This is a genomic window from Roseibium limicola, from assembly GCF_017313085.1.
Lineage (GTDB): Bacteria > Pseudomonadota > Alphaproteobacteria > Rhizobiales > Stappiaceae > Roseibium > Roseibium limicola.
Genome location: NZ_JAFLNF010000009.1, coordinates 169,035 through 214,836 on the forward strand (window position 1 = coordinate 169,035; position 45,802 = coordinate 214,836).

General features: G+C 60.8%; 43 protein-coding genes (1 of these 43 running past the window's edge). 22 read left to right on the top strand and 21 right to left on the bottom strand.

Annotated features, from left to right (window positions below):
* Positions 1–335 carry the final stretch of a tryptophan--tRNA ligase gene (gene trpS / locus J0X15_RS18510; RefSeq protein WP_206944067.1) on the top strand. It extends 745 nt beyond the left edge of the window, so the window shows 335 of its 1,080 coding nt (coding positions 746–1,080); the start codon falls outside the window, past its left edge; its stop codon occupies positions 333–335.
* Between the two features lie 143 nt (positions 336–478).
* Positions 479–1,432 carry an agmatinase gene (gene speB, locus J0X15_RS18515; RefSeq protein WP_206944069.1) on the top strand — a complete coding sequence of 318 codons (954 nt, stop codon included), beginning with the start codon at positions 479–481 and terminating at the stop codon, positions 1,430–1,432.
* A gap of 133 nt (positions 1,433–1,565) precedes the next feature.
* Here the strand turns inward: speB and J0X15_RS18520 are convergent, their stop codons facing one another.
* From J0X15_RS18520 to rsmI, 4 genes are all read right to left on the bottom strand, one after another.
* Positions 1,566–2,312: a tellurite resistance TerB family protein gene (locus tag J0X15_RS18520; protein ID WP_206944071.1), complete on the bottom strand. Its 747-nt coding sequence runs from the start codon at positions 2,310–2,312 to the stop codon at positions 1,566–1,568.
* A gap of 215 nt (positions 2,313–2,527) precedes the next feature.
* On the bottom strand, positions 2,528–3,472 hold the full coding sequence (gshB, locus tag J0X15_RS18525; RefSeq protein ID WP_206944073.1) for a glutathione synthase: 945 nt from the start codon (positions 3,470–3,472) through the stop codon (positions 2,528–2,530).
* 127 nt (positions 3,473–3,599) lie between these two features.
* Positions 3,600–4,010 (bottom strand): YraN family protein, encoded by a 411-nt coding sequence (locus J0X15_RS18530; RefSeq protein WP_206944075.1) that lies wholly within the window; start codon positions 4,008–4,010, stop codon positions 3,600–3,602.
* Between the two features lie 4 nt (positions 4,011–4,014).
* A complete protein-coding gene (gene rsmI, locus J0X15_RS18535) occupies positions 4,015–4,923 on the bottom strand; it encodes a 16S rRNA (cytidine(1402)-2'-O)-methyltransferase (protein WP_206944077.1) in 909 nt (302 codons plus the stop codon).
* Positions 4,924–5,199: 276 nt separating this feature from the next.
* On the opposite strand from rsmI, the gene J0X15_RS18540 reads away from it, so the two are divergent.
* Positions 5,200–6,420 (top strand): penicillin-binding protein activator, encoded by a 1,221-nt coding sequence (locus tag J0X15_RS18540; protein ID WP_206944079.1) that lies wholly within the window; start codon positions 5,200–5,202, stop codon positions 6,418–6,420.
* A gap of 61 nt (positions 6,421–6,481) precedes the next feature.
* Entirely contained in the window at positions 6,482–7,705 is a 1,224-nt protein-coding gene (gene coaBC / locus J0X15_RS18545) for a bifunctional phosphopantothenoylcysteine decarboxylase/phosphopantothenate--cysteine ligase CoaBC (RefSeq protein WP_206944081.1), read from the top strand.
* Between the two features lie 8 nt (positions 7,706–7,713).
* On the opposite strand, the gene J0X15_RS18550 is transcribed toward coaBC, so the two are convergent.
* On the bottom strand, positions 7,714–8,529 hold the full coding sequence (locus J0X15_RS18550; RefSeq protein WP_206944082.1) for a DODA-type extradiol aromatic ring-opening family dioxygenase: 816 nt from the start codon (positions 8,527–8,529) through the stop codon (positions 7,714–7,716).
* A gap of 235 nt (positions 8,530–8,764) precedes the next feature.
* Here J0X15_RS18550 and dut point away from each other — a divergent pair, with 235 nt between their 5' ends.
* The gene (gene dut / locus J0X15_RS18555; protein WP_206944085.1) at positions 8,765–9,214 is read left to right on the top strand and encodes a dUTP diphosphatase; all 450 of its coding nucleotides are present in this window, start codon (positions 8,765–8,767) and stop codon (positions 9,212–9,214) included.
* Positions 9,215–9,332: 118 nt separating this feature from the next.
* Entirely contained in the window at positions 9,333–10,292 is a 960-nt protein-coding gene (cysK, locus tag J0X15_RS18560) for a cysteine synthase A (protein ID WP_206944087.1), read from the top strand.
* A gap of 285 nt (positions 10,293–10,577) precedes the next feature.
* Here the strand turns inward: cysK and J0X15_RS18565 are convergent, their stop codons facing one another.
* Positions 10,578–11,747 carry a hypothetical protein gene (locus J0X15_RS18565; protein ID WP_206944089.1) on the bottom strand — a complete coding sequence of 390 codons (1,170 nt, stop codon included), beginning with the start codon at positions 11,745–11,747 and terminating at the stop codon, positions 10,578–10,580.
* Positions 11,748–11,937: 190 nt separating this feature from the next.
* On the opposite strand from J0X15_RS18565, the gene modA reads away from it, so the two are divergent.
* The 8 genes from modA to J0X15_RS18605 all read left to right on the top strand — a co-directional run bounded on the left by modA (position 11,938) and on the right by J0X15_RS18605 (position 21,220).
* On the top strand, positions 11,938–12,750 hold the full coding sequence (gene modA, locus J0X15_RS18570) for a molybdate ABC transporter substrate-binding protein (protein ID WP_206944091.1): 813 nt from the start codon (positions 11,938–11,940) through the stop codon (positions 12,748–12,750).
* A 25-nt stretch (positions 12,751–12,775) separates the two neighbouring features.
* Positions 12,776–13,483: a molybdate ABC transporter permease subunit gene (gene modB, locus J0X15_RS18575; protein ID WP_206944092.1), complete on the top strand. Its 708-nt coding sequence runs from the start codon at positions 12,776–12,778 to the stop codon at positions 13,481–13,483.
* Positions 13,476–14,603, top strand: coding sequence for a molybdenum ABC transporter ATP-binding protein (gene modC, locus J0X15_RS18580; protein ID WP_206944093.1), 1,128 nt, complete (start codon positions 13,476–13,478; stop codon positions 14,601–14,603). The genes modB and modC overlap by 8 nt, the downstream gene beginning before the upstream one ends.
* A gap of 24 nt (positions 14,604–14,627) precedes the next feature.
* Positions 14,628–16,331: a sensor histidine kinase gene (locus J0X15_RS18585; protein WP_209015454.1), complete on the top strand. Its 1,704-nt coding sequence runs from the start codon at positions 14,628–14,630 to the stop codon at positions 16,329–16,331.
* 17 nt (positions 16,332–16,348) lie between these two features.
* A complete protein-coding gene (locus J0X15_RS18590; protein WP_206944097.1) occupies positions 16,349–17,704 on the top strand; it encodes a sigma-54-dependent transcriptional regulator in 1,356 nt (451 codons plus the stop codon).
* A gap of 286 nt (positions 17,705–17,990) precedes the next feature.
* A complete protein-coding gene (locus J0X15_RS18595; RefSeq protein WP_206944099.1) occupies positions 17,991–18,998 on the top strand; it encodes a DctP family TRAP transporter solute-binding subunit in 1,008 nt (335 codons plus the stop codon).
* Between the two features lie 186 nt (positions 18,999–19,184).
* Positions 19,185–19,805, top strand: coding sequence for a TRAP transporter small permease (locus J0X15_RS18600; protein ID WP_206944101.1), 621 nt, complete (start codon positions 19,185–19,187; stop codon positions 19,803–19,805).
* 11 nt (positions 19,806–19,816) lie between these two features.
* Positions 19,817–21,220, top strand: coding sequence for a TRAP transporter large permease (locus J0X15_RS18605; protein ID WP_206944104.1), 1,404 nt, complete (start codon positions 19,817–19,819; stop codon positions 21,218–21,220).
* A gap of 77 nt (positions 21,221–21,297) precedes the next feature.
* Here the strand turns inward: J0X15_RS18605 and J0X15_RS18610 are convergent, their stop codons facing one another.
* A complete protein-coding gene (locus J0X15_RS18610; RefSeq protein ID WP_206944106.1) occupies positions 21,298–22,392 on the bottom strand; it encodes a citrate synthase in 1,095 nt (364 codons plus the stop codon).
* 36 nt (positions 22,393–22,428) lie between these two features.
* Between J0X15_RS18610 and J0X15_RS18615 the strand changes: the two genes are divergently transcribed.
* Positions 22,429–23,718, top strand: a complete 1,290-nt coding sequence (locus tag J0X15_RS18615; RefSeq protein ID WP_209015455.1) for a citrate/2-methylcitrate synthase — start codon at positions 22,429–22,431, stop codon at positions 23,716–23,718.
* A 35-nt stretch (positions 23,719–23,753) separates the two neighbouring features.
* On the opposite strand, the gene J0X15_RS18620 is transcribed toward J0X15_RS18615, so the two are convergent.
* The 10 genes from J0X15_RS18620 to J0X15_RS18665 form a co-directional block, all read right to left on the bottom strand.
* Entirely contained in the window at positions 23,754–24,218 is a 465-nt protein-coding gene (locus tag J0X15_RS18620) for a GNAT family N-acetyltransferase (protein WP_206944107.1), read from the bottom strand.
* Entirely contained in the window at positions 24,215–25,048 is an 834-nt protein-coding gene (locus J0X15_RS18625) for an isocitrate lyase/PEP mutase family protein (RefSeq protein ID WP_206944109.1), read from the bottom strand. The genes J0X15_RS18620 and J0X15_RS18625 overlap by 4 nt, the downstream gene beginning before the upstream one ends.
* A gap of 210 nt (positions 25,049–25,258) precedes the next feature.
* Entirely contained in the window at positions 25,259–25,540 is a 282-nt protein-coding gene (locus J0X15_RS18630; RefSeq protein WP_206944111.1) for an SCP2 sterol-binding domain-containing protein, read from the bottom strand.
* A gap of 148 nt (positions 25,541–25,688) precedes the next feature.
* Entirely contained in the window at positions 25,689–27,488 is a 1,800-nt protein-coding gene (locus tag J0X15_RS18635) for an IlvD/Edd family dehydratase (RefSeq protein ID WP_206944113.1), read from the bottom strand.
* 44 nt (positions 27,489–27,532) lie between these two features.
* Entirely contained in the window at positions 27,533–29,260 is a 1,728-nt protein-coding gene (locus J0X15_RS18640) for an HAD family hydrolase (protein WP_206944115.1), read from the bottom strand.
* Positions 29,261–29,748: 488 nt separating this feature from the next.
* Positions 29,749–31,458: an ABC transporter ATP-binding protein gene (locus J0X15_RS18645; protein ID WP_206944116.1), complete on the bottom strand. Its 1,710-nt coding sequence runs from the start codon at positions 31,456–31,458 to the stop codon at positions 29,749–29,751.
* A gap of 9 nt (positions 31,459–31,467) precedes the next feature.
* Positions 31,468–32,415: an ABC transporter permease gene (locus J0X15_RS18650; protein WP_206944117.1), complete on the bottom strand. Its 948-nt coding sequence runs from the start codon at positions 32,413–32,415 to the stop codon at positions 31,468–31,470.
* A gap of 13 nt (positions 32,416–32,428) precedes the next feature.
* Entirely contained in the window at positions 32,429–33,400 is a 972-nt protein-coding gene (locus tag J0X15_RS18655) for an ABC transporter permease (RefSeq protein WP_206944119.1), read from the bottom strand.
* Positions 33,401–33,493: 93 nt separating this feature from the next.
* Positions 33,494–35,080, bottom strand: coding sequence for an ABC transporter substrate-binding protein (locus J0X15_RS18660; protein ID WP_206944121.1), 1,587 nt, complete (start codon positions 35,078–35,080; stop codon positions 33,494–33,496).
* Positions 35,081–35,280: 200 nt separating this feature from the next.
* Complete coding sequence (locus tag J0X15_RS18665; protein WP_206944123.1) at positions 35,281–36,969, bottom strand: adenylate/guanylate cyclase domain-containing protein; 1,689 nt, start codon at positions 36,967–36,969, stop codon at positions 35,281–35,283.
* A gap of 198 nt (positions 36,970–37,167) precedes the next feature.
* Between J0X15_RS18665 and J0X15_RS18670 the strand changes: the two genes are divergently transcribed.
* The gene (locus J0X15_RS18670; RefSeq protein ID WP_206944124.1) at positions 37,168–38,514 is read left to right on the top strand and encodes an FAD-binding oxidoreductase; all 1,347 of its coding nucleotides are present in this window, start codon (positions 37,168–37,170) and stop codon (positions 38,512–38,514) included.
* 115 nt (positions 38,515–38,629) lie between these two features.
* Positions 38,630–38,989: an ArsC family reductase gene (locus J0X15_RS18675; protein ID WP_206944127.1), complete on the top strand. Its 360-nt coding sequence runs from the start codon at positions 38,630–38,632 to the stop codon at positions 38,987–38,989.
* Positions 38,990–39,008: 19 nt separating this feature from the next.
* Here J0X15_RS18675 and J0X15_RS18680 read toward each other — a convergent pair whose 3' ends face one another.
* A complete protein-coding gene (locus J0X15_RS18680; RefSeq protein ID WP_206944129.1) occupies positions 39,009–39,425 on the bottom strand; it encodes a YcbK family protein in 417 nt (138 codons plus the stop codon).
* A gap of 180 nt (positions 39,426–39,605) precedes the next feature.
* On the bottom strand, positions 39,606–40,508 hold the full coding sequence (locus J0X15_RS18685) for a LysR substrate-binding domain-containing protein (protein WP_206944131.1): 903 nt from the start codon (positions 40,506–40,508) through the stop codon (positions 39,606–39,608).
* A 109-nt stretch (positions 40,509–40,617) separates the two neighbouring features.
* Between J0X15_RS18685 and J0X15_RS18690 the strand changes: the two genes are divergently transcribed.
* Positions 40,618–40,914, top strand: coding sequence for a hypothetical protein (locus tag J0X15_RS18690; protein WP_206944133.1), 297 nt, complete (start codon positions 40,618–40,620; stop codon positions 40,912–40,914).
* 6 nt (positions 40,915–40,920) lie between these two features.
* On the opposite strand, the gene J0X15_RS18695 is transcribed toward J0X15_RS18690, so the two are convergent.
* Positions 40,921–41,517 (bottom strand): LysE family translocator, encoded by a 597-nt coding sequence (locus tag J0X15_RS18695; protein ID WP_206944143.1) that lies wholly within the window; start codon positions 41,515–41,517, stop codon positions 40,921–40,923.
* Positions 41,518–41,596: 79 nt separating this feature from the next.
* Between J0X15_RS18695 and J0X15_RS18700 the strand changes: the two genes are divergently transcribed.
* The 4 genes from J0X15_RS18700 (at position 41,597) to J0X15_RS18715 (ending at position 45,197) form a co-directional block, all read left to right on the top strand.
* Positions 41,597–43,003, top strand: coding sequence for an aminotransferase-like domain-containing protein (locus J0X15_RS18700; protein ID WP_209015456.1), 1,407 nt, complete (start codon positions 41,597–41,599; stop codon positions 43,001–43,003).
* Between the two features lie 141 nt (positions 43,004–43,144).
* Positions 43,145–43,939 (top strand): energy-coupling factor ABC transporter ATP-binding protein, encoded by a 795-nt coding sequence (locus tag J0X15_RS18705; RefSeq protein ID WP_206944145.1) that lies wholly within the window; start codon positions 43,145–43,147, stop codon positions 43,937–43,939.
* Positions 43,936–44,580, top strand: a complete 645-nt coding sequence (locus J0X15_RS18710; protein ID WP_206944147.1) for an energy-coupling factor transporter transmembrane component T family protein — start codon at positions 43,936–43,938, stop codon at positions 44,578–44,580. The genes J0X15_RS18705 and J0X15_RS18710 overlap by 4 nt, the downstream gene beginning before the upstream one ends.
* 62 nt (positions 44,581–44,642) lie before the next feature.
* Positions 44,643–45,197, top strand: a complete 555-nt coding sequence (locus tag J0X15_RS18715) for a biotin transporter BioY (RefSeq protein ID WP_206944149.1) — start codon at positions 44,643–44,645, stop codon at positions 45,195–45,197.
* 180 nt (positions 45,198–45,377) lie between these two features.
* Here the strand turns inward: J0X15_RS18715 and J0X15_RS18720 are convergent, their stop codons facing one another.
* Positions 45,378–45,686 carry a hypothetical protein gene (locus J0X15_RS18720; protein WP_206944151.1) on the bottom strand — a complete coding sequence of 103 codons (309 nt, stop codon included), beginning with the start codon at positions 45,684–45,686 and terminating at the stop codon, positions 45,378–45,380.
* Between the last annotated feature and the right edge of the window lie 116 nt (positions 45,687–45,802).

A 45,802-nucleotide genomic window follows, 5' to 3' on the forward strand; every position in this document is an offset into this window, starting at 1 on the left:
AGACCGACGCGGACGCCCTGCCGTCCGAGACCGATGGTCTGAAGGAACGCCCGGAAGCCGACAATCTCGTCGGCATCTATGCGGCACTTTCCGGCAAGTCCAAACAGGACATTCTCGACGACTTTGGCGGTCAGCAGTTCTCGGCCTTCAAGCCGGCGCTGTCCGACCTGGCCGTTGAAAAGCTGTCCCCGATGACCGGCGAAATGCGCCGTCTGATGGATGATCCGGTTGAAATCGACAAGGTCTTGAAGGATGGGGCCGAACGCGCCTCGGCCATCGCCGAACCGATCCTCAAGGACGTCCGCGCCATCGTCGGCTTCCTCGACGTACGCTGATCCGACCTTCGCATGATCGTCATCAGAACGCCCGGGCTCACAGCTCGGGCGTTTTTCGTTGTGCCTGCTTTCTGGGGGAAGGGGATGATCTTTCCTGTGAAATCAGCTTAGACTGAGCCTCTGCAACAGCGGAGTGAGATGCCTTGACATCGCATGGATATGACAGCGGACGCCTGAACCTGCCTTTCGTCGGCATCTGCACCTTTGGCAAGTTTCCCTATCAACCCGACTGGAATGCGATTGACGCCGATGTGGCGGTGCTCGGCGCGCCGTTCGATTTCGGCACCCAGTGGCGCTCCGGCGCCCGCATGGGTCCACGCGCCATCCGCGAGGCGTCGACGCTGTTTTCCTTCGGGCACGGCGGTGCCTACGATTTTGAGGACGACATCACCTATCTGCCGGCGGATACCACCCGCATCATCGACATTGGCGATGCGGACATCATCCATACCGACACCATCGGCAGCCATGCGCGCATTGAGGAAGGGGTTCGCAAGATTCTCAAGGCCGGAGCGTTGCCTGTGGTGCTGGGCGGCGATCATTCGGTCAATATTCCCTGCATCAACGCCTTTGATGATCAGGAGCCGATCCATCTGGTGCAGATCGATGCGCATCTGGATTTCGTCGACGAGCGCCACGGCGTGCGCTACGGCCATGGCAATTCGATGCGCCGCGCGGCGGAAAAGCCCTATGTCACCGGCCTCAGCCAGATCGGCATCCGCAATGTCTCGTCAACGGCACGCGATGGCTATGAAGACGCCCGCCGCATGGGCTCGGACATTCAGTCCGTACGGCATTTTCGCAAGCTCGGCGTGGAGGGCATGCTGGAGCGGGTGCCGGCAGGCAAACGCTACTATCTGACCCTGGATATCGACGCCTTCGACCCGTCCATCGCGCCGGGCACGGGAACGCCCAGCCACGGCGGCTTCATGTATTATGAGGTTCTGGAATTCATCGATGGATTGGCCCAGCGCGGCCAGATCGTCGGTCTCGATCTTGTCGAGGTTGCGCCCGACTATGACCCGACCGGCTCGACCAGCACCCTGGCAGCGCAGATCCTGATGAACACCATCGGTCGTATTCTGCATTACCGCTAGGCCGTAGGCCTCAGCTCTCCAACTGCTGTCCCGGCCTTGAGCCGGGACCTCTATGCACCCACTCGTGTTGAATGACGTGAAAAAAGGTCCCGGATCGGGGTCCGGGACAGCATGGTTTTGGGGTCCTCTGCGATCAGTCTGCGGCTTCGGCTTCGCGCACGGCCAGTTCGATTTCCTCAACCAGACCGGTGTCGAGCTCAAGTCGGGCGGCCAGCATCTGCAGGTAGGCGCGTTCAGCGGCGTGGTCGGGTTCGATCGCCAGACGTGAGACGGCATAGATTTCGGCGGCGGTTTCCGGCGTTTTGGCCGAAGCGACCACCTTGTCGAGATCCAGCGGCGCGCGCAGCTCGTCCATCAGGAAGGCCTTGGCTTCAGTGTCGAGACCGGCTTCATCCATCTTGCCGAAGATCTTGTCCTGTTCCTCGGCGTCGATGTGACCGTCGACCTTGGCGGCTGAGATCATCGCCACCAGCAGCGCAACAGCAACCTGGTTTTCGCCGCCGGGCTGGGAGGCGGGGTCAAAGGCGTTGCCCTTGGGGGGCGCAGCCGGAATGGCGTCCGTCTGCGGGCGGGGCTCGCCCTGCTTGTTGGCGCTGTAATTCTGATAGGCCTTGTAGGCGAGGCTGGCAGCCAGGGCGAGGCCACCGTATTGGACCGCTTTCGAGCCAATCTTGCGACCGCTCTTGCTGCCGAGCATCATCCCGGCCAGACCGCCCAACGCAAGGCCCTGCCCCTGGGAGCCAAGAAATTGCTTGCCCAGGGAAAGGAGGTCATTCGGCGAGCTGTTGCCGCTGGCGGAACCGCCGCGTGCTTGCCCTGCAGACGTGCCCCCTTGGGAAGCGCCCAGAAACTGGTCCAGAAGAGATTTTGCGTCGAACATGAAAGCTCCCTTGATCGTCAGGCCGTGATGGCGTGTCCATGCCGGGAGAAATGGGGCCGCGCGCGACGTCCCGCAAGGGTTTCCGACACTTGGTTACAATTGCAAGCGCTGCGCATGCAGGCGTTCAGCTTGCCTGCGACCATGCCGGAGCTTGAGCCCTTTCCGCAAGGGAAAAGGGCTCATCCGGTCTGTGATCTGAGGGGAGACGTGGAGCTTCAGCCTTTGACCTTGGCTTCCAGAACATCCCAGACGTGGGCGGCTACATCCGGCCCGCCGAGTTTTGCCACGGCGCGAATGCCGGTCGGAGCGGTGACGTTGATTTCCGTCAGCTTGCCGTCGATGACGTCGATGCCGACGAGGATCAGGCCTTTTTCCTTCAGGGACGGGCCGAGGCGGGCACAGATCTCGCGTTCTTTTTCCGTCAGCTCGCTTTCGCGCGCCGCACCGCCACGCACCATGTTGGAGCGCAGGTCGCCTTCCGCCGGGACCCGGTTCACCGCGCCGGCAAACTCGCCGTCGACCAGCAGGATCCGTTTGTCCCCATGCTTTACATTCGGCAGGAACTGCTGGATCACCCAGGGTTCGCGGAAGGTGGCGGCAAAGAAGTCGTAGAGCGAGCCGTAGTTCAGATCGTCCTGGGTGATGCGGAAGACCGCCGCGCCACCATGACCGAACAGCGGCTTCATGACGATGTCGCCATATTGCTTGCGGAACAGGTCGATCTCGTCCCGGTCGCGGGTCACCAGCGTCGGCGGCATCAGATCGGAAAACTCGGTGACGAACAGCTTTTCCGGGGCGTTGCGCACTTCGCGCGGATCATTCACCACCAGCGTGTTCGGGTGAACCTTCTCCAGCATGTGGGTGGCGGCGATATAGGCCAGATCGAACGGCGGATCCTGGCGCATCAGCACCACATCGATGTCGGCCATGTTGATGCGCTGCTTTTCGCCCAGGGTGAAGTGATTGCCTTTTTCGTCGCGCACCTCCACCGGTTCCAGCCCGCCGAACACCTCTTCGCCCCACATCGCCAGCCGGTCCGGCGTGTAGTGAAAAAGCTCGTGACCGCGGGCCTGAGCTTCCAGCATCATCGCAAACGCGCTGTCACCGGCAATGTTTATGGAGGAAATGTGGTCCATCTGGACCGCCACCTTGAGGGGCATGGAGTGTCTCCCGGCAGGGGCGCATCAGTCTCGACACGCCAGGGGCTTTAAAGGAATGGTTGGTCCAGATATGCGTTTGGCAACCGGGTTTGTCCAGTGGCGCTTGGGGCTTTGATGGTGGGATGGCCTAGTCCCGCGCCTGAAACGCATTGACAATGTGCTCCGGCCAGCGCCAGGGGCGGACGATCATCACGTCGAAGCGCAGGGTGTAGAACACCGCCTTGGGATGTCCGGCGATGAAGATCCGGGCGGCTTTGACGATGCGGCGCTGGGCGGCGGGCGTCACCGCCTCAAGCGCGCTTTCTCGGGTGCGCCGGGCCTTTACCTCAATGAAGGCGACGGTCTTGCCACGCTTGGCAATCAGGTCGATCTCGCCGGACCCGGTCTTGAAGCGCCGTTTGAGAATGCGCCAGCCGGTCAGCCGCAGAGCAAGCGCTGCGCGGTTTTCTGCCGACAGGCCAAGCTTGTAAGCTTTGCGGCGATGATCAGACCCTGACCCTGACCCTGACCCTGACCCTGACCCTGATCCCGCCGCCATGGGGTCAGTCCTCGTCGCCGGATTTCAGCATCAGCGCCCGCTTGTAGATCTCGTTGCGGTCGCCACCGGTCTGCTTCGCCACGGATTTGGCGGCAGCGCTCACCGGCATGTCGACCAGGGCTTCCCGCAGCAGGCTGTCGATATCGTCCTGACTGGCGGCAGGCTTTTCGCCCGGAGGACCGACCAGAATGACGATCTCGCCTTTCGGTGCATCGCCGGAAAACAGCTCGGCCAGGTCGCCTAATGTACCGCGCTCAAAGGTTTCGAAGCGTTTTGTCAGTTCGCGGGCGACGGCCGCCTCCCGGTCCGCCCCCAGTTCTTCGACCATGACAGCCAGCGTTGCGCCCAGACGGCGCGGGCTCTCGTAGAACACCAGCGTGCCTTGCGTTTCGACAAGGCTTTTCAGGCGTGTGCGTTTCTGACCGTCCTTCTGCGCCAGAAAGCCGGCGAATACGATGGTGTCGCTGGGCAGGCCCGCCCCGACCAGACCGGCCAGCAGGGCAGACGCGCCGGGGATCGGGATGACCTTGTGACCTTCCGCCACCACATCCCGCACCAGTCGGTATCCGGGATCGGAAATCAGCGGCGTGCCTGCATCGCTGACAAGTGCGATGGAACCACCGTCTTCCAGCACGGACAGCAGTTTGGGGCGCTGCTTGTCGGCGTTGTGTTCGTGATACGGTAGAAGCTTTGCCTTCAACCCGTAGCGCTGGGTCAGAATGCCGGTCACCCGCGTGTCTTCGCAGGCGATCACATCGGCGCAAGCCAGGGTTTCCAGTGCCCGCACCGTGATGTCGCGCAGGTTTCCGATGGGTGTGGAGACGATGTAAAGCGCCGGGTCGAGCGGCGGTGCCTGGATCGCGTGTTCGCCGATAAAGTAGCGACGTGCGGAGGAAACGGGGTCTGCGGTCATCTCTGGTCCCGGTGCCTGGGCACCTTTTTGGCGGGTCACTTTTGCTTCAGTCTCCCGCGCTACTGTGCTGGAGGGCTCCTGTCCAGCTCCAATCGTGGCGGCTCGGACCGGCGGCAAAATCCACGGGTTGAAACCGTCTGATAGGCGTTGCAGGCGGAAACAGCGGAAATTTCGTAAAAAATCCCTGTACCTGCTGCCTCCAAAGGCACGCTCAAACTGGACAGAGCGTCCGTGAATTCGTTAAGTATTTCAAATGGTGATCGAGGAGGCAACGTCGTGATCAAGTTTAACGGACTGCGCGCGGCGCAGAAGCTGACGTCGGCCTGGCGTGCGGCGACTGTCGGAGTGAGTGCGCTGGCCCTGGCCAGCTGCGTCGGCTCGACGCTCGGATCCTTTCCGGATAACCAGATACAGGCCCCGACGCAGACGACGGTGAGCGGCGAAACGCTGGGCACCGGCTCGGTGCGGGTCGGGCTGCTTCTGCCGATGAGCGGCGCAGGGAGCGCCAATTCCATTGCCCAGGTTTTCCGCAACTCCGCAGAGCTGGCCCTGAACAATTTCCCCAATGCGGATGTACAACTGCTGGTCAAGGACACCGGCGGCACATCAGAGGGCGGACGGGCAGCGGCCCAGGCTGCGATCAACGAAGGCGCGGAGCTGATCCTCGGGCCGGTGTTTGCGCCCGCAGTTGCCGGTGCCGCAGCGACCGCACGCGCCTCCGGCGTTCCGGTTGTCGCCTTTTCCACCGACACCTCTGTGGCTGCACGCGGCGTCTATCTTCTCAGCTTCCTGCCGCAAAGCGATGTGCAACGGGTGATTGCCCATGCGTCGTCCAAGGGCAAGCGCTCCTATGCGGCGCTGTTGCCGGATGATTCCTACGGTGCTGTGGTCGAGGCGGCGTTTCGCCAGGAAGTCGGGCGGACCGGCGGCCGCATCGTGTCCATTCAGCGCTACTCGCTCAGCGGCAACAACACGGCGGATCTGACCGCCAAGACCCAGGCTCTTGTCAGCTCGCTGCCGCAGGTGGATGCGCTGTTCGTGCCGGCGGGAGGTGGTGTGCCGCCGCTGGTGATGCAGACGCTGATGCAGCAGCGCGCCCAGCTGGGCAATGTCACCATGCTCGGCAGCGGCCAATGGGACACCCAGCAAACCAAGTCCAGCCCGGTGCTGGCGGGTGCCTGGTATCCCGGCCCTGCCGATACGGGCTATCAGGCTTTTGCCGGTCGCTACTCCCAGGCTTACGGCACTCAGCCACCGCGCAATGCAACGCTGGCCTATGACGGTGTGACCCTGGCCGCCGGTCTGGTGCGCTCTGCCGGGCCTCAGCGCTTCGCCACAAGCGTGCTGACCAATCGGGATGGCTTCATCGGCATCGACGGTCTGTTCCGTTTCCTGAGCTCCGGCGAGAACGAACGTGGTCTGGCGATCTATCAGCTCACCGGTTCGGGTGCGCAGGTGGTGTCCCCGGCTCCGCGCGATTTCCGCTCTGGAACCTGAGCATCAGCTAGCTCAAAGCCAATTGGGTGGCTGATACGCTGTCCGCACTCTGGAGACCTCCATGCTTCGCAATGCGCGTGTGGTTCTGATCATTTCCGGCGGAATTGCCGCCTACAAGTCGCTTGATCTGATCCGGCGCTTGCGGGAGCGCGGGGCCGTGGTCACGGCAATCATGACGAGCGGTGCGCAGCAGTTCATCACGCCGCTGGCCGTTGGGGCTCTGACCGGACAGCCGGTCTACACCGAGCTGTTTGACCGGGAGGCCGAGCAGGACGTTGGTCACATCCGTCTGGCGCGCGACCACGACATGATCATCGTGGCGCCTGCAACAGCCAACCTGATGGCCAAGATGGCCCACGGCATGGCCGATGATCTGGCCAGCACCGTGCTGTTGGCCACCGACAAGCCGGTGCTGTTGGCCCCGGCAATGAACCCGAAGATGTGGAAAAACCCGGCAACCGCCCGCAATGTTGCAACACTCAAGGCTGACGGTCTCAATTTCATTGGCCCAAACGCCGGCGAGATGGCGGAAAGCGGCGAGGCAGGCGTTGGTCGGATGGCCGAACCGCTTGAGATTGCGCAAGCCGCCGGCAGTCTGTTGCGCCGGACACGCGGCGCGCAAGGCCCCCTTGCCGGCCGCAAGGTCGTAATCACCGCCGGGCCGACCCATGAGCCGATTGATCCGGTGCGCTACATCGCCAACCGCTCGTCCGGCAAGCAGGGCTATGCGCTGGCGGCGGCCGCTGTTGCTGCCGGGGCGCAGGTGACGCTGATCAGCGGCCCTGTTTCCATTGCCGATCCGGATTGGGTCGATGTGGTCAAGGTGGAAAGCGCCCGCGAGATGCTGGCTGCCGTCGAAGCAGCTCTGCCTGCCGATGTGGCCATCATGGCGGCGGCCGTGGCCGACTGGCGCATGGCCGAGGAAGGCCGGCAGAAGATCAAGAAGGAAGCTTCCGGTGCGCTGCCGGTGCTGAAATTCGCTGAAAATCCCGACATTCTGGCAACAATCGGCCATCACGACAGCCTGCGTCCGCAGCTGCTGGTCGGGTTTGCCGCCGAAACCCAGAATCTCGTGACAAATGCCCAGGGCAAACTGCAGCGCAAGAACGCCGACTGGATCGTTGCCAATGACGTCAGCCCGCAAACCGGCATCATGGGGGGCGACAGCAACACCATTCGCCTGGTCAGCGCAGATGGGGTTGAGGATTGGCCGCAGCTGTCGAAGGTCGATGTGGCCGAGCGGTTGATTTCCCGGATTGCTGCAACGCTGAACTCTGAAGACTGAGTTGCGCCTTACGCGGCTTCCCGCTCAAACTGCCAATAGGACATGCTGAGCGTGCCGTGGGAATAGCTGCGGTGCAGCAGCTCGGGCGTGGGCGCCTGTTCTGTCGCATCCGCTGCAGCCCCCATGGCGAAGAACAACGGCAACAGGTGTTCTTCCGTCGGATGCGCCTGACGGAAGTCCGACCGTGACGTCATGTCGGCAAAACCCGTCACCCGACCATCCGCCAGCTTGCCGTCCAGATAGGCATCAAACCCCGTTGCCCAATCGGGGGCGGGCACGCCTTCCGGCATGATCTGCCGCAGGTTGTGCACCGTGCCGCCTGAGCCAATCAGGAGAATGCCTTGCTCCTTGAGAGGCGACAGCGCCTGCCCGATAGCAAAAACATCCTCCGGGGTGCTGTTCAGCGGAAGAGAAACCTGCAAGACGGGAATTTTCAGTTTCGGAAAAACCAGCGACAACGGCACCCAGGCACCGTGATCCAGTCCCCAGCTGTCGTCGGAAGATGCCGTCAGACCGGCTGTTGCCAGATGCGCCAGGACGGTGCCATGCAGCATGTCATCGGCCTGCGCCGGATAGTCGATCTGAAACAGTTCTCGCGGAAACCCCCGCCCGAAGTCATGGATGGTCTTCAGCGGCCCGGCAGACGTCACCCGCAGGCCATCGGTTTCCCAATGCGGCGACATGATCACGATGGCTTTGGCCTCTGGCAGATCCGCCGCCAGTCCTTTCAGAAACCGGTGCGCCGGAATATCGCTCAGCGCCAGCATCGGCGAGCCATGCGCCAGAAACAGGGTCGGCAGGGCAGGCTGTAAGGCAGCGGTCATGAATTATGGTCCTTGAAGGTCAAAGGCGGTGTTGCCGCCAGATTGCTGCCAAAGCCGCCCAGACAGAAGCCCAGAAATCCGCGAATGCCCGTTTCCAAAAACTGAACAATACCGGCCGAAAGAGCCGATTGGTCACGCAATGATCGGGGAAGGCCTGGCCGTAACGGGAGCATACTCTTGACAAATCTGGCTCGAAAATATCTGAAAGACACAAGCGAAGACAAAAGGATTTCCGATGACCGTTCGGCTTGAATTCAAGAAACTTCCTCATGGTGCGGACCTGCCGTTGCCGGCCTATCAGTCGGATCAGGCCGCTGGTCTGGATCTTCTGGCCGCCGTGGAGGCGGCGATCATCCTGCAGCCGGGCAAGCGAACCATCGTGCCGACCGGGCTTGCGATGTCGTTGCCTGCGGGCTTTGAAGGCCAGGTCCGCCCGCGCTCTGGTCTGGCTGCCAAGAACGGTGTCACCGTGCTCAACACGCCTGGCACAATCGATGCGGATTATCGCGGCGAAGTGAAGGTGATCCTGATCAACCTTGGCGATGAGGCTTTCGTCATCGAACGCGGCAGCCGCATTGCCCAGATGATCATCGCGCCGGTTCTCCAGGCCAAGATCGAGCTGGTGGAAGAGCTTTCCGTAACCCGGCGCGGTGAGGGTGGTTTCGGCTCAACCGGAACCGCTTGAGAGAAGATTATCCCTCGCAATTTTCCACAGGCGTCATACATTCGAGGTCTGAAGGAATTCGACAGAGGATCTCAAGGATCCTGTCGGAAATACCCGTTGATTTTCTAGGGAGTTTTTCATGAGCGATAAAAAACCAGGCCGTGGCCGTATTTACGGCTCCATCACCGAGACCATTGGCGATACGCCGATTGTCCGTCTGGATCGCCTCGCCAAGGCGCATGGCGTCAAGGCCAACCTGCTCGGCAAACTCGAGTTCTTCAACCCGATCTCCAGCGTCAAGGACCGTATTGGCGTAGCGATGATCGAGGCCATGGAAGAATCTGGCAAGATCACGCCGGGCAAGACCACTCTGGTCGAGCCAACCTCCGGCAACACCGGCATTGCGCTGGCCTTCGTCGCCGCTGCCAAGGGCTACCGCCTGATCCTGGTCATGCCGGAAACCATGTCGATCGAGCGTCGCAAGATGTTCAAGATCATGGGTGCCGAGCTGGAACTGACCGAAGGCCCGAAAGGCATGAAGGGCGCCATCGCCCGTGCTCAGGAGTTGATCGAGGAAATCGACGGCGCGGTGATGCCGCAGCAGTTCGAAAACCCGGCCAACCCGGAGATTCACCGCAAGACAACGGCGGAAGAAATCTGGAACGACACCGACGGCAAGGTCGATGTGTTCGTCTCCGGCATCGGCACTGGCGGCACCATCACCGGTGTCTCCAGCGTTCTGAAGCAGCGCAATCCGGATGTGCATGTGGTGGCCGTCGAGCCGGCTGACAGCCCGATCCTTTCCGGTGGCAATCCGGGCCCGCACAAGATCCAGGGCATCGGTGCCGGTTTCGTGCCGGGCGTTCTCGACACCAAGGCGTTTGACGAGGTCGTCACCATCGGCAATGACGAAGCCTTCGCCATGGCGCGCGAAGTGGCCAAGACGGAAGGAACGCCGGTTGGCATTTCCTCCGGCGCAGCCCTGGCAGCTGCCATCAAGGTCGGTCAGCGCGATGATATGGCCGGCAAGAACATTGTCGTTATCATTCCGTCCTTCGCCGAACGCTACCTGTCGACGGCCCTTTTCGAAGGCCTCTGAGCCCCGGTATGAGCCAAGAATGACAAAAGGCCCGGGAAACCGGGCCTTTTTTGTTGTCTGACACGGCCCCTGCATCATCCGGCACCTCGTCCACTTCCTCTCCTCCGTCACCCTCGTCCTCCCACCCCCACCTCTCCTCCGTCATCCTCGGGCTTGACCCGAGGATCCATGCCGTTCCATCTCCCCACACTCAGGCTCGCCGTGGGGGCACGCAACGGCATGGATGCCATGGTCGCGCCATGGCATGACGCGGGTGGGGAGGTTTGGGCAGCTTTCGTTCAGAACCTAACTCATCAGGCCGCGATCCTGCCGCAGGCGGGTGATCAGCAGGATCATGCCCATGCCCATCAGGTAGGGGAAATAGAACCGGGTTTCGTAATGCGGAAAGACGAAATATTTGGCGAGAATGCTGGTGAAAATCGCATAGAGCAGCACCCGTGAACGGATCGGCATTGCCGGGGCGTTGATGCAGCGGGCGAAAAACACCGCCTGGGCGAAGAGCACGGCAATCCACGTCTGATTGGTCAGCGAGCGGACTGTCGAGCGCACCAGCATCTGGGCATAGGTCACGATGGAGAACGGCGGGTCGAAACCTTCCAGGGTCTCGACATATTCCACATGGGTGAACCACATGTGGATCCACCAGCCCGGATGGCCTTCATCCTTCAGGATCAGCAGATAGGCAGCGGCTGCGGCTGCAAAAGTCAGCGTCATGATCAGCCGGCCAGGGCCGTAGATGGCGCAGAAGGCGAAGAACACACCGATGAAAGCCAGATGGTCCGGCCGGATCAACAGGGCAGCGAGCAGGCAGAGCGCGGCGCCGATGTCCTGCTTCTCGCAGTAGAGATAAAAGCACAGCAGCAGAAACGCCGAGGCATAGAGATCCGGTGAGAGAAGCGCTGCCGTCGGACCAAAAGCGCATAGCAGCAGCAACGAGACGACCACGGGCCCGGCGGCCATCGCCTTGTAGCGGGCCAGCCAACGCAGCAGAATCAGCCCTGTCAGGGCGGCTGACGCTGTCGAGATCCAGCGCAATGCCGTCACCGGATCGGTGAAACGCGCCAGAAATTTAGCCGTCTCAACATATCCGAGTTTCAGATCATAAAAGCCCATCATGGAGGCAAAGGCGGCAGGGTCATTTGCCTGGCGCACGCGGTATCCACGATCCTCGGTCAGGGTGAGATACGCGCCTTCCGAGATGTCGTTGCGCACCAGCTCATAAGCCTTGTCGTGCAGGGAGACCGGATCGTCGATCTGGTCTTCCAGAACCGTGGCGGTGTAGGCCAGCATGTCCCAGTTCGACTGCGGGTAGACTGTGACCACGGCCATGGTCATGGCGGTGAACACCAACAGCACCAGCGCCCCCAGAAGATGTCGCTGTGCCTGATATAATCCGGAGAGAGGCCCCCAGATGGCGTGAAATGTCGTTTCGAGCAAACGCGCAACCGGATTCAACGGGGATCTCCAAGGTTTGGCAGCAGATCCGGGCAGTCTAGGGTGCCCACGTAATTTTTACGTAAATCCAGATGGTTATCGGTTGCGTCTTTTCTGGCATGGAATGTTTCAACTCCAAGAGGAATGCCTTGTAAGGCCGACTGTGCAGGATTAGCTTCAAGCTGGTATAAAACAACAGGTTGGTGAGCGTATGTCCGTTTCTCGCAAGGTCCTGATGGCCATTCTTGGTTTGGTCGCCTCCAACTGGCTCCTGCCAATGTCCGGTCCCGGCAGCCGCGCAATGGCTGCAGATGAGAAGCCGCTGACCGTTTTCGCCGCCGCCAGCATGACCGACGCTCTCACAGAGATCGGTCAGGCCTATGAGCGCGACGGCCACGGCAAGATCGTCTTTTCCTTTGCCGGAACGGGCACACTGGCGCGCCAGCTGGAAGCCGGGGCTCCGGCGGATGTCTTCGTCTCTGCCGATGTCGCCTGGATGGACTACGTGGTCGAACGTGGTGCCGTTGATGCGGGTTCTGTCGTGACGATTGCCGGCAACGCGCTTGTGGTCATCGGCGCTGAGGGGGAAGAGCCCCTGCCGCAGCCTTTGACCCTCGCCGCGCTCACATCTCGCCTTGATGGCGGTCGGCTGGCCATTGCCGACCCTGAAACCGTTCCGGCCGGGCGCTATGCCCGGCAATCCTTCGAGAGCCTTGGCCTGTGGGGTGGTGTCAGTGACGCGCTTGCGCCGATGGAAAATGTCCGGGTCGCGCTGGCCTCTGTGGCGCGCGGAGAAACCCCGCTGGGCGTTGTCTATGGCTCTGACGCGGTGGTGGAACCCCGGGTCAAGATAGTGGCACGTTTGCCGCAAGGTTCACACACGGCCATTTCCTATCCTGCGGCGCTCGTCCCGAATGCCCCCGATCAGGCCCGAGACTTCCTTGGCTATCTCGGTGGCCCGAAAGCTGTAAAAATACTTGAAGACAAGGGCTTCCTTGCGCTCAATGAGACCTTGGCAAACTGAGCGCCACGGGCTTTGAGGAGAGGTCTTGTCTTTTTTTGTGTTGCAGCCGGCTGAGCTAGACGCGCTCCTTCTGACGCTCCGGGTGACCTGTGTCGGACTGGTTGTGGCCTTGCCTTTGGCCGTTGCCGTCGCCTATGTGCTGGCCCGGTATCGGTTTCCCGGCCACGGGGTGCTGAATGCACTGATCCATTTACCGCTTGTCATGCCGCCGGTCGTCACCGGCTATCTGCTGTTGCTGGCCTTTGGCCGCAAGGGACCGATCGGCAGCCTGTTGTCCGACTGGTTTGGCGTCAGCGTTGCCTTCACCTGGGAGGGAGCGGCACTGGCCGCAGGCGTGATGGCCTTTCCGCTGATCGTCCGCCCGATCCGCCTGTCTTTCGAGGCGATTGACCCGAAACTTGAGCAGGCGGCTGCGGCGCTGGGCACACGCACTGGCATTGCGTTTCTGGTGATCACTCTGCCACTGGCGCTTCCGGGCATTCTGGGCGGGGCTATTCTGGGGTTTGCCAAGGCCATGGGTGAGTTTGGCGCGACGATCACCTTCGTCTCCAATATCCCCGGCGAAACCCGGACGCTGTCTCTGGCGCTTTACACTGCAATTCAGTCGCCGGGAGGTGAAATGCCGGCTTTGCGGCTGACTCTGATTTCGGCAGCGGTCGCCTTTGCAGCCCTGATCCTGTCGGAACTCTGGGCCCGCAAACTGCGCGCCAGACTGGCAGGCGCCGATGCTTGAGGTCGATGTCACAGGCCAGGTGGGAGCATTTTCCTTGTCCGCATGCTTTTCCGGCGGGGCCGGCGTGACAGCCCTGTTCGGCCAGTCCGGGGCGGGCAAGACCACCATCACCAACATGATCGCCGGGCTGGTCAAGCCGACGGCCGGACGGATCATTGTCAAGGGGGAGGTGCTGTTTGATGCTGCGCAAGGCATCAACATGAGCTTGCGCCAACGCCGCATCGGGCAGGTCTATCAGGACGCCCGTCTGTTCCCGCATCTGACGGTGCGTTCCAATCTGACCTTTGCCCGCTGGGCGGGTGGTCGCTCTACCACCCGCTCCTTCGATGAGGTGGTGGGTCTTCTGGGCATTGCGGAACTTCTCGATAGAAAGCCGGCTCATTTGTCCGGTGGCGAGCGTCAGCGCGTCGCCATTGGTCGCGCCTTGCTGTCGGATCCGCGCATCTTGCTGATGGATGAGCCGTTGGCCTCCCTCGATCAGGGCCGAAAAGCCGATATTCTGCCCTATCTGGACCGTTTGCGGCAGGAGGCGGGGTTGCCCATTGTCTATGTCAGCCATGCCATGGAAGAGGTGGCACGCTTGGCCGAAACCCTGGTGATTGTCTCCGGCGGCAAGGTTCTGGCCCATGGTCCGGTTGCCGATATCATGTCGCGGGTTGATCTGGGCAACGCCACCGGACGGCATGAGGCGGGAGCTCTGCTGGAAGGGAGCGTCAGTCATGTCGACGACGGCTGGGGCCTCGCGCATGTCGATTTGGGGCAAGGGCAGATCATGCAGATTCCTGACCCGTCCCTGAGTGCGGGGGACGCCATGCGGCTGCGCATTCGGGCGCGGGATGTGGCCTTGTCGCTCAGTCCGCCGACAGGCTTGAGCATTCGAAACGTCCTCAGCGGTGAAGTCCTGCAGGTCACGGTGGAGGACGGCCCCTATGCGGAAGTGGTCTGCGCTGTGGCTGGCCAGACCTTGCGGGCCCGCATTACCCGCGCCTCGGCGCATGAGCTGGGCCTGCAGCCGGGCCTGAAAATCTTCATGCTGGTCAAGAGTGTCGCCATTGAGCGGCGCCAGCGCATGGCAGTCGGTCATCTGTCGTCAGGCTTTCGGTCCGGCGACAAAGCCTGATAGGTTGGTCCGATGAGCAGCTTCATGCGGCGCCGTTCGGTGCGCAACACCCGAATTGTGGTGATCGTCCTTTTTCTTCTGATCAGCGCCGGCGGCGTCTGGCTGACTGCGTTGACCAGTTACCGCGTGTTTGAAAGCGATCTGGAGACGCGGGTGAACGCCGCGCTGCAGGTGCAATCCGGTGTGCTGGAAAGCCACCTTGAGAAGTTCCGGGTGTTGGCGCCGATTGTGGCCCGTTCGCCCAACGCGGAAGCTGCGGCCATTTTCAATGACGAGATGGTCGGGCGCCGGGTATCTGCCATTGCAGCAGGCATGGCCGGGGCGGAGGAGGTCTGGTTTCTGACGGCAGCAGGCCGCCCGGTAGCTTCCAGCCTGTCGGGGCGTCAGGCGGTCGGGCCGCTGGGATGGCAGGCGATTGCCAAAGCGTATGGCGAGGCCGCACAAGGCCAGCTCGGCCGTCAGCTTTTGGCCGGAACGGCAGACCGCCCCTCCAGTTATGTGTTCGCCTCGCCGATCAGGGTGCAGAACCGGCTGGCCGGCATTCTGGCCGTCAGGGTTCCACTGGCGCCGGTTGAGCAGGTCTGGGCTCTGACCAAATATCCGATCTTTGCCAACGACGAGACCGGGCGGGTCGTCGTCACCAATCAGGCTGCACAGCGCGGTTCCCGCATGATGACGGTCAACCGCGACAATCTGCTGAAAGTGTCCAAGGAACTGCCGGTTCTGGGCTGGCGTGTCCATGCCTTCGCTGATCCCTTCGAAGCCCGCCGCCAGGCCTGGCGTGCCGTGGTGATTGCGGTGCTCGTCTGCGTCATCTTCGGCAGCGTGCTGTGGAACCTGGTCTACCGCTGGGAAGATCAGCTGCGTCGCCGGCGTCGGCAGAAAGCCGAGGCCCTGCGGCTGGAGCGCAAGGTTCAGCACCGCACGGCGGAACTGCGTCAGGCCAATGCCCAATTGAAACAGGAAGTGCAGGACCGCCAGCGGGCGGAAGAAGAGCTGCATCACGCTCAAGCCGAGCTTGTGCAGGCAGCAAAGCTTGCCACGCTGGGCGAGATGTCGGCCTCGTTGTCGCACGAATACAATCAGCCGCTCGCCGCGATCCGCTCCGATGCGGATGTCGCAGAAATGCTGATCACCCGAGGTCGAGCGGAGGAGGCACGCGGCAATCTGCAGCGGATCGGTGCAATGGTTGACCGCATGGCGGAAATCGCCCGCACCCTGAAAGGCTTCACCCGCAAGGCCGGAACCGATGTGCGCCGGGTCAATCTGCATCAGGTTGTCGAGGAAGCAGCGCTTTTGCTGCGGCCGCAGGTGAAGCGCACCGGCACGCGGGTCTCCCTGCATCTGCCGGATGCGCCGGTGCATGTCGCCGGTGGCAAGATCCGGCTGGAGCAGGTGGTGGTGAACCTGCTGTCGAACGCTGTCGATGCGGTCAGTCACCGGCAGGATCCGGAGGTGTCCTTGAAGGTCGAGGTCACCAGCCGCGATGCCTTCCTGAGCGTCGAGGACAATGGCGACGGTGTATCGCGGGACATACGGGCCCAGGTCTTCGAGCCGTTTTTCACTACAAAGCAAAGCGGATCAGGGCTCGGCCTTGGCCTGTCGATAGCCTATAAGATCGTCCACGACTTCAATGGCTCGCTGTCGGTTGAGGACAGCGCAGCCGGGGGCGCACGGTTTGTCATGCGGTTGCCTCTGGCGGGTCACGAAACACGCGCAGCAGATTAGAACGGCGGATTTAAACGATGGAACAGGCTTGTGTTCTGCTGGTCGATGATGAAAGCGATCTGCGCCATTCTTTGGCCCAGGGCCTGGAGCTGACGGGTCACCGGGTGGTCGCCACCGGCGCGCCGGAAGAGGCGCTGCAGCACGTCAATCGCGGCTTTTACGGGGTTCTGGTCACGGACATCCGTATGCCTGGGTTCGATGGCTTCGAGGTCATGCGCCGTGCGATGGAGATCGATCCGGCCCTGCCGGTGGTGCTGATCACCGGCCATGGCGATGTGCCGCTGGCGGTCGAAGCCATGCGCGCCGGAGCCTATGATTTCATGGAGAAGCCATTTTCAGTCGGCCATCTGGCGTCTGTGGCCGAACGCGCCATCGAAAAGCGCCGGCTGGTTCTGGAAAACCGCATTCTGCGTGAGGATCTGGCCGACCGCAGTGGTCTGGAGAGCCGTCTTGTCGGTCGATCGCCATCGATGGAGCGCCTGCGCCAGATGGTACTGGCGCTGGCGCCGACCGATGCGGACGTGCTGATCCTCGGCGAGACTGGCTCCGGCAAGGATGTTGTTGCCCGCGCCTTGCATGACGAAGGCCCGCGCAAGGGCAAGGCCTTCGTCGCGCTCAACTGCGGCGCACTTCCAGCGGAAATCATCGAGTCCGAGCTGTTTGGCCATGAGAAAGGCGCCTTCACCGGCGCCAGCGGTCAGCGCATCGGCAAGCTGGAATATGCCCATGGTGGCACGGTCTTCCTTGATGAAATCGAGTCCATGCCGCTGGAGTTGCAGGTCAAACTGCTGCGAGTCATCGAGACCCGGTCGATCGAGCGGCTCGGCTCCAACAAGTCGATTGACCTGGATGTGCGCTTTATCGCCGCCTCGAAGGAGGACCTGGAGAAGGCCGGGCAGGAAGGCCGTTTCCGTCTCGATCTGTTTTACCGGCTCAATGTGGTGACGGTTCCGATCCCGCCTCTGCGCGACCGGCTGGAAGATGTGCCGCTGCTGTTCCAGCATCTGGCGATCGAAGCCCGCGCCCGTTATCGCCGCGAGATTCCGGACATGTCACCGGCCTATCTGGCCCGGCTGGCCTCGCGTCCCTGGCCCGGCAACGTGCGCGAATTGCGCAATGTCGCCGACCGTTTTGTGCTGGGACTGGAAAGTGGTTCACTGCCCGACGGTCTCTCTCCGGCACATGGGCTTGGGGGCGATCTGACCCAGGACAGCCTGTCCGATCAGGTGGCGGCCTATGAGCGTGCGCTGATCGCCACGGCGCTGACCCGCAACGAAGGCTCCATCAAGGCGACCTACGAAGGCCTCGGCCTGTCGCGAAAAGCGCTCTACGAGAAGATGCGCAAATACGGACTCGGCCGCGAGGACGCGTGAACGGACTTGGAACGGGATAAGTCTGGAAATTTTGCCCGAGAAAAAGAATTGGGTCGGAATCGACACATGTACTGAGGGGTAGTTGTGTCGATTCCGACCCAGGGTGCATCGATGTTGATGCGAGGGGCACTGACTAAATGCATGGCTGCCCCAGGGGTTCCGTGGATTTTCACTTTTTCTCAAGCTTTGGCACAAGCATTGCTAATTTATCCTGAGCCCTCTTGGGGGGCCACCGGATCGTCTGCCGATCCGGGAGGATTTGAAGCAATGTCTGGGAGGACATTCCATGAAAAATTTCGTTCTCGCTGCGGCCACCGCGGCGTCCCTCGCTTTTGCTGGCGCAGCTCATGCGGCTGACGACTGTTCCGATGGCGAAATCGTCATCAAGTTCAGCCATGTCGTCGCAGCGACCGGCCATCCGAAGGGCGATGCGGCCACTATGCTGGCCGAGCGCGTCAACTCCGAGATGGACGGCAAGGCCTGCATGCAGGTGTTCCCGAACTCTCAGCTGTTCGACGATGACAAGGTAATGGAAGCTCTGCTTCTGGGCGACGTTCAGCTCGCAGCACCGTCCCTGTCCAAGTTCGAAGCCTACACGCTGAAGTTCCGTCTCTTCGATCTGCCGTTCCTGTTCCAGGATCTGAACGCCGTTGAGCGCTTCACCACCGGTACCGACGGCAAGGACCTTCTCGGTTCCATGACCGATTACGGCTTCCTCGGCCTTGGCTACTGGAGCTCGGGTTTGAAGCAGTTCTCTGCCAACAAGCCGCTGATCCAGCCGGCCGATGCCAATGGCCTGAAGTTCCGCGTTCAGACCTCCGACGTGGCTGTTGCCATGATCGAAGCACTTGGCGCGAACGCTCAGAAGTTGGCCTTCAAGGAAGTTTACGGCGCACTGCAGACTGGCGTTGTGGACGGACAGGAAAACTCCTGGTCGAACATCTACACCCAGAAGTTCTTCGAAGTGCAGGACGGCATCACCGAAACCAACCACCAGCTGCTGGCCTACCTGCTCGTCACATCTGACGAGTGGCTGAACAGCCTCGACGACGACGTGAAGACCCAGTTCCTCACCATCGTTGAAGAAGTGACCGCCAAGGCAAACGCAGCTGTGGCTGAGAAGGAAGCTGCAAACCGTCAGCGTATCCTTGAGGCCGGTTCGACCATCCGTGAGCTGTCCGCAGAAGACCGCAAGGCATGGGTCGACACCATGAAGCCGGTTTGGACCAAGTTCGAAAGCGACATCGGTGCGGATCTCATCGAGTCCGCTGTCGCTTCCAACACCAGCAACTAAGCCAGTTTGAGAATGGTCGCGCTGCGGCGCGGCCGTTCACGCGGCCCCATCGCGTTGAAGCCGGGAGCCACCCGACGCCCAGCAAATGGCCGTCTGCGGTTGTTTCCGGCTTCCAACTACACAAGAACAAACAAACCAAAGTGAAGAGCGCGGCTCGCGCCATACAGCGCTCGCGGGGGATGTTTCATGCAACGTGTCGACAATTGGGTGACGCGGTTTGAGGAGAGTGTCATCGCACTGCTCCTTGCCGCGATGACCCTTGTTTCCTTTACCCAGGTGGTGGCCCGATACGGGTTCAACTCCGGCTGGACTGGCGCACTCGAATTTACGCGAATCCTCTTTGCCTGGCTCATTCTGTTCGGCATGAGCTATGCAGTAAAGATCGGCTCGCATCTGGGCGTCGATGCTGTTATCCGCCTGCTGCCGAAGCCACTGTTTCGTGCTGCTGCCATTTTCGGCGCTCTTTGCGGCGTCGCCTATGCGGGCACGTTGTTGTATTCGGAATGGCTGCACATCTTCGGCCTCAACACCAGAGGCGGTGCCATCGACTACTGGTCGAAGATGCACAAGATCGGCATTGGTCTCGATGACCTGCGCTATCCTCAAGTAATCATTGATACTTTTGGCACCCAGGAACGCGTCCAGCGCTGGATCGCCTATCTGATCCTGCCCATCGGTCTGGCTCTTTTCATGTTCCGTTGCCTGCAGGCAGCCTGGCAGATCTGGATTGGCGAGCGCGTCATGATGATTGCGGCCCATGAAGCTGAAGAGCTGGTCGCCGAAAACAAAGACATTCTGAAGGATTGAGGTAGAGATCCATGGAAGCCGCAATCCTTTTCATTCTCGTCCTGGGATTCCTGTTCCTGGGCGTTCCGATTGCCATCTCACTGGGTCTGTCCAGTGTGCTGGCCATCGCAATCTTCTCCAATGACTCGATCTCCTCGGTCGCCCTGCAGCTGTTTACCGCGTCGCAGAACTATACGCTTCTGGCCATTCCGTTCTTCATTCTGGCGTCTGCCTTCATGTCGACCGGGGGCGTGGCACGCCGCATCATCCGCTTTGCGGTTGCTTGCGTCGGTCATGTGCGCGGCGGTCTGGCGATTGCAGCGGTTTTCTCCTGCATGTTGTTCGCCGCCCTGTCCGGGTCTTCTCCGGCCACTGTCGTTGCCATCGGCACCATCGCCATCGCAGGCATGCGGCAGGTCGGCTACACCAAGGAATTCGCAGCGGGCGTTATCGCCAATGCGGGCACTTTGGGCATTCTCATCCCGCCGTCCATCGTCATGGTGGTTTATGCGGCGGCAACAGATGTATCCGTTGGCCGGATGTTTCTGGCCGGCGTGATTCCCGGCCTCGTGGCCGGTCTGATGTTGATGGTCGCGATCTATGTGAATGCACGCATCAAGAAGATGCCGAAGCAGCCTTTCGCCGGGTTCGGCGAAATCGCCGGTGCCGCCGGTGAGGCCGGATTTGGCTTGTTGCTGATCGTCATCATTCTCGGCGGTATTTACGGCGGTATTTTCACCCCGACGGAGGCAGCCTCTGTCGCTGCGGTCTATGCCTTCTTCATCGCCATCTTCATCTACCGCGACATGGGCCCGTTGAAGGATGTTCCTCTTCGCAAGGAGGGCGAAAGCCTCCCTGTCGCCGTCGTCCGCAACATCTACATCTGTCTGGTGCAGTTCTTTCCGGCCTGCTTCCACCCGGACACCAAGAAGGTGCTGACCGAAGCGGCGAAGACGACCATCATGCTGATGTTCATCATCGTCAACGCGTTGCTGTTTGCACATGTTCTGACGTCGGAACGCATCCCGCAGGCCATCACCGACTGGATGATCGGCGCCGGCTTCAACTGGTTCACCTTCCTGATCGCGGTCAACATCTTGTTGCTTCTGGGCGGTCAGTTCATGGAGCCGTCCGGGTTGCTGCTGATCGTGGCGCCGGTGGTGTTTCCGATTGGCATGGAGCTGGGGGTCGACCCGATCCATCTCGGCATCATCATGGTGGTGAACATGGAAATCGGCATGATCACGCCGCCGATCGGGCTCAATCTGTTCGTGACCTCCGGGATTACGGGCATGAGCCTGATCCAGGTGGTGCGCGCAGCAGCCCCCTTCGTGATGATCCTCTTCCTGTTCCTCATCCTGGTGACGTATGTCCCGGCGCTCTCGACATGGCTGCCGTACAGCTTGATGGGGCCGGAACTGATCACCAACCGCTAGGGTCCAGGCGGTGTTCCAAAACTCAAAAAGGCCGGAGCCACCCGCTCCGGCCTTTTTTATATCTTTAGTCAGACGGTTTAAGGCCCGACATAGCGGGATTGTGGGCGGATCAAGCGGCCCTTGGCCTGTTGTTCGGCCATATGGGCGCACCAGCCGGGGGCGCGGCCAACGGCGAACAGCGGCGTGAACAGGCTGCGGTCGATGCCAATCGCTTCCAGCAGGACGGCCGTATAAAACTCCACATTGGTGTCAAGCTTGCGCTCGGGCTTGTGCAGTGCCAGGGCACTCAGCGCTTCGCGTTCAATCTCTTCCGCCAGGGCCACCCGTCCGCTGTCTTTCGAGAGGGCCGCCAGCCCGGTCTTCAGCACATCGGCGCGTGGATCGCGGGTGCGATACACCCGGTGGCCGAAGCCCATCAGCCGTCGCCCGGCTCTGAGTTCCCCACCGATCCAGGCTCGCACATTACCGCTGTTCTGTGCCGCGTCCAGCATGTCGAGCACCGGTCCCGGCGCGCCGCCATGCAGCGGTCCGCTCAACGCTCCCATGGCGCCCAACAGACCTGCCTTGGCGTTGGCATTGGTTGAAGCAATCACCCTTGCGGCAAAGGTTGAGGCATTCAGTCCGTGGTCGAGAACCGTCGTCAGATAGCGGTTAAGCCCCGCCACATGGGCCGCCGGCGGAACGCTGCCGGTCAGCATGCGCAAAAGGTCTGCAGCGGTTTCTGCCGTGGCATCTGGGGCGATCGGCTCCAGCCCTGCCTTCAATCGGTACCCGCCAGCGAGAAACACCGACAGCGCCCCGGCGAGCATCAGGGAATTCTCGCCTGCCGCACTGCTGGGCAGAGCCGCCAGACCGATGGTCATCATCTCGAAGGCGCTCAGGTCCGGATCGGCTGCCCGCAAGACACCGATCTGCTCCCAGGCAAGGGAACGGCCTTCCGCCAGCGAGACTTGCGCGGGTGCGCTGGTGGGCAGCAGGTCCCTGGTCAGATGTTCGACGGCGCTGTCGAAGGATCCTGTTTCGGCCAGCTCCTCGACCGACTTGCCGCGCAAGGTCAGTCGACCAGCGGCGCCCTGAACATCGCTGAGGACGGTCTCGGCGACGACGATGCCCTCGAGGCCGTCGGAAATCGGCGGGAGTTTGCTGGTGTCGAATGTCGGGGCGAGGGTCATCGGCGTCTCCTGTATTGACTGTGGTCATTTTTGAATATGACTGCGGTCAAAAAGCCGAAAACGCTTGAGATCGTCAATATTGATAAATACAATCAATATATGAATTCGCCCGTCTATCTTTCCGCCCGCGAGGCTGCGACCGAACTTGGTGTTCAGCCGGCGACGCTCTATGCCTATGTCAGTCGCGGCCTGATCCGCTCCACCCCCGGACCGGGCAAACAGCGGCGCTATGATGCCTCCGATGTCCGCGCATTGCAGACCCGTCGCGACCGGGATCCGGCGCCGGGGTCCGGTCTCATGGCGCGAGCAGACGAAGCCTCGGCAACGCCGCTGTTGCAGACCCGGCTGACGATGATCACGGCAGACGGACCGTACTACCGCGGCCATGCGGTGGCGGAGTTGGCGCAGACGTCGTCGCTGGAGGCGGTGGCGACGCTTCTATGGGGTGCCGATCAGGATCCTTTTGCCGGAATTTCCGAGTGGTCGGCGGAAATCGCCGAGGTGGAAACCGATGGCTTCTTCGGTTTTGTCGCGCCGGAAGCTTTGCCGCCTTTGGAGCGCCTGATATGCCGCTTCGCCACGTGGCCGACTGTGGACCGTTCCGCCTCGGCTCAAGCGCCTAACCTGTTGATGGAAAAGGGAGCCAGGCTGCTTTATGCCGGCGTCTCGGCGCTTGTGGATCAGCCGATTTCGCAGCGTCCCTTACACGTGCAGATGGCCGACGCTTGGGGCGTGGAGGATGCTGCGGGGCGCGATCTGATCCGGGCCGCACTGGTCTTGTGCGCCGATCATGAGCTCAACACCAGCGCCTATGCGGTCCGCTGTGCTGCCTCGACCCGGGCGCCTTTGCATGCCTGCCTGATTGCCGGACTGGGGGCTTTTTCCGGACCGCGCCATGGGGCGCATTCCGACCGGGTGCAGGCCTGGCTGCGTGACATAGACGAGCCGGACACGGTGGATCCGGTGTTCGCAGAGCGGCTCAACCGGGGAGAGGATCTGCCCGGATTCGGCCATCTGCTATATGAGAAAGCCGATCCCCGTGCCGCTATGTTACTGAAGAGGCTACAAGAAACGGCGCCTCACAGCCTGTTTCTGCAAACCATGCCCTATGTTCTCACCGCTGGTCGGAGCTATTATGGCTTGAGCCCGAACATCGACTTTGCCTTGGTGGCATTGCAGCGGGCGCTTCGCTTGCCGAAAGAGGCGCCAAAGCTGCTCTTCTGTGCCGGGCGGCTTGTCGGCTGGATTGCGCATGCTCTGGAGCAATATCAGGCGAAGGAGCAGATCCGCCCACGTGCCAACTATATCGGGCCGCGTCCCGCGTGATCCGAGTTCAGATTTCCAGATTGTTTCCAGCAGGCTCAGACAGGTTTGCGCATCATGACCACGCGCTTGTCGCCCATGGCTTCCTCACCGATTTCCTGAAAACCGCTGCGCTTGTACCAGTCGCGGTTGCTTTGCATCAGAACATTGGTGAACAGCCGGATTTCGCTGTATCCGGCTGCCTGCGCCCGCGTTTCGGCAAAATTCAGCAAAGCCGTCCCGATGCCCAAACCCGCGGCATCCGGATGAACAGCAAGGGCCCAGAGTAGCAAATGATCTGGCTTGTGCTGCAGCACAAGCGAAGCGTCCGTGCGTCCGTGACCGCCGCAAATCCAGCATTCGTCCCGTTCAAGGACTTCCGGGTAGGAGACTTCGATTGCCTGTGGAATGGCGCCAATGACACCGATCCATTCGAAATAGGCCCGCTCCGCCAGGGTTCGCATCGCATCTGCGTCCTCGACGGTGGCACGCCGAAGACCGGCGATTTCCATCGGGGCGCTCAAGCCCGGCCTCGCATGAACAGATCGAAGTCCTTCAGCTCGTCTGTCTCGTCGAAATGGCCGAACGTCCCGCCATCCTTGATCTTTTCAGCGGCCGCCGTGAAGGCGCCATAGGCAATCCTCGACAGGCCGCCGCCGATTGAAATCCGTGTCACCCCGAAACTCTCCAGCTCCTTTCGGGTCAGAAAGAACTTCTTCCGGCCTGCCAGAATGTTCAGCGGCTTGTCGATGCTGGCGATAACCTGCCGGATGGCATCGGCGGAGCTGATTTCCGGTGCGTAGAGGCAGTCGGCGCCAGCTTGCGCAAAGGCATTCAGACGCTCGATGATCTTCTTCAGGGCTTCAGGACTGTCGGCGCGGGCTTCTGCACGCGCGGTCAGGACGAAATCAGGTGCCAACCGCTGCTTGACGTCAACAGCGGCCTTGATGCGTTCCACCGCCAGATCGATATCATAATGCGGATTAACCGGATCGAGACAGAAATCCTCGATGGAGCATCCGGCCAACCCGGCCTCAATGGCACCACGCACGGTCTCGGCCACATCCTCGGGCGTATCGCCGAAGCCGTTCTCCAGGTCGCCGTTGATCGGCAGTGTCGTGTTGGCAACGATGTCGGCAGCATGAGAGAGCGCCATTTCGCGCGAGATCAGCCCTTCCGCATCGCGAAATCCATGGGTGTAGGCATAACCTGAGGAGGTCGTAGCAAGAGCGTCAAAGCGCAAGCCTTCCAGGATCCTGGCGGAGCCGATATCGAAGGGGTTGGGCATGACGAAGGCTGTGGCATTCTCGTGCAGCTGCCGGAAGCGCACACGCCTGTCTTGAATGCTCTGCATGATCTGTCTCCTTGCAGGAGGCCATGAGCTTCCTCCACGTCGCTTGTACCCAGAGACACTCTAGCCGAGTTGAAGCCAGGAATAAACGACGCGCCTGGATTGTGGTTTCCAGGCTGACAACGATTGGCAAGACTGCTGATATAGCGGTCAAAACGAAAAACGCCGACACGAGGCCGGCGCTTTAATAAATCCGGTATATTTAATCTGACTTCAGACGATCTGACCGAGCTTCATCGCAACATTCATGTCGCCGTCGACGGTGATCTTGCCGCCCATGAAGGCAGCTGTCGGGTTGAGCTCCCCGCTGAGCAGTTCCTGCAGGTCATCCGGCGTGATGTTGACGGTGCAATCGGCGTCAGCGTCGTCGTTGGTTACGGTCGACCCCTGAACGAAAATCTGGCCGGTGTCACCGAGGTTGAACTTAACGCTTTCATCGATGCCGCCACCAGCGACCTTGGTTCTCACGCTTTCAGTCAATGTTTCCAGGCTCATGCCAATTCTCCCTATCCACAGGTCATGATGTACGACAACGGTGTTGTCACTTTGACCCTCAAGAAGCATACCGTTTACGTAATCGTCAAGAGGGCGATGGGCGCCCTCTTGACTGTTTTGGTCCCTGACGTAGGGTCCTGCAGGACCTCTAGTGGTTGTCGCGGGGCAGGCCCTTGGAATGTGCGACGTCCTGGTAGTTGACGGCAGGCTTCAGCACCATGCCCTTGTCGAACTGATCGACGAGATCGCGCTGAATTTCCTGCCACGGAGTCTGATGCGGTGCATAGGCAAAGCCACCCTTGGCTTCCAGATCCGTGCGACGCTGAGCCAGTTCCTCATCGGAAATGAGGATGTCGGCCGTTGCCTTGTTCAGATCGATCCGTACCCGGTCACCAGTCTGCAGCAGAGCGAGACCGCCCATGGCAGCGGCTTCCGGCGACGCGTTCAGGATGGAGGGAGACCCGGAGGTTCCCGACTGTCGGCCATCGCCGATGCAAGGCAGGGCGGTGATGCCGCGTTTGATCAGCGCAGCAGGCGGCTGCATGTTGACCACTTCTGCGCCGCCCGGATAACCGATCGGGCCTGTGCCGCGAATGAAGAGCATGCAATGCTCGTCGATGTTCAGGTCCGGATTGTCGATGTTATCGTGGTAATCCTCCGGTCCTTCGAACACGATGGCCCGGCCTTCAAAGGCGTCCGGATCGTCCGGGTTCATCAGGTAGCGATCACGGAATTCGTCGGAAATAACCGAGGTCTTCATGATCGCGCTGTCGAACAGATTGCCCTTCAGATTGAGGAATCCGGCCTTGTCCTTCATGGGCTTGTCGTAAGGCAGGATAACTTCCGGCAACTCGATTTCACGATCCTTGCAGTTTTCGCCGATGCTCTTGCCATTGGCGGTTTTTGCATCCGGATGCGGCAGCTTGCCGTGCTTCATCAGTTCGGCCACGACGGCGGGTACGCCACCGGCGTGATGGTAATCTTCCCCCAGGTATTCACCAGCGGGCTGCAGATTGACCATCAGGGGGATGTCGAGGCCGATTTTCTGCCAGTCGTCATTGTCCAGCTCAACGCCGAGGTGGCGCGCAATGGCATTCAGGTGGATCGGTGCGTTGGTCGATCCGCCGATAGCCGAGTTGACGACGATGGCATTCTCGAAAGCCTCGCGGGTCATGATGTCGGAAGGCTTCAAGTCCTCCCAGACCATGTCGACGATGCGCTTGCCGCTTTCATAGGCGATCTGCCCACGTTCGCGATAAGGTGCTGGAATGGCAGCAGAGCCGGGCAGCTGCATGCCGAGGGCTTCAGCCAGCGAGTTCATCGTCGTCGCCGTGCCCATGGTGTTGCAATAGCCGACGGATGGCGCGGAGGAGGCGACCAGATCCATGAAGCCGTTGTAGTCGATTTCACCGGCGGCCATCATCTGGCGCGCCTTCCAGACGATGGTCCCCGAGCCGGTGCGCTCGCCCTTGTGCCAGCCGTTCAGCATCGGCCCGACAGACAGCGCGAGTGCCGGAATGTTGACGGTCGCGGCAGCCATCAGGCAGGCTGGCGTGGTCTTGTCGCAGCCGATTGTCAGCACGACACCATCCAGCGGATAGCCGTAAAGCAGCTCGACCAGACCAAGGTAGGCCAGGTTCCGGTCAAGGGCCGCACCGGGGCGTTTTCCGGTTTCCTGGATCGGATGCACCGGAAACTCGAAGCAGATGGCGCCGGCTTCGCGAATGCCTTCACGCACCCGCTTGGCGAGTTCCAGATGGTGGCGATTGCACGGCGACAGATCCGAGCCGGTCTGGGCAATGCCGATGATCGGCTTGCCGGACTGCAGCTCTTCACGGGTGAGGCCGTAATTCAGATAGCGTTCGATATAAAGCGCGGTCATTCCCGGATTGTCCGGGTTGTTGAACCAGGCGGTAGACCTCAAGCGCGGAGGCTTATTTGTGCTCATTTTCCTCTCCCACGAGTGCGTATAAACGGCAAAAAAACGCTGCGTCAGCCTTCGCGGGCCGTACCAACGTCCTGATGCGGGTGCAGGGGCGCTGCAGATGCCTCTTGTGGATGCCCGAAGCGCTTGCGAAACAAGCTGGAATCCAGGCTGGCCGCACCCAGGGGCAGGATGGCCACAATCGGCGCGATTGCAAGCGGGATAAAGCCAAAAGCGGCAACCATGGCACACACTGTTGCAAGTCCAACGCTGATTTTTATCATGGTGGTCTCGCGGGAGCGTAATGTTTCGCTGAATCTGAGCAGATTTGGTACCGCACGCGGATCGGCATTCAGCACCTGGACCAAGGGGCGTATGGCACGGTCGTCGCCGCGCTTCAACAGGCAGAGCAGCAGGCTGCCAGGGGCTCGCTGTGGCCGATAAACGAAGATCGCATTGAGATGCCCTACCGCTGTGGCGGCAGATCCGGCACGCTCCTGCAACGGAATGCCATGGCGAAAGCCTTCGGCGCCGATGGTTTCGGTCAGCCAGCGGGTGGCCGCTGCACTGCCGCCTGAGACGATCAGCGAGGCGCAACCGCTCTGACGGAGGTCGGATACGGCTTGCGCGGCAGCGTCATGTACAGCGCCCTGCAGGGCCAGAACCCCGACTACACGCTGACCAATGGCCACCAGCACACAGACCTTGCCGGAACTCTCGAAGGTCCGGCAGAGCGAGGTTGCCGTGAAGGTGTCGATCTTCAGCTGTTCCATCAGCGCCGTATTCCCGACGGCGACAGGCTCGCTGCCGATCATCGCGACAATGCCCAGCCCGGTGGCTTCCTCATGTTCTTCAGGAATTTCCTGCGGCACATCCCAGTCGCGCGCCAGATCGCGAATGGCCACACCGATGGGGTGCTGGGCATAGGCTTCTGCGGTGGCTGCGATGGACAGAAGCACCTCGGGTTGCTTGTCGAAGGCCTTCACATCGGTGACGACCAGCCGGTCGTCCGTCATCAGCGATGGCTTGTCGAATACGACAGCTCCCAGCGAGCGGGTTTCCTTCAGCGCGGCCGGGTCAGCCAGCACGAAGCCATTTTGCTGGGCGCGAAAGGTCGCGGTTCGTTGCATCCGGCGCGCCAGAAGGTCGGTTCCGTGTGGCCACAGCAGAAACAGGACGCAACAGCCCGCGCTCAAACCACCTTCGGCCAGAGCTGCCAGAGTTGCGTTGTCAAACGAGCCCGTCAGGCCGGCCAGACCATAGAGGCCGGTGACCACACCGAAGGCCACAGCGGCAGCGCATTGCAGCAAGATGGATTTGCGGCTGCGTAAAGCGGGCGCCGGTGGCGCCTGGGGATCATCGGCAAGTCGGGCGCTGACCAGCCGCGCGGTCATCAAAAGGGCCGCAGTCAGGACCAGCGGCAGCACAGTCTCTTCCGGCAGGCTGAGCCCAAAGAACAGGCTGGCGGACAGCGCCAGGAGCAGAGCGGCAGTCACGAGGGTGGCGGCATTGACCGACGTTGCGCTTGATCCGCGCGCTTCGGTTGCAGCTGCTCCGGCCCGGACGCGGGCCATGGCTTTGGCGCGAACGCTGCCGGAGAGGTCCATGGTTTCCATAGCGATGCCGCCACTGCTCAGCAGAAAGGCACACAAGGCCGAGGACAGGCCCAAAAGCGCGATGCCACCATCCTCGAATGCGAAATGGTCGCCAAAGGACATCAACAGCGGCAGCAGCAGAAACGCGATGGCGAAACCGGGCAGGAGAAGGGCACGACGATTTAGACGGTCAAGAAGCATGAACTATGGTGGGCTGAATGAAGGGACTATCTCTTAGATAGGTGGCAACCCTGAGCCGATAAAGAGGCGTAAGCTAGGCAGCTTGGAAAAGAGCACACAGGAATTTTACGGAAGCTCTGTGACGCTTGCTCCGGGAGGGAAGCTCGTACCGCAAGGTGGCAATGATTACAGCTGCGGGCGAAACCCCAGCCCCTGCCTGGGCTTTTTGCGTTGCACCACGCGGCGTTTGCAATTTGAGGTTTCAATCAGTGTGATTATTGGCTATACTGACGCTGCGTTACTTGAATGGCCCGCCATATTTGAGGGCCTTGTTTTACTTTTGGCGTAATACCTTGAGAGTTTCAGCGGGGGAGGGGCAACCCTCCCCCTTTTTGGTATGTGCATCTCGCTGATTTCGGTGGTCGTTTTCCGGACCAATGCAACTCCGCTGGGGGGTGAGCGGCGCGAACGTGCCCACCCGGGTTGCCGGCCTGAGTGTCTCGTAAACCTCAGGCGATCTTCGCCAGCAGGTCCATTGACGGCATCAGCGTCAGCAGCTCCTTGGTATAGGCATGCTGTGGTGCCTCGTAGAGCGCATCGCTATCGGCCACTTCGCACAGTTCCCCGTGACGCATGACCCCGATGCGGTTGCACATCTGCCGAATGACTGCCAGATCATGACTGATGAACAGCATCGTCAGGCCCAGCTCCTGCTGCAAATCCTTCAAGAGATTGAGGATCTGCGCCTGGATTGAAACATCGAGCGCTGAGGTGGGTTCGTCGCACACCAGAAACCGTGGTCGCGTGGCAAGAGCCCGGGCAATCGAGATGCGCTGACGTTGACCACCGGAAAACTCATGCGGGAATTTCTCGCCCGCCCCGATGCCCAATCCGACGTGGTCGAGCAGATCATCGACAATCTGGCGGACTTCCGTGTTGGAGCTGGCCAGTTTGTGGAACTTGATCGGCTCGGCCACGATGTCCTTCACCCGCATCCGACCATTGAGGGAGGAATAGGGGTCCTGAAAGATCATCTGCATCTGCCGCCGCATCGCCAGCACCTGCGACCGGCTGGACAAGGAGGTCAGCTCGGTTCCGGCAAAATGCACGGTGCCACCGGAGGGGTGGTACAGGCCGGTGATCAGGCGGGCGATGGTCGACTTGCCCGACCCTGATTCCCCCACGAGTCCGAAGGTTTCGCCGGGTTGGATGTCGAAGCTGACGGTCTTCACCGCCTTGAAATATTTGCGACGTGAGGGGAAGATCGAGCTCTTCACCTCGAAGTCCATGCTCAGGTCCTGAACCTGCAGCAGCGGCCCGGTTGCCGCTTCATAATCGCGGGCCTTACCGAGCCAGTGGGTCGAGATGTCGATGCTGCGGGTCGGCGTGGCGGCCGCCTCAATGTAGTTCACATTGGGAAAGCGGTCGATTGTGACGTCTGCGCGCGGCACGGCCGAGATCAGGCTTTTGGTATAGGCGTGCTCCGGCGCGCCAAGCACCTGGGCCGTCTCGCCATATTCCACCAGATTGCCGCGGTACATCACGGCGACATGGTCGCAGATCTCGGCAATCACGCCCATGTCGTGGGTGATCACCAGCATGCCGACATTGCGCTCAACGCAGAGCGCTTTCATCAGATCGAGGATCTGCGCCTGAATGGAAACATCGAGCGCCGTGGTCGGCTCGTCGGCAATCACCAGCTCAGGCTCGGCACACAGAGCGAGTGCGATGACAACGCGCTGGCGCATGCCGCCGGAGAACTGATGCGGATACTGGCCGATGCGGTCCGCCGGGTCAGGGATGCCGACACTGTCCAGAAGTTCGATGGCGCGGGTCAGCGCCTCTGAGTGTGACATCGGCAGATGGGTGCGGATGGTTTCGACCAGCTGCGCCTCGACCGTTTGCAGCGGGTCGAGCGACGTCAGCGGATCCTGAAAGATCATGCCGATGCGCCGACCGCGGATCTTGCGAATGGCTTTCTTGTCGAGTTGGTCGATGCGCTCGCCGTCGAGGCGGATCTCACCGTTGGCAATCCGCCCCGGTTCCTGCAGCAGACCGATGACCGCATTGCCGACGGTCGACTTTCCGGCACCCGATTCCCCCACGACACCCAGCACCTTGCCCGGCTCTAGCGCCAGGGAGACGCCTTCGACCGCGACAAAGGTGGATTTGCGGCCAGGAAACTCGACCGTGAGATTGGAGATGTCCAAAAGGCTCATGGCGTATCCTTAGCGCAGTTTCGGGTTGAGCGCATCGCGCAGCCAGTCCCCCAGCAGGTTCACGTTCAGAACCAGCAGGGCCAGGGCAAGACCGGGGAAGATGGCGATCCACCATTCACCGGAATACAGGTAGTTGTTGCCGATGGAGATCAGCGTCCCGAGCGAGGGCTGGGTGGGCGGCATGCCGACGCCGAGGAATGACAGGGTAGCCTCGGTGACGATGGCCAAAGCCAGATTGATGGTGGCGATGACCAGCACCGGCCCCATGACGTTCGGCAGGATGTGGCGCACCATGATGATCGGGGCAGGCAAGCCGATGACGCGGGCCGCCTGAACATATTCCTTGTTCTTCTCCACCATGGTGGAGCCACGCACGGTGCGGGCGTATTGCACCCAGAACGACAGGGCGAGCGAGAAGATCAGGATCCAGAAGGAGAACACCTCTCGGTCGAGATTGCCGAAGACACCGCGCGCGGCACCGTCAATCAGCAGTGCGATGAGGATGGCCGGAAAGGTGAGTTGCACGTCGGCGACACGCATGATCACCGCATCGACGCGTCCGCCCATATAGCCGGCGACCAGTCCCAGCGTGATGCCGAGAATAGCGGCTGCAAACACCGAGCAGAACCCGACAATCAATGAGATCCGCAGGCCATAGAAGATGCCCGACAGGATGTCGCGTCCCTGGTCGTCCGTGCCGAGCAGGAAGCGCGGATCAGCGTATTCCATCCAGACCGGCGGCATCTGCGAATCCATGATGGAGATCGAAGCCAGATCGAAAGGGTCATGCGGCGCGATCCAGGGCGCGAGAAAAGCGACGAGGAAGAAGATCAAGGTGCCGAAGGCCGCGACGACAGTCGTGCGCGAACGCAGGAACGCGTGGAAGATGTCGCTGTCGAAGAAGGCCTTGAGGCGGCTTTGCTTCGGCGCAGGAGTATTGGAACCGGTACCGGTCATGAACCGTCTCCGCTCAGGGGCGCCCGATCCGCAGGCGCGGATCAATGACGTAATAGAGAATGTCGACGATGAAGTTCACCGTCACGAAGATGAAGGCCGTCATCAGCAGGTAGGCGGACATGATCGGAATATCGACGTTCTGCACGGCCTGCAGGAACATCAGCCCCATGCCCGGCCACTGGAACACGGTCTCCGTGATCGTCGCGAAGGCGATGATGGCACCCAGCTGCAGGCCGGTGATGGTGATGACCGGCACCAGCGTGTTTTTCAGCGCATGGCGCAGATTGACGATCCGGTCCGGCAGACCGCGTGCCCGGGCGAACTTGATGTAGTCGGTGCGGATGACTTCCAGCATCTCGGCACGGATCAGACGCATGATCAGCGTCATCTGATACAGCCCGAGTGTAACAGCGGGCAGGATGATTGCCTTCCATCCGGACACGGTCAGCAGTCCTGTGCTCCACCAGCCCAGGTCGACGACCTCGCCACGGCCAAAGCTCGGTAGCCATTGCAGCGTGACGGAAAACAGGAAGATCAGCAGAATGCCGATGAAGAAGGTCGGCAGCGACACGCCGATCAGCGAAACCGACAGGAAGATCTTCGACAGCCAGCTTTCCCGGTTCAGGCCGGCATAGACCCCCATCGGAATGCCGGTGAGCAGCGCAAACAGCGCCGACATGAAGCTGAGCTCCAATGTGGCCGGCAGGCGCTTGGCAAACAGGTCGGCAACAGGTTGACGGAACTGATAGGAGGTTCCGAAATCGAATTTGACAGCGCCGGCGACGAACCGGGCGAACTGGACGGGCATCGGATCATTGAGGCCGAGCCGCTGGCGCAGGGCTTCTCGCTCGGCAATCGAGGTTTCCACCCCGACCATTTGGTTCACGGGATCTCCGACGAACCGAAACATCGTGAAAGCCAGCAGGGCGACCACGAACATGACAATCAGGGCCTGGAAGAGGCGACGGATTGCGAAACCAAACATCGCGGGCTCACAATTCTTAACTGCGGAAGGAAGCTCCCGGGCGCGGCCAATGCCACTGGCACTGAGCATGGGCCCGGGAGCAAAAGTTGGAAATTAGTTCTTGGTCACGAAGCGGAACAGGAACTGGTTGTCGGCACGCTGGGCAAGTTCGATGCCCTGTGCAACGCCCCATGCAAGACCCTGCTGGTGCAGCGGGATGTGCGACACGTCTTCATGGGTGATGGTGTAGACCTGAGCAATCAGATCATCACGCTTTGTCTGATCGTTTTCCTTCAGGATCTGCTTGGACAGCTCGTCGACCTTCGGGTTGCAGTAGCCACCCAGGTTGAATGGAGCACCGTTGCCCTGTTCGTCACGGCAGCCTTCGATGTTGGAAAAGATGTTCCAGCTGTCGAAGGAGCTCGGGGTCCAGCCAAGCAGGTAAAACGAGGTGTCATAGCCGCCCGATGCCAGAACCTTGGCAAAGTACTTGGCTTTCGGCTGGGCGTTCAGGTCGATCTTGACGCCAATGCGGGCCAGCATGGAGGCAACTGCCTGACAGATCTGCTCATCATTGACGTAGCGATCATTCGGGCAGTCCATGCCGACGCTGAAGCCGTCGCCGTAACCGGCGTCCGCCATCAGGGCTTTCGCAGCTTCCGGATCATACGGATAGCGTTCGAACTCTGCCGAGCGGGAGAACAGGAACGGCGAGATCATCAGCGCTGCCGGCTCTGAAAGGTTGCGCATGATCTTGCGCTTGATGCCTTCCATGTCGATGGCCTGATAGAACGCCTTGCGAACGCGAACGTCCTTGAACGGGTTCTTGCCCTTGACGTCTGAATGCAGAAGCTCATCGCGCATCTGATCCATGCCGAGGAAGATCGTCCGCAGCTCCGGACCGGTCATGACGCTGGTTGTCGCGTTCTGCTCGACGCGCTTGATGTCCTGCACCGGGATCGGGTAGGCCATGTCGAGTTCGCCGGAGAGCAGAGCAGCAACGCGGGTCGCGTCGGACCCGATCGGGGTGAATTCGACCCGGTCGAGGTTGCTATGGCTTTCGTCCCACCAGGCTTCGTTCTTTTCATAGACGGTCTTCACGCCAGGCTCATGGCTGACGACCTTGAACGGGCCCGTACCATTGGCGTGCAAAGCGGCGTAGTTCGCTGTGGTGTCGGAAGCGGAGGTGATCGCAACGGCGTCGTTCGCCTCGGTCCACTCCTTGTCCATGATGTAGAACGTGTCCCACTCATAGTTCAGGATCGGATTGGCGTCCGGGAGTACGAAGTCGACCGTGTAGTCGTCAACGATCTCGACCTTCACATCCGTGCCGACGCGGGTCTTCAGATCCGAGCCTTCGCCGTGCAGTCGCATGACCGAGAAGGCAACATCTTCTGCGGTGAAATCATTGCCGTTGTGGAATTTGACGCCATGGCGCAGATGGAAGCGCCAGCGGGTCGGCTCGACGACTTCCCAGCTCTCGGCCAGCGACGGCTCGATTTCGAGGTTCTCATTGCGGCGCGTCAGGCCCTCATAGACGTTGCCAAGCGCGGACAGAGTGAATGTCTCGTTCAGGCTGTAGGGATCGAGCTGATTGAGCGTTCCCTGGAAGGCATATTTCAAGGTGGTGGCATGCGCCGCCGAAGCGGTCAGACCAACGGCAAAAACGGCCGTGAGCAGACCGCGCTTGATGGTGTTCATTGGAATTCCCCTCACAAGAATTTCGACATCGATTGAACCCCTCGATGTCCGGTCGACGTGTTCTGCCTTATTTTGATGCAGAATTTATCAAAGGGAGTGTTACAGGGTGATCCACCCGCGTCTAGAGCAAAAACCGGAGGCGATTTGTGAAATTTTAGACAAAGTGCCTATCCACTATGCTGGAAAAAAGGTCTTAACTATCAAGATGCTGGCTTGAAGTCGGCCAGGACGATCGCTGTTTCGTCGAGACAAATGACGCTGATCGGGCCGCTGCGCCCTCTAATGGCAACAGAACGCTCCGTCAGGTTCTGTGCTGGCGTAATTCCGGCCGCCGTGATCAGGTCCATCGACACGGCCGCCAGCACGTTTTCCTCCTTTGCGACGCCTTCCAGGCGGCTGGCGACATTCACCACATCCCCCAGTGCAGTCAGGCCAGAGGCAACGCCGGACTGGCCGTCCAGGCCGATGCGCCCGAGGATGGCAGTGCCGCCATGCAGGCCGATGGCAATGCGCAAGGGCGCGGCGAGGTGGGCCGCAAGGTCCTCATTGACCTTCTCCAGTTCCTTGCTGACAGCCTGAATGCAGGCCAGCGCATCGCGCGCGCCGCTGCTCATGTCACTTTCCACGGCGAATAAGGCCATCACCCCGTCCCCCATGATCTTGTCGACCATGCCGTTATTGCGGTTGACGGTTTTTACCACCCCGTCAACGTAACGGTTGAGAATGAAGACGATGTCGAACGGCAGTTTGCCTTCGCTCAAGGAGGTGAAACCGCGCAGATCGATGAACATGACAACAACGGGCTGTTCGACACCCCAGCGATAGCGATCGGACAAGCCCGGTGCCTGCATCTTCTTGCCGTGTCCCATGAGCGGGCGCACCACAATGTCGGTCATCGGCCGGATCTGGCAGGCCAGCCGGACATTGGCGCTGGCGCCAATGCGCTTGAGCACCTGGGCTTCGGTCTTGCTCGGGCCGCTTAAGGAGGCCTCGCCGGAGAGGATCAGGGTGCGGCAGGTCGAACAGCGGGCGCGACCGCCGCAAATCGACATATGCGGCACACCTTTCATTCGGCTGATCTCGAGCAGCGTCGGACCGGGGACGGATTTGACGGTTTTCTGATCCAGATAGGTGACGGAGATGCGCTGCTGAAACATGCCGAGCGCGTATTTCGTCACCAGCGTCAGCAGAACCAGGGCAATCAGCGCATAAACGCCGAGCTGAACCTGGCTGACGATCTCCAGCAGGTTGCTTTTCTGTTCGGCGGTGACGTTGAGTTTCTGGTTGCCGGACAGTTCCAGGCGGCGGGCGGCGGAAATCCATCCGGTCAACGCCAGCAAGGGCAGGGTGATCGCGACGCCCAGAAGCGGGGTTTGAACGCGCCTGTACCAGCGCTTGATCCGCAACCAATAGTGCAGACCGATGCAGCCATGGCTCCAGACGACGATCAGCAGCGCGCTTTGCCAGAGGGCATCATTGGGCCAAAGCGCCGTCAGTTCGTGCTGATAGGAAATATTGGAGCCATAAAGTTCTCCAGCTCCACGGGTGACGAAGATATGCTTGATCAGCACATAGGGGATCAGCAGAGCCAGAATGATCTGCGTCGCTTCCCAGACCGGCATTTTGAGGGTGCGGCGCTGGGCCAGCTTCCACAGGCCCAGGCCTGAATGCAGGATCATGGCCGTGTAGAAGATCCAGGGAAACAGCCGCTTGCCGGAGACGACATAGCGGATGTCCTGCCCCCAGTTCATCGCCGAAAGTGAAATGTTGCCCAAGGCATGATTGAGGAAATGGAAGAAAACAAACGTGAAGAGGGTCAGCCCGCAGACCAGTCGGGTCTGCTGCAGAAGTGACCCTTTTCCGGGCGCAGATGCCTTGTTTTCAACCATGTGTCCCCTCATTGAACGCCCCTGGAAGCGCGTGTTTCGACGTCTCGATCAAACCACCATTGCGATGTGCCGCAGCGCAGGTGTAGCGTCCAGCGCGTTGGCAAGCACTGCGCAGATTGGTTGGCGCAGCGATTGCAAGGTAGCCCCGCCCATCGGGGGAAGCCTGATGCGAATGCCAATTAAGAAAAGGGAACGATAATGTCTTCAACGCAAGTCCTAATTGCCGAAATCGACGGTCTGGAACATGCCACCGATGCGGCGACCCTGCGTCTGAAGAGTCGCGACTTTTTCTGGTTCTCCCCGCTCTTGAAGCCGCAGCTCGACGACTGCCGGGCGGAGATTTCGGTTCGCCCGCACAGCGTGGACGAGGTTATGCGTCTGGCTTCGGCTGCAGCCCGCACCCGGACGCCGATCACCGTGCGCGGTGGTGGCACGGGCAATTACGGTCAGGCCGTTCCGCTGAAAGGCGGCATCGTTCTCGATATGGGCGCTCTGGATCAGGTGATCGAGGTCAAGCCTGCAGTGGGCACTTTCGCTGCTGGCGCGACCATGCTGGAGATAGACAAGGCGTTGGCGCCTCACGGTCAGGAACTGCGCTTTTATCCCTCGACCCGCAAGCAGGCGACGATCGGCGGTTTTGTCGCAGGCGGTGCTGCCGGCGCAGGATCCTGCACCTGGGGTCAGTTGTCCGATGCAGGCGCGGTTCTCGCCGTCGAGGTGGTCACGGTGGAAGAAGCGCCGAAGCTGCTGAAGCTGGAAGGGCCGGACGTTCTGAAGGTGCTGCACGCTTATGGCATCAACGGCATTATCGTTTCTGTCACAGTGCCTTTGGCGCCGGCGCATCCATGGGCCGAGCGCATGATTGCGTTTGATACGCTCGAAGCCGCCGCGCGTTTTGGTCAAGCGTTTACCGAGGCGGACGGCATCGCCAAGAAGCTGGTGTCGGTGTTCGATCCGCGCATTCCACCCAAGCTTGGGCGTCTGGGACGCAAAGTGCCGGAAGGCAAGGCTGCCGCCATTATAATGGTGGCGGAGCCTCAGGCAGCAGCGATGGAAGATATGGCGCGCGCCCATGGCGGCGAGATCGTCTTTGCACGCGATGCCGAAGGCGCGCAGATGGCGGCGTTCGAGGGCAAGGGAGAGGTCGGGCCGCTGTATGAATACACCTGGAATCACACCACCTTGCATGCGCTGAAGCGCGATCCGGCCATCACCTATCTGCAGCTGCGGTTTCCGCCAGACAGCAATCTCGAGGTGATGGGCAGATTGGCGGAGCATTTCGGTGATGAGATGCTGATGCACCTGGAGTTTCAGCGTCGCTTTGGCCGTGCGACCTTTTCGGCCCTGCCGCTGGTGCAATTCACCAGTGAGGCGCGGCTTCGCGAAATCATGGCGGAAACCGAGGCGCTGGGCGCGCAGGTCTCTGATCCGCACACTTATGTGCTCAACAATGCCGGATGGAAGCGGGTCGACGCGCCGCAGCCGGAGTTCAAACGCCAGGCCGATCCATATTCTCTGCTGAACCCGGGTAAGCTTGCCGAATGAGTTGGCTTTGATCGGCTCGCCGTTTTCCCCGTTCTCTTGTGCCAAGGCCTTGCTTTGGGGTAAGTGAGCCGCAAAGCTCCACGCAAATGAGACAAGACGACGAGGGATCCGAGCCATGAAGCTTTACGGCATCAAGAACTGCGACACGGTGAAGAAGGCGCGCAAGTTCCTGGACGAAGCCAATGTGCCCTACGAGTTCCACGACTACAAGAAAGACGGCGTTGACGAGGTTGCGCTGCGGGAATTCGTGGCGGAGTTCGGATGGGACACGGTGCTCAACAAGCGTGGCACCTCCTGGCGCAAGCTGCCCGACGACGTGAAGGACGAAGTCACCGACGCCGAAACGGCAATGTCGGTGATGTTCGACAACCCATCGACCATCAAGCGCCCGCTTGTTCAGTCGGGGGAGCATCGCCTCATCGGCTTTGATGCCGTCGCCTGGGAAATGGCGTTGGAAATGGGCCAGCTCAAGTAACAGTGCTGCCGCGCGGCTCCTACCAGGAGCGGCGCGGGCCTGTGTCGATGTGGTAATGCCCGCTGGAATAATGCTTGTAGCCACCAACGGCCTTCTGACTTTTCAGGAAGGCCAATACCGACGACGGCGGTCCATCGACCGAGAAGTCCACGGCCTGACAATTCAGGTGGTAAGAATGCTTGGCACCGCCCTTCCACCAGTTCTCAAGCCACCAGCGCTTGGTTGAATGCACCGTCACCCGGCCATAGCGCTTGGCCACCTTGTTCAGAACCTTCTTCAGCTTTCGCGGCACGCACCATTCCGTATCATTGTAGGAAATGGAGTCGCTTGAACCGGTAATCCAGCCCAGACCAGTGACGCCGGCAACAGAGCCGCAGCCGCTCAGGCCGATGCACAGGACAAGAAGAATGGAGAGGGTCTTGAGCCGGGAGGCCATGACATTTCCCTTAACGCAGAACAGAGGTGGGGCAAGTTGCCCTCAGTGTCCCGTGTCAAAGTTAAAAATGTCATGAGAAACGTGGTTAACCGGTAACCTTGTGGGTTGCCGATTGCGATTAACTTGTCGCTTTGCAACGCTGTGCCACGCTGATGAACCCCTCATGAAGGCGCTGAGACCTCAGCCCAGCTCCACGCCGTCGTTCTTCAGTTCATCGGCAAGCCAGGAGCGAAATTGGCGAATTCTTGGGTTGGAACTTGAGCTTTGAGGATAGGCCAGAGCCCATGATTGTTCTGTGATTTCCGTGACCTGCTCAAAAGGCTGGATCAGCAGCCCTGCGTCCAGGTGCTGACGGTAGAAGAACGGCGTCAGAATGCCGACACCCTGTCCGGCAAGGGCGCGGTTCCCTTCAAGCGCCTGGGACCCCATGCGGGATGACGTCAAGTGGCTCAGGTCCGTATCCGGCATTCCGGCCTCTGCAAACCACAGAGCCCACCAGGGGTCATGTGGCCCGATGAGCGGGAGTGACAGCAGATCAGCCGGTGTTTTCAGCGCCGGTTTGTCCTTCAGCAAGGCGGGGCTGAGCATCGGTGTAAAATGCACGGAAACAATGTCGTGCTGGACCCAATCGTTTGGCGCCGGGTGGCAGGCGGTCACGGCAATATCTGAATCAAGAAATTGCGGCACTTCGCTGGTGTCATAAGGCACGATCCGCACCATCAACTTCGGATGTCGCTGTTCGAAGCTGCTGAGGCGCGCTGCAAGCCACTGCATCGCGAAAGTGGTGTTGCAGGAAATCGTCAAAACAGACTCGCTCTGCTCTCGCACACTGTCGACTGCGTTCCTCAGATCACTGAAAGCGCAGATCAGCCGGCCCGACAATTGGTGCCCCTTGGCCGTTAACTCGATCTTGCGCGGCTTGCGCATGAACAGCGGGAAACCGAGCTTTTCTTCCAGCAGCTTGATCTGGTAACTGACCGCCGCCTGGGTCATGCCCAGGTCGTCTGCGGCCCGGGTAAAGCTCATGTGCCGCGCCGCAGCCTCGAAGGCTCGCAGGGCGGAAAGGGGAGGAAGTTCGGTCATTGGGCACTACCATGGATAAGCTCAGCTTATGCATGATGCGCGAAAACTCGTTCGTCAACAACACGCAAGCAGGAGATAGTGCCAACATCAAAACAAAGGAGTTAAGACAATGGCTGCTGTCTCCAGTTCGCCGCACGGCGGAACTTTGCGCGTCGCATTTCCAAGGCTGGCCAGGGCATTGGGGCGCTTGCCAGCGCTTATCCTTGCCAGAGGTCGTCGATCAAAGCGTCGGGGCCGTCTGTCACCGACTGCGCTGCCTGACCATCTGCTGCAAGATGTCGGCCTGTCGCGCCGTCTTGAGGGAGGTACGTTTGAGGCCTCCTGGCGCCAGGAGCTGCAATCCATGCAGGCGCATGAGTTGGAAGAACGTGAGCGGCTGGCATCCACCCGTGAGGATCTTGTCTGAGCGCGCCTACAGAAAAAGCGCCCAGGCGGTGACGGCGAGCATGGCGATGGCCATCACCGAGGTGATGAACCGCAGAAGTGGGCCTTCACCGATCAGCTTGAGAACCGAAACGCCGGCCAGCGCCCAGAGCGAATGAAAAACGCTGCCACCGAGGACGAAGCCAGCCGTCATGACTGCGGCATTCGTCGGCAGGCTCCAGGCGCTTCCGGAAAAGAAGGTGGCATAGGCCGACAGGCTCATCGCCCAGGTTTTCGGGCTGAGCGGATGGATCAGGACACCTTCCCAGAAACCGGGCAGGGAGGTGGCGCCTTTTGGCGTCACATTCAGCCGCACCAGCCGCCAGGCGAGATAGCTCATATAGGCAAAGCTCAGGCCCTTGAAGATGACGGCGACCGCGCCGCTTTCCGCCATGATCTTGCCGAGCCCGAAGGCCACGCAGACATTTAGGACTATGGAGCCGAGCTGCGATGCGACGATCACCGGGAAGGCCGCGCCGTACCCCGCACTTGCGCCAATGGCCATGAAAGTCAGATTGCCGGGACCGGGCGTTCCGGTCATGACAATCACGAACAAGGCGAAGGCGGTCAGGGCGCTGAAATCCATGATAATGACAATCGATACAGTTAAGGGTGCAAATTAAGTGTATTGATCGACTGTCACCGTCAATGTATTTATTGTTCTCATGACAATCTGGCTTCCCGATCTCACGGCGGCATCCGGGCCGATCTATCTGGCGGTTGCCGATGCGCTGGAAGGCGACATCCGTACTGGTGCATTGAAGGTCGGCGAGAAACTGCCGCCCCAGCGCGAGTTGGCCTATCAGCTTGGCGTGACGCTGGGCACCATCACCCGTGCCTACCGTGAAGCCGAACGGCGCCGGCTGGTACGCGGGGAAATCGGGCGTGGCACCTATGTTGCTCCTGAAGAGATGGAAGTCTCGCCTTTGATCCCGCGCGAGGATCGCACCTCCGATCTCGATCTGGCCCGCAATTTCGCCTATCCGCATCTGAACCCGGATCTGGGCAAGGGGCTTGGGCGGCTGGCCCGCATGCCGGGCATCGACCGGCTGAACGGCTTCGTCCCGTCCGAAGGTCTGTCCAGTCACCGGGAGCTTGGGGCGCAGTTTTTCGACTTTTACCGTCTGGATGCGGATCCGGCCAATGTGGCGCTGACCTGCGGCGCCCAACATGGCATTCAGATCCTTCTGCAGGCGCTGTTTAAGCCCGGCGATGCGGTGGCCGTCGATGCCTTCACCTATCCCTCGATCCTCAATTCCGCTCCTCATCTGGGTCTTCGGCTCGTCCCGGTACCGGCGCTGAGGAATGACGCGGGCGATTTTCTTGCCATGGATCCCGAGGCTTTGGCGGGCGCCGCGCGGACTCAGGATGTGAAGGGCGTTTTCCTGATGCCCAATATGCAGAACCCGACGACCCACACCATGAGCATCGAGGAACGGCAGGCCATCGTCGCGGTCGCCCGCCATCATGGGCTGAAGATCATCGAGGACGATCCCTACACGCCGTTCGTCGAAAACTGTCCCTTTGCCTTTGGTATGCTGGCGCCGGAACTGACGGCGTCTATTGCCAGCACCTCCAAGCTGCTGTCGCCGGGCAGTCGTGTTGGCTTCGTGCATGTGCCCCGCTCTTATGGCGTGGCAGTGCGCAATCTGATCGGCGAAAGCACCTGGATGGCCTCACCCATCACCGCCGAGCTGATCGCCGGCTGGGTGCGCGATGGGACTTTCGCCCGCACGCTTGCGGCCAAGCGTCAGGCCAATCTGGTCCGCCACGCAATGGCCTGTGAGATTCTCGGCCGCGAGGCCTTTCAGGGCGGCAGCGACAAGGTTTTCGGCTGGTACCGGGTGCCTGATCGCTGGGCGGCTCGGGATCTCGAGGCGGACCTGGGCAAATCCGGCGTGGCGGCCCTGTCAGCGCGCTATTTTCAACAAGGCGAGCGCAGCCCCGCGCCCTATCTGCGGCTGACCTTTGGCTCGATTGTCGGGGACATAGAATTTCGCCGCGCCCTGACCATCCTGCGCGACACGGCAGCCAACAGGGGTTCTTCCACCGGGTTCCGGCCGATTGCCTGACGCGGAGTTTTGCGTGTCGACCCGCCAATTTCCCGCGGTGATGCTTTGACATTGCCGCGCTGCACAGGAATAAGCGCTCTCGCAAGGCACTCTGCCAGGGCTTGCTTTCAAGGCCCGCATGTTCTCAAGGACGGAAGACTGATGACATTTTGGAGAAGCAAACGCGCTTCAACCCAGGACAAGGCCGTCGCTTTCGATCTGGAGGCTGCCAGCTATGCCCGGTTTGAAAATGTCGGTCTCGAGATCTCCGGCCGTACGATCCTGCAAGACCTCTCTCTGCAGTTGAACCAACAGCGCATCGGTCTTGTCGGTCTGAACGGATCAGGCAAGAGCAGCTTCGTGCGTCTGCTCAACGGATTGCGCCAGCCAACCTCGGGTCGGCTGGAAATCTTCGGCGCCGACGCAGTGGCTGCCCGGAAGGACCTGCCCCGGCACGTCGGCTTCGTCTTCCAGAATCCGGATCATCAGGCGATCTTTCCAACAGTGGAAGAAGACGTCGCCTTCGGCCTGCGCCAGTTGGGCGAAGACGACCGGTTGGCGCTTGAGCAAGCCCGTGACTTTCTCTCACTGCATGGCGCCAGTCATCTGGCGCAGCGGCCGATTGCCGAGTTGTCGGAAGGCCAGAAGCAGCTGGTCTGCATTCTGGCAGTGCTGATCATGCAGCCCAGCCTGATCATTCTCGATGAGCCCTATTCCTCGCTCGACGCCCTCGCCGCGCGCCGCCTGCATGCGAAGCTTGAAAGTCTGCCCCAGAAGATTGTCATGATCAGTCACGACCCCAGCCAGCTCGAAGATTTCGACCGGGTGGTGTGGATCGAGGCGGGAGGCTTGCGTGCCGATGGCGCGCCGGGAGAGATCCTGAAGGCTTATGACGACGACATTCGCGCCAAGGCAGCCGCAGCCGGCGTCGACGATTGGGACAGGGGGCATCTGTGATCTCGCTGTATCACCCCGGAACCTCCTGGCTGCATCGCTTGCCGGCAGGCGGCAAGCTGATTGCCCTGGCCGTGGTCAGTCTGGCTTTGATGTCGCAGACCTCTCTGCCGATGCTTGGCGCCGCGCTGGGCGTCACGCTTGTGCTTTACCGCAGTCTTGGTCCGGGCTGGGTGGGGCGTCTTGCGGTCATTCGCTCTCTGCTGCCGCTGGCGCTGGTGCTTCTGGCGTTTCACGGCCTCACCGGGGACTGGTTGCTGGGGGCAGCGGTGGCCTTGCGGCTGGTCGTGCTGATGACCCTGGCCAATCTGGTCACGCTGACAACCCGCATGGACGCCATGCTGGCAGCAGTCGAACCTCTGTTCCGGCCGCTGTCACTGTTCGGCATTTCACCCAGGGTGCCATCGCTGGCCGTCGTCCTGGTCATCCGCTTTGTCCCGGTGCTGCATCAGGTGCAGCTGGCCCTGCGGGAAGCCTGGCAGGCGCGAGGCGGACGAAAGTCGTCCTGGCGCATCGTGCCGCCACTGATTATTCAGGCGCTGAAATTGGCCGACCATGTCGCCGATGCCTTGAGTGCGCGCGGCGGGGCCTCAGGCATGGTCCCATCGTCAGGGGCGATGGCTCGCCAGACGGAATCCGTTTAAAACCCTCTCAAACTCCGGTCGACCACCCGATGGGGTGCGGCCCTTGGAAGGAACCGATAGACATGACAGATCGCAGCTTGGTCCGGATCGCCCTGTTTGCGGCGGTAATCGCCGTCCTGGGCTTCTTGCCGCCCATCCCCATTCCGTTTCTCGGCGGCACGCCGATCACCGCCCAGTCGCTCGGCATCATGCTGGCCGGTGTTATGCTCGGCCCGTGGCGCGGCGCTGCGGCCGTTGTTCTGTTCCTGATGGTGGTTGCCATCGGCGCGCCTCTCCTTGCTGGCGGTCGTGGCGGCCTGGCGGTCTTCCAGAGCCCCTGGGCGGGCTTTCTCTACGGTTGGCCTCTGGCGGCTTTCGTCGCAGGCTGGGCCATGCAGGTGACCCGCTCCTGGCGCGTCATCCCGGCCGCCTTCACCGCGTCGGTGCTGGGTGGCATCATTCTGCTTTATCTGGTGGCCGTGCCCTATCTGGCGGCGATGACCGACAAACCGTTGTGGGACACATTCCTGCTCTGTGCGGTCTTCCTGCCCGGCGACATCATCAAGGCCGGTGTTGTGGCCCTGGTCGCCGACACGGTGTCCCGCGGCCTGCCGAGCGCACTGCAAAGCCGATCCTGACACCAGGCCGGCACCCTGCGGCCATCCACAGGGCGTCTGCCTGCATGAGAAGGACCAGGACCTCGCCAGATCGGCGGGGTCTTTTGCATATTCAGGGCGGGTTTTGCCGACAGGTCTTCAAAGCCGTCGAACGAACAGGTGCATCGCAGCAAGATACCCCAAGTCACTGTGGATAATCAGTTATCGGCGGAAATCTGCGGCTGGAGCCGTCTGCAAACCGGGGTTATTCACAAGCTCAGGCAGCGAAGCGGGATTAAAATCGGGATTTTTCAAATTCAGTGATTGACCCCTGTGCCTGGTCTCCGTATAAGCCTGTTCATCGACGGCGGCCACGTCGCTGGCGAGAGTGCCTTGCGCACTAAATTCCGGGAAATTGGCGATTTTGGCCTGAGAGCGATTTCGGGACGGGGTTGTTTTTTTTTGGGGTTTTGCCAGAGCGGCTTGATGGTTGCGTTGGTTTAACGAGCACTTTTGGGTGTTCGTGTTCATTGATAATTTAACATTGAAGGAAGGGAAGCGTGGACGGCGTTGCTCTTGCGAGATGGGTCCTTACGGGGATTTGTCGATCAAGGTAAGAGTTACGCAGGTACGCTGATCTTTCAAAC

Bases quoted from the DNA above. Each gene is read 5' to 3' on its own strand.
- J0X15_RS18520 (WP_206944071.1), bottom strand. From the start codon at position 2,312: ATGTTCGACGCAAAATCTCTTCTGGACCAGTTTCTGGGCGCTTCCCAA.
- gshB (WP_206944073.1), bottom strand. From the start codon at position 3,472: ATGCCCCTCAAGGTGGCGGTCCAGATGGACCACATTTCCTCCATAAAC.
- J0X15_RS18530 (WP_206944075.1), bottom strand. From the start codon at position 4,010: ATGGCGGCGGGATCAGGGTCAGGGTCAGGGTCAGGGTCAGGGTCAGGG.
- rsmI (WP_206944077.1), bottom strand. From the start codon at position 4,923: ATGACCGCAGACCCCGTTTCCTCCGCACGTCGCTACTTTATCGGCGAA.
- coaBC (WP_206944081.1), top strand. From the start codon at position 6,482: ATGCTTCGCAATGCGCGTGTGGTTCTGATCATTTCCGGCGGAATTGCC.
- J0X15_RS18550 (WP_206944082.1), bottom strand. From the start codon at position 8,529: ATGACCGCTGCCTTACAGCCTGCCCTGCCGACCCTGTTTCTGGCGCAT.
- dut (WP_206944085.1), top strand. From the start codon at position 8,765: ATGACCGTTCGGCTTGAATTCAAGAAACTTCCTCATGGTGCGGACCTG.
- cysK (WP_206944087.1), top strand. From the start codon at position 9,333: ATGAGCGATAAAAAACCAGGCCGTGGCCGTATTTACGGCTCCATCACC.
- modA (WP_206944091.1), top strand. From the start codon at position 11,938: ATGTCCGTTTCTCGCAAGGTCCTGATGGCCATTCTTGGTTTGGTCGCC.
- modC (WP_206944093.1), top strand. From the start codon at position 13,476: ATGCTTGAGGTCGATGTCACAGGCCAGGTGGGAGCATTTTCCTTGTCC.
- J0X15_RS18585 (WP_209015454.1), top strand. From the start codon at position 14,628: ATGCGGCGCCGTTCGGTGCGCAACACCCGAATTGTGGTGATCGTCCTT.
- J0X15_RS18590 (WP_206944097.1), top strand. From the start codon at position 16,349: ATGGAACAGGCTTGTGTTCTGCTGGTCGATGATGAAAGCGATCTGCGC.
- J0X15_RS18595 (WP_206944099.1), top strand. From the start codon at position 17,991: ATGAAAAATTTCGTTCTCGCTGCGGCCACCGCGGCGTCCCTCGCTTTT.
- J0X15_RS18600 (WP_206944101.1), top strand. From the start codon at position 19,185: ATGCAACGTGTCGACAATTGGGTGACGCGGTTTGAGGAGAGTGTCATC.
- J0X15_RS18605 (WP_206944104.1), top strand. From the start codon at position 19,817: ATGGAAGCCGCAATCCTTTTCATTCTCGTCCTGGGATTCCTGTTCCTG.
- J0X15_RS18610 (WP_206944106.1), bottom strand. From the start codon at position 22,392: ATGACCCTCGCCCCGACATTCGACACCAGCAAACTCCCGCCGATTTCC.
- J0X15_RS18615 (WP_209015455.1), top strand. From the start codon at position 22,429: ATGACTGCGGTCAAAAAGCCGAAAACGCTTGAGATCGTCAATATTGAT.
- J0X15_RS18625 (WP_206944109.1), bottom strand. From the start codon at position 25,048: ATGCAGAGCATTCAAGACAGGCGTGTGCGCTTCCGGCAGCTGCACGAG.
- J0X15_RS18630 (WP_206944111.1), bottom strand. From the start codon at position 25,540: ATGAGCCTGGAAACATTGACTGAAAGCGTGAGAACCAAGGTCGCTGGT.
- J0X15_RS18635 (WP_206944113.1), bottom strand. From the start codon at position 27,488: ATGAGCACAAATAAGCCTCCGCGCTTGAGGTCTACCGCCTGGTTCAAC.
- J0X15_RS18640 (WP_206944115.1), bottom strand. From the start codon at position 29,260: ATGCTTCTTGACCGTCTAAATCGTCGTGCCCTTCTCCTGCCCGGTTTC.
- J0X15_RS18645 (WP_206944116.1), bottom strand. From the start codon at position 31,458: ATGAGCCTTTTGGACATCTCCAATCTCACGGTCGAGTTTCCTGGCCGC.
- J0X15_RS18650 (WP_206944117.1), bottom strand. From the start codon at position 32,415: ATGACCGGTACCGGTTCCAATACTCCTGCGCCGAAGCAAAGCCGCCTC.
- J0X15_RS18655 (WP_206944119.1), bottom strand. From the start codon at position 33,400: ATGTTTGGTTTCGCAATCCGTCGCCTCTTCCAGGCCCTGATTGTCATG.
- J0X15_RS18660 (WP_206944121.1), bottom strand. From the start codon at position 35,080: ATGAACACCATCAAGCGCGGTCTGCTCACGGCCGTTTTTGCCGTTGGT.
- J0X15_RS18665 (WP_206944123.1), bottom strand. From the start codon at position 36,969: ATGGTTGAAAACAAGGCATCTGCGCCCGGAAAAGGGTCACTTCTGCAG.
- J0X15_RS18670 (WP_206944124.1), top strand. From the start codon at position 37,168: ATGTCTTCAACGCAAGTCCTAATTGCCGAAATCGACGGTCTGGAACAT.
- J0X15_RS18675 (WP_206944127.1), top strand. From the start codon at position 38,630: ATGAAGCTTTACGGCATCAAGAACTGCGACACGGTGAAGAAGGCGCGC.
- J0X15_RS18680 (WP_206944129.1), bottom strand. From the start codon at position 39,425: ATGGCCTCCCGGCTCAAGACCCTCTCCATTCTTCTTGTCCTGTGCATC.
- J0X15_RS18685 (WP_206944131.1), bottom strand. From the start codon at position 40,508: ATGACCGAACTTCCTCCCCTTTCCGCCCTGCGAGCCTTCGAGGCTGCG.
- J0X15_RS18690 (WP_206944133.1), top strand. From the start codon at position 40,618: ATGGCTGCTGTCTCCAGTTCGCCGCACGGCGGAACTTTGCGCGTCGCA.
- J0X15_RS18695 (WP_206944143.1), bottom strand. From the start codon at position 41,517: ATGGATTTCAGCGCCCTGACCGCCTTCGCCTTGTTCGTGATTGTCATG.
- J0X15_RS18700 (WP_209015456.1), top strand. From the start codon at position 41,597: ATGACAATCTGGCTTCCCGATCTCACGGCGGCATCCGGGCCGATCTAT.
- J0X15_RS18705 (WP_206944145.1), top strand. From the start codon at position 43,145: ATGACATTTTGGAGAAGCAAACGCGCTTCAACCCAGGACAAGGCCGTC.
- J0X15_RS18715 (WP_206944149.1), top strand. From the start codon at position 44,643: ATGACAGATCGCAGCTTGGTCCGGATCGCCCTGTTTGCGGCGGTAATC.
- J0X15_RS18720 (WP_206944151.1), bottom strand. From the start codon at position 45,686: ATGAACACGAACACCCAAAAGTGCTCGTTAAACCAACGCAACCATCAA.